Below are 57,671 nucleotides of genomic sequence, written 5' to 3'. Positions count from 1 at the left end.
GTTCACCGCACGCGATATTGAACACGCGACCCGCGACAGAAGTTGCGGGAGCCTCGATGGCAAGCAGGTTTGCGCTCACCACATTGTCCACATGTGTGAAGTCCCGGCCCTGCTCGCCGTCGCCGAAGATTGTTGGTCGATTACCGCGCATCATCATCAGGATGAACCGGGCCATCACCCCCGAGTAAGGCGAGTCCGGAACCTGCCGCGCCCCGAAGATGTTGAAGTACCGCAGGCACACCGTCTCCAGGCCATACACCCTCCAGTACGCCTGCATGTACAACTCGCCCGTCAGCTTCTGCACCGCATACGGCGACAGCGGCTGCGGAGCCATCGTCTCCACACGCGGGAACCCAGGTTGATTCCCATACGCCGACGATGAAGCCGCATACACCACGCGCTTCACCCCCGCCAGCCTTGCTCCTTCCAGAACGTTGAATGTGCCGCCGATGTTCGTCTCGTGGCTCGGCCTAGGCTCCTTCACGCTGCGCGGTACGCTGGGCAGCGCTCCCTGGTGCAGCACGTAGTCCATCCCCTCGCAGGCCTGCCGCACAGCGTCCGCATCGGTCAGGTCCACCTCGTAGAGGTCCACACGGTCCAGAATCCCGGCCAGATTCCTCCTCAGGCCCGTCTCGAAGTTATCGAGCACACGAACCTGGTCGCCGCGAGCCACCAGCGCATGGGCCAGATGCGAGCCGATAAATCCCGCTCCTCCAGTAATAAGGTAGTTCGCCAAAATGTTGGTACAGGTCCTCTTAGGTGTTCTTGTCGCTAATTATTTTACGCTCGCGAGCCAGCGAAAGGCGCAGAAAGATCAGCGGCCCTCAACGACCACCCCTACCGCATCGGGGGCCGCTCCGGCACAGCCCTACTGCACACGAAGGCCGTGCACGCTCACCGTGCACTGGGTGCAGGTTCTATCCGTAGCAGCCTTTTGCTCGTCAGCGATCCGCTTCGCCTCGACGTCGCGATGCTGGTCGGAAAGGAAGTCGCGATAGGTCTCCAGTGCATGCAGCATCAACGGATGCGAGGGAGGAAGCTGCAGCCGCAGGATCCGTATTCCCTCGCGAAGATCCTCGTCGGCCGCCTCGCCTTCGCCGGTCTTTCCTTCTATGAAGCCTAGCGCCACGTGCGCCTGTCCGGCAGGAAATGACTCCGGAGCAAACGACGCGCGAACGATCTTCATCGCCTCACGCGCCGCCTTCAAACCGTCCTCGCAGTGCGAGGTCAGGCAGCTCGCATAGGCGTAGCTGATCAGGATGGATCCCTTTTCATTACTGTTTGCGCTGCCAAGCGTCTCAAACGCCTTCACGGCAAGCGACGAGTGCCGCAACGCCTGCTTGTTTCTGCCCATCGCAAGATACACATCGGCCAGATAGCCCTGCGCGCGCGCAATCAGCAGCGGATCGCCGAGCTCTTCCATAACCGCCAACGAGCGCTTGTTGCAGTTCTCAGCTACATCGTAGCGTTGGGTCAGCGCATACAACAACCCCAGGTTGCCCAAGGTGATCCCATAGGCCTTCCGCCCTGCCGTCACCGGCTCCAGCAGGCTAAGCGCCCGCGTATACGCCGCCTCCGCGTCCGCGAACTCGCCCAGGTCCTGGTAGTCCGACCCCATCTGCGCCCACAGTCCTCCCATCTGCACCGGCGTCAGCTTCAGCCGGGCTGCATCCGCGATCAGCGCGCGATTACGCGCAATGTGCGCGGCCGGGGACATCGCCTCCTCGCCCTGCTGTGCCTTCAGAGGAGCCGGAGGATAGCAGATAGCGAGAAGAAGCACTGCGAAGGCAGGAACATAGGCCCAGGCCCGGGGCTGCCTTCGTCCGCAGGAGCGTAAGACGGAAGAGCATGCCATGGATCACCTCACAAAGGTGAGCATCACTGGCTTGGACTACGCTCCCGCTCGCTTCGGGTTCCCCTTATGTGACGAACCACCACCGGGCAGTGGTGAACGGCAAATCACTCTTCGCCGGTGCTGACGCGCCTACCCAACGTCGGCCATGCGGACGGCCTTCCTCAGCCGCCCGTCGTGCAGATGGAACCGCTCGCCGCGCCACACCACCGTATCGTCGGCGAAGCTCCACGCCCAGAAGCCCAGCGCGAAGAGATCGCGCAGCGGCAGCAGCCACAGGTCCCGCAGCACCTGCCCGTCCCGCAGCACGCCAACCCCAACCGACAGCGCAACGGCCACGCGCGCCAGCGCCGCAAGGCTCAGCAGCGTAAAGCTCCACAGCGCAAAGCCGCTCGCCACGCAGGTAAGGATCGCCCACGGCAGGCAGAACGTGATGCCCAGCCCCATATACCCTAGCCGCCGCGAGTCGCGCGTCGAGCGCGCCCACCTCAGCTGGTGCTCCGCAAATCCACGAAAGTCATACGCCGGAACCGCCGTCTCCACCACCTCGTCAGCAAGCTCCACACGGTAGCCCGCCCGCGCGATCCGCGCCCCCATCTCGTAGTCGTCCGCCAGATACTCCACCAGTGGCTCCAACCCACCGGCACTCGCGAGCACCGTCTTCGTCGTCGCCAGCGTCGAGCCCAGCCCGAACCGTATCCCGCCCTCGAGCTTTCGCGCCGTCACCACCCCCGCAAAGAAGTCCGTCGAGATGCCCAGCGCCTCCAGCCGTGACCACACCCCCGGCCGCTCCGCCGGCGTCCTTCCAATGTACGGAGCCGTCACCAGCCCCACATGCCTCCCCTTCGCGTCGGGAGCACCACCAAAGCAGCTCATGATGCGCGTCAGATAATGCGGCGAGACCAGGATATCGCTGTCGTTGATCAGCACGTGCTCGTACCGCGCCTCAGGCAGCATCTGCACCAGATTGCTCACCTTGCCGCTGGTCCCCAGCCGTTCGCGGCACTCCACCAGCCGCATCGGGCAGTCAGGAAACTCTGCCTTCAGCCGCTCGATCTCCGCCACCGCCGGATCATCCATGCTCGAGACCCCAAAGACGATCTCGAACCGCCCCGCATACTTCTGTGTGCAATGGCTCACCAGCCCTGCGTGCATCCTCTGGTCCACGCCCTTCACCGGCTTCAGGATCGAGACATCCGGAGCGAACTCGCCGTGCCCCCCACGCCCGCGCCACGTATGACTGAAATCTCGCGCCCCCCAAAGCGCAAGGACCATGTATGCGATCCCAGCCAGCGCCAGCAGCGCCGTTATCCCCTCAATCCAGATTGCCAGCACCTCTTTAGTCTAACGTGGCAGACGGAAACCAGGTCCGACGGTCTGCCTCGCAGACAGGAAACCACGGGCCGAAGACCTGTTCGATACCAGCCCGGGGCAACGCTCCAGGAACCGAATAAACCAAAGAGCTGGAGGGCCAAAGGCCCGACCTACTCATACCGCAGCGCATCTATCGGATTCAGATTCGCCGCCTTCCAAGCCGGATAGATTCCAAACACCAGCCCGATCCCGCACGAGCAAAGGAATGCCGCAAACACCCACAGCGCCGAGACCTCCGACGACAGCACGTAGCGGAGCCCCATCGCCAGTCCGCTGCCCAGCAGAATCCCGATCACGCCTCCCAGCGCACACAGGGTAATCGCCTCCAGCGTGAACTGCATCAGGATCACCTTCTTCGTCGCCCCGATCGCCTTCCTCACGCCGATCTCCCGCGTTCGCTCCGTCACACTCACCAGCATGATGTTCATCACGCCCACCCCGCCCACCATCAGTCCCACCGCCGACAGCCCGAACATCAGCAGAAACAGCGAGCCCGTAATCTGCTGCCACAGCCGCGTAATCGAGTCCGCCCCAAAGATCGCAAAGTTGTCCTCCGCCTCGTTCCGAACCTTCCTGCGCCGCCGCAGCAGGTCCGTAATCGAATCGATCACCGCGTTCTTGTTCTTCTGATCGTCGAACTTCACGCTGATCCAGTAGTCCAACACCTCCGGATGCAGCTTGTGAAAAGTCGTAATCGGGAAGTACGCAAAGTTGTCCTCAGGATTCTTCCCTCCGCCAAACGCCGCCTTCTGCTTCTCCAGCGTGCCCACCACCGTGAACGTCAACCCCTCGATCTGCACCTCTTTCCCGATCGGGCTCTCCGACCCGAAGAGGTCCTCGGCCGTGTCATGCCCCAGCACCACCACGTTCGCCGTGCGCTCCTGGTCCTGCTCCGTGAAGTAGCGCCCCTCGTGGATGTCCCAGTCGTACACGTCCTTCGACGACGTCGTGTCGCCCTCCAGCGACACGCTCTCCACCTTGTGTTTGCCGTACTTCGCCGTCACCGACCCCGCGTTGAACTGAAAGTTCTGATACCGCAGCGAGGGCGACACCGCCACCACGTGCGGAAGCTTCGCCATCGCCTCGGCGTCCTCCATCGTCAGCTGCTTGCGCGTCAGCATCTCCGTCGTCGGCCGAACCCCGATCACCGGAAACCGAAACACCCAAAGCACGTTGGTCCCCATCGCCTCCACCATGCCCGAGACCTGCGAGTTCAGCCCGTTGATCACCGACGAGATCGCAATCACCGTAATCACACCGATCACGATACCCAGAATCGTCAACCCCGAGCGCAGCTTGTTGGCGCGCAGCTGATCGAACGCCATCTTCACCGCTTCTCTCTGATCGCCAACCGTCATCGCTCTCTCGCTCTTTCGCTTTCTACTCCCGACTCCCTATTCCCTACTCCCTGCCTCTACAACTCAGACCGCAAAGCCACAATCGGATCCAGATCCGCAGCCTTCCGCGCCGGATACACCCCAAAGAAGATCCCCACGCTCGCCGCGACCACCAGCCCCGCAAAAATGCTCCAGATCGCAATCGACGAAGGGAAGCCCAGCAGTACCGTGACGATCTGCGCCACGCCCATGCCTCCAATCACGCCAATCGCTCCGCCCACCAGCGCCATCATGCCCGACTCGATCAGAAACTGCAGCAGAATATCGCCGCGCCGCGCCCCCAGCGCCTTGCGCACGCCAATCTCTCGCGTCCGCTCCGTCACGCTCACCAGCATGATGTTCATGATCACGATGCCGCCCACCACCAGCGATATCCCCGCAATCGCCACCGCGACCGCCTCAAAACCCGAGCTGATGCTCTTCCACAGCCCCACAAACGTGTCGCTGGTCTCGAGCGTAAAGCTGTCCGGAGCCCCCGGAGCGTCGTGCCGCTGCGACCGCAGCAGCACTCGCCCCTCATCGCTCGCCGTCTCCAACGCCTCTGCGCCCGTCCCCGCCTTCGCATAAATGGTCAGGCTCTTCGCCGTCCCATACGTCTTCTGAAACGCCGACAGCGGAACCGCAACCCAGTTATCCTGGCTCTGCCCCAGCGTCTTGCCCTGCTTCTCGCCCAGGCCGATGATCGTATACGGCACTCCGTCCACGCGGATCTCCTTGCCGATCGGGTCCTCGCCCTTCAGCAGGTTCTCCTGAATGTCCGACCCCACCAGCGCCACGCGCGACGCGTGCTCATCGTCGGTCGGAGTAAACCCGCGCCCCTGCACGATATTCAGGTTCTGCATCTCCGGCATCGCCCACGTCTGCCCGCGAATCATCGTGTCCTTCGAGGACTGCGTCCCATACACGATCTTGCCCGTCTGCGTCTGCTGCGCCCCAATCTGCTCGCAGCGCCGGCAGTGCTCCGCGACGTAGTTGTAGTCAGCGAGCAGTATGTTCTTGCGCTTCTGAAACGCCCGATACTGCTCGTAGCTGGTAATGATCTGGGGCTGCTTGCTCATCGTGAACACATCGGCGCCGTACTTGTTCACCTTGCTGGCCACATACACGTTCGCGCCGTTCACCAGCGTCACGACCGCAATCACGCTCGCCACGCCGATCACGACGCCCAGCAGCGTCAGGATCGTACGCAGCTTGTTCGCCCAAAGCGACTGAAGCGCGATCTTGAGAGCTTCCTTGAATTCCATATCGTTCCAGCAACTTACACACAACTCTGATCAGTGGATGGCATGAGACTACCAGCCTCCCCCATCCAAAGCGAGACTATCCGTCCCATCCCATACGCATTTCGCCGCCGAACCGTTCCCGAACCGCGAAACCGCCTACTGCCTCCGGTACACCATCGGTTTCGTCTTGTCCCAGTACGTCATCTCCAGCGTGTCGCCCTTCACCCTCAGCGCCTCGCCCTTGAACGGAACCGTCGTAATCACGTCGCCGTTGATCTCCAGCGTGAATGTGTTGTGCGCCGAATTCAGCGCCAGCGGCGGCGAATCAAAGTGATACACCACAATGTGCACCACCGCCGACCTCGGATTCGTCGTGTTGGGAAAGATCGCCATGCCATCGGAGTCCGTTCGCGCCGTCGCCTCGCCGTTCGAGGCCGTCAGTCGAACGTCAAGATTCGGCACCGGCCGCCCGTTCCTTCCCATGACCCAAATCCGCACATCCGGCGTCCGCTCCATCGTAGTCTCCAGCACCTTCAGCGGAGGCCCCTCAGGCACCTTCGTATCCAGCACGACCTTGTCGCCCGCCACACGCCACTTGCCCGTGGCCGTATAGTCCGCCGCACCATAAGCCAGCATGTACTCGAAGGTGCCGCCGGGCTTCAACACCAGCTCCGATCCCATCTCACGCGCATTCTCCAAAACATAGTGACCGGCGAAGCGATCTGCAGCGCCGGTCCACATCACCAGGGAAAGTAAGAGCGCAATAACGTTCATTCCGCCGGCTCCTCAACAGCCAGCACAAATCATCTCAAACCTTCAACGATCCTGCCCGACAACCGGCGGCCTCCGGACCGGAGGATGGTTCCTCGCCAGGCATGCCGCCAAAGCCTGTTTCGCCTGGTCCAGCTGTGTCTGGGCACTTGCAACCACCTGCTCCTGTTCATTGATCTCCTGCAACAGCTCAGGCTTCTGCGACGCTGAAGCCTGCGCATACTCCGTTTGCAGATTCGTCAGCTGAGTCTTCGCGCCCTGCAGTCTCGTCGTCGCCGTGCCGACCGCCTGACGCTCGTCCGCGCACACCACTGTAGCGATTTTGATTGCGGCGGAGGGCACAAATCTCGTCTTCGCGATATGATGTCGTGACAGAAATCCCCGCTGTCCCGTCTGGACGCCACCGGCTCCGGACAAATACGTTTCCAGGCCCCAGAAATGGCAGTTCTTCCTGAGGAGGGACGCATCGCAGACCGCTGGGCGGCTGGGCCAGCTTCAAGTTTCTGTTCCCCGGCGGCAACGGCATCCTACCCTCGACGTTTTTCCGCCATCCACTCGCTGCGCTACACTTAAACCTGCAGGCGGCCGGATGATCGCTGCCGCTCGCCGCGCAAGCGGTCGAGCGGGGGAGGAAAGTCCGAACTCCGCAGGGCAGTGTGCCGGATAACGTCCGGGACGGATGCTTCAAGGCATCCGGACGGCCAGTGCAACAGAAAACATACCGCCTCACCGAGCGCAAGCGAGGAGGGGTAAGGGTGAAAAGGTGCGGTAAGAGCGCACCGCGCGACTGGTAACAGGCGCGGCATGGTAAACCCCACACGGAGCAAGACCAAATAGGCAGGGATTCAGCCGCCACTCTCCAGGCGGCCGAGGCGTATCGGCCCGATGCGCCCAGGCGGAGAGTCCGGAGAGCGAAAGCTCGAAGGAAGCCGAAACCTGCGGGTAGGTTGCTAAAGCGCCGCAGTAATGCGTCGCGTAGAGGAATGATCATCTAAAACAGAATTCGGCTTACGGGCCGTCTGCAAGGAAATGACAATGGCCCCGGGAATCGCAAACACGATTTCCGGGGCCATCAAAGTTTTTTCTTGAAATTCGACAACGACGCCCTGAAAATGATCCAACTGCCACCACGAACCTAACGAAACAGGTGCCCTTATGCCTACATCGAGCGAAGAGCCGACCTGCCTGGGGAATGCATCTTGCTGCGATACCAAGTCTTACCTGCCACACTGATCGTCTTTCTGCTAACGGCCTGCAGTAGCGGAAATCAAACAACCCCGACCCCGGCTGCGCCTGTATTTACCAGCGCGCCAGTTACGCAGGCTGTTGAGGCATCGCCTTACACCTACCAGGTCGCGGCAACCGGCACTGCGGTTACCTTCTCTTTGACCAGCGCACCAACCGGCGCGACGTTCAGCGGAAATACGATCTCGTGGACACCCACTGCGCAACAATCCCGGGTTTCGAACAGCTTCACCGTGACTGCGACCGCCTCAGGCGCAGCATCGGCGACACAGTCCTGGGCGGTGACGCCATCCGGTACCATCCGCATCAGCCGCATCGACACCTTGTGGAATCAAAGCGGCTCAACAAATGCTCCCTTCGACTTGAGTCGCCTGAACTCTTTCGTTGCAGCTCTCGTGCCGCAACCGGATGGCTCCTTCAAGGCCTTCTCCGGAACCGGCGGAACGAATGGAACCTTCGAGATTCCCAATGTCCCCGCTGGATACTACTGGTTGAAGCTTGGACCTCGCGACACGTACTGGACGAGCAGCAGCACCTTCGACATGGGCAGCGACATCTTTGTTCCAGTCTCCGGTGCCACTAGTCCGACCACCTCCACCACGTACATCAATTTCAACTTCACGTCCTTGGAGGCGACGGCTGCACCCGGTTTGTTGCAAATCGATGCGTTCGGAACGAGAGTGCCGTTCTATTCGGCTTCGACGAATCCAGGTTCCACCACATTCTTCGGAGGATTTGGGATTGGCAGCAACCTTGATTTTTCCGTGATAAAGAATGGGTTCGTGAGGCAGTACGAACCGGCTGCGTTTGGATCCATCAACGGATACGTATTGGGTCCTGCGCTTACGCTGTCGAATCTGTCCTTAACCACCGGCGGACACAATACGATCAGCGGAGCACTGAATCCCACGGTTCCAGCATCGATTAATCTCAGCCTCAAAGGTTCCGCGTGGCCGCCCCTGTTCGATCACATTGCACCAACGGCGCCGACCGCTGTGGGAGGCGGCTTCTACCTCTCCGTACTACCCTATATCTCCGCCGACGGCCCAAACGTGTCGCTCTCAAACCCGATCGATCTCATCTGGACCAAGGCGAACAGCAGTATCTCTATCTTCAGCATCTTCAGCTCACCCTCCTGCTCCACGCTTCCGCCTTTCTTTACGAGTCTGCCTTTGACAACCGATGTGGAAGCCGGGACCGTGCAATACAGCGATCCATTCCCCACCACCTGGAGACGTATCTTCCGCGTCTGCCAGAGCGCTTCGGTGGCTGTTCCGGCGCCCGGAGGCACAACCCAGAGCGTCACTTTGACCAATAGTCAGACCACATCGCTGCCAACCGCAACAGTCAAACCGCTGATCTCACCGGTGCAGAACCCGAAGATCAACGGCGCCGACCTCTTCACTGCCGGCACAATCAACGGCACAGCAGTCACACTCAGTTGGGAGCCGCCCGCGATTGGCACCCCGTTCGGCTATACCGTGGCCATCATGAGCACGACATCGCCGTTGCCGATTGGCACACCGCCGAGCACATTGCCGATTGGCACATCGCCGACTGGCACATTGCCGATTGGCACAGTTGGCACAATTGGCACAGTTGGCACAGTCGCGTATTTTCCCTTAACAACGTTGGGCACGGCAAAGACCTCGATGACAATACCGCCCGATCTGCTGCGGTCCGGTCAGACTTACTTATTTGTCATTACGTCACTGGTTGATGGAAAGGCCAACATGGAAACAAGCCCGCATCGCTCCTCGCTTCCCATCGCAAATGCTCAATTGTTATCGGCCCCGATAACCATTCAATAGAACTAAAAGAGAATTCAAATTTATTGGATAGCGTAGCCCGATGCGCCAAGCGAAGAGGCTCCCCAACTAAGCCCGCACCACCCAGAACGGCTCCGCGCTCGCCACAAACTCCACCGGAACATCCGGCACCATCGGCCTCAGCCGGTCCGCGCAGTACTTCATCCCCGCCTGCTCCGAAGCCACATGATTGACGACGATGAGCGCCTTCTTCAGTCCTGACGCCACCTGGTCCTGCACATACTCCACCAGCTCCCACTCGCGGGTCTCGCCACAGATCACCACGTCCACATCCGGCCGCGCCGCCACCTTGATCACATTCGGCATCAGGCTCGCATAGCCCCAGTTCGCCACCACGCGCCTCACCGGCATCTTCGCATCGCCCACCACGCGCATCGAGTGCGCATTCAGCCGCTTCACCATCGTCTCTACCAGCCCGCCCAGCGTCGTCGCATCGAACACAAACTCGTGCGAGCCCTCGCTCACCGCATTCTTCTCCCACCCCAGCTCCCGCATCATCCCGGCGTTGATGCCATCCGGCGTCATCCTGTGCCAGTGGTCGTGAAAGCGAAAGACTGCGACATCATGCTCCGCGATAAACCTCCGCTTGAACTCATACGTTGGATCGCCCTCCAACTCCTTCGTCGTGTCCATGTGCGACCAGAACGTCGGCTCGTGCGTCACGATCATGTTTCTCCCCGCCGCGACTGCACGTTGCATCACCTCCTGCGTCGCCATCATCGTCGTCGCGATCCCCTTCACCCGCACCTCCGGCGACCCGGCAACAATCCGGTCCACCGTCTCCGTCATCCACGGAATCCCCACCTTGCCCTTGATGCGCTCCACTACCTCACCGGCAGTCAAAGCGCCCCCAGCCTGAGCGAAACCATGCACTCGCGAGGCCGCAGTCAGCGCAGCCCCTCCCACCACCAGCGAACGACGCGTCATCGACATGCACACCATTCTGCCAAAGGAAGCAGCATGCAGGTCTAAGGAACCTTCGTGTCGTTCGCTGCGTCGCCGCCCCTGCTGTACCCCGGATGCACCCCCGGCGTCAGTCCCTGCTGCTCCGCAATGCGCGACAGCATCGCCGCCAGGCTCGCGCGCTCCTCTTCACTCAAACTCACAAGCAGCGAGCGATGATGCTCACGCGCCACCTGCCCGATCACCCCCAAAGCCGACTCGCCGTTCTTCGTAAGATGAAGCGCATAGAAACGCCGGTCCGTCTCAGAAGGCCGCCTCTCAATCAGCTTCCGCTCCTCCAGATCGTCCAGGACCCCCACCAGACGGCTCGCATGCATCCTCAGCCGCTTCGCCAACTCCTGCTGCGAGAGCCCCGGCGAATGGGACAGCAGCCGCAGAATACCCGCATCGTGCGGCGTAAGCCCATGTGGCTTCAACGCCTCGCCAAACCGCGAAGCCGCATGCGCCCCCACCTGCGCGATCAGGAACCCCGCCGAATCACCCCTAGGACCGCCCTGCTTCCGCATGATGTCAATTCTTTCATGAATCCAATCATTGACAAGCATAATCATTAACAATTGTAATTATCGACCCAAGGAGGAAACTCCAATGACCTCGACCCTCGAGCAGACTCCCACACTCCGATTCCGCGGCCCCCACCTCGGACTCGTCGCCCTTGCCTTCGTCGCGCTCTTCGTCGCTGCACTCTTTCCTGTCACCGCATTCGGAGGAACCCCGTACTTCCCCGGCCCCGCCGCCACCATCGCCCAGATGGTCGACTTCTTCTCCCGCCGCCAGTCCGGAGTCCTTCTCTGCGCCTTCCTCCAGTTCGGCTCCGCCATCCCGCTCGGCATCTTCACCGCGACCGTCGTCAGCCAGCTCCGCTTCCTCGGCGTCCGCGCCGCCGGCACGCACATCGCCCTCTTCGGAGGCTTCCTCACCGCGACCAACATCATGATCACCTCCTCCATCCTCTGGGCGATGACCTACCCCGGCGTCGCGGACGACCCCGCGCTCACCCAGGCGCTCTACCGCATCTCCTTCGGCCTCGGAGGCCCCGGTTTCTCGGTCCCCTTCGGCATCCTGCTCGCAGGAGTCTCCGTCACCGCGGCCTTCCACCGCCTGCTGCCGAAGTGGCTCGTCGTCGCGGGGCTCGTCCTCGCCATCATCGGCGAACTCAGCTGGTTCCAAATGATCAACATCAAGCTCCTCCCCCTCATCCCGCTCACCCGCTTCCCCGGATACCTCTGGATGATCGCCGCCGGCTTCGCATTGCCGCGACGCAGGCTGGTCAAAGCCTCCGCATAAGGGACAAAGAATTGCACTCGACTCCCGCATTCGCGGGCCCCAATGGCCGACGGGCGTCGGATATCTTTGCGTCTGTTAGTCAGTGCACCTGCCGTGAATATTCGCATCCCAAACTCGCCCTCACCATCCAATATCAACAACTCTTTACACGTCTACATAAGATGAGCACAACCACCGCCCAACCCGCAGCCCCGCCGATCGACCCCGAACTCCCAGCGCCGCTCTCCATGCGCGACGTCCTCGGCTACCCCATGCTGCGCCGTCTCTGGTACGCCCAGATCGTCTCCGTCTTCGGCGACTTCCTCGCCCTCTTCGCCGTCATCGGAGTCCTCACCTTCTCGCTCCACGCCACCGCCCAGCAGGTCACCGGCGTGCAGATCGCCTACATGCTCCCCATCGCCGTCCTCGGCATCCTCGCCGGAGTCTTCGTCGACCGCTGGCCGCTCAAGCCCACCATGGTTGCAAGCGACTCCATCCGCGCCGCGCTCGTTCTCCTGCTCATCGTCGCGCGCCAGCCCTGGCACTTCTATGCCATCCTCGCCGCCATCTCCGTCGTCTCCAGCTTCTTCTCGCCCGCCCAGGGAGTCGCCATCCGCTCCGCCGTCCCACTCCACGGCCTCCGCTCCGCCAACGCTCTCATGCAGCAGGTTATGTTTGGAATGCGCATCGTCGGCCCGGCTATCGCGTCCTTCATGGTCGCCTCCTTCGGCCCCACCAGCTGCTACCTCCTCGACTCCGCCAGCTTCGTCGGCTCCGCTCTGCTCATCGCCTCGCTCACCTTCGTCGCCACTACACGACCCGCAACCGCGCAATCTCCCGATCAAGCCGCCGCTCCGCAGAACACCTCCACTCTCGGCCAGATCTGGCTCGACATGAAGCAGGGCGTCGACTTCATCCTCCATCACGCGGCTCTGCTCTTCGTCATCCTCGCGATGGCCGCGGGAATGTTCGTCATCGGCTGCTTCGGCCCGCTCATCGCCGTCTACGTGCGCGACTCGCTCCACGCCTCCACCCGAGCCTTTGGCGTCGTCGCCGCCATGATCGGCCTCGGCATGCTCATCGGCATCAACGGCCTTAACACCTTCGGCAAGCGCCTCTCCAACACCCTGCAGGTCTACTCCGGCCTCTGCGGAATCGCCGCCGGCCTCATCCTTCTCACCGCGCTCACCCAGATCTGGTCCACCGTCCTTGGCAATCTCATCATCGGCTTCTCGGTCGCCGGAATCATCGTGCCCTCGCAGACCCTCTTCCAGCAGGCCACCCCGCCCGAGCTGATGGGCCGCGTCGGCTCCACCTTCATGTCCATCGTCTTCGCCGCCCAGATCGCCGGCCTTATCCTCTCCGGCCTCCTCACCCATTACATCGGAGTCCGCCAGGTCTTCGCCCTCTGCGCCGCCCTCGTCCTCCTCCTCGCCGCCGCAGGCAAGCTCTGGATGGAGCCGAAGCCCGCGAAGGCTATCCCTGTCTAGTCCAGAAATCGGGTGCCCCACAACCTGCCCTGAGCGAAGTCGAACGGGTCTCGATTCTGAGATGTGGGATCATTCGAGCTCGAACGCTTTCCGGTGGGTAATCGCAGAGGCATCATTTCGAACGGGGTGGAGAAACCTGTTTCTTTATCGATACTTCGCGCTCGTCCGGCGCGCGCAGCCTACTGCTTCGACTCCAACGCCTTCGCCCGCTGCGCATCCAGCTCCGCCTGCGACTCCGGGCTCAGGTGCGACGGCGTGATATTGATCCTTACCGAGCGCACCGTCCCATTGAACGCAAACGGGCTCTCATACGCCGCGCTCACCGGCGTACCCAGATCCGTTCCGACATCCGCGCCCTCGTCGAGGGCGACAAGCATTCCGTTTGTGCTCTCTATTTTTCCTTCACCCACTTGTTCGCCATTGATAAACAGGCGGGCCGTTCCCCCCGATCCCAGCTTCTCGCCCTCCCGCACAAACTCCATCCGCAGCGTCGCCTTGCCCGGCGACAGCGCCTTCGTCGCTGTGACCGTGAACTCCTTCAAGCCAACCCAGTTGTACGTGTACGCAGGCTTGCCATCCTTCACGTAGAGAGACCAGCCGCTGAAGCGCCCGCCTTGCGCCATCACGACACCGTTCGCCGTCCCGTTCGGAACCTCGATCTCCGCCGTAACCGTGTGCGTCGTGTTCTTCGTATTGATGAAGGCGTTCTCCGAGATGCCGCTCATCCCTGCGTACACCGTCAGCGCAGTCCGGTCACCCATCAGGTCAGGCCGTCCCGCCGTCACAGAATCGAACCGCTCGATCGTCCGGTCGTCGATCGGCAGCACATGATTCGCAACTGCCTCTTTGATAAAGAGAGCCTGCATCTCCTTCAGCTTCGCCGGCTGCGACGCCGCAAGATCCTTCGTCAGGCTGAAGTCATCCGTCACCTGGTACAGCTCCCACTTGTCGTTCTCCAGAGTCGCGCGCGGCTTCGGCTCCCACGGAGCCTTATGCACCGTCCCCGCAAGCCAGCCGTCGTGATAGATCGCGCGATTGCCCGCCATCTCAAAGTACTGCGTCGTGTGCCGCGACGGAGCCTTCGCATCCGCAAAGGTATACACCATGCTCACGCCTTCGATCGGAGTCTGCTTGATTCCATCCACCTCGCTCGGCTGCGGCACCTTCACCACCTCGAGAACCGTAGGAACAACATCGATGACATGCCCGAACTGCGACCTCACCTCGTTCTTCGCTTGAATCCCCTGAGGCCACGAGACCACCATCCCATTCCGCGTCCCGCCAAAGCTCGACGCCACCTGCTTGGTCCACGTAAACGGAGTATCGCCCGCAACCGCCCACCCCGCAGCATAGTGGTTATACGACTTCGGCCCACCCAGCTCATCCAGATGCTTCAGAATCTCCGGAACCTGCTCATTCACGCCGTTGAAGTACGTGTTCTCGTTGAACAGGCCGTTCGCGCCGCCCTCCGCGCTCGCTCCGTTATCCCCGACGATGTAGAAGATCAACGTATTGTCCAGCTGGCCCATGTCCTTGATCGCATCAATCATGCGGCCAATCTCGTGATCCGTATACTCTCCGAAGCCCGCGAAGATCTCCATCTCGCGAGCGAACAGCTTCTTCTCATCCGGCGATAACGTGTCCCAGTCCTTGATGAACTCAGGCTTCGGAGCGAGCTTCGTCCCCGCAGGCACCACGCCCAGCTGAATCTGCCGCGCCAGCGTCTCCTCGCGCAGCTTGTCCCACCCCTGGTCAAACTTTCCCTTGTACTTATCCGACCACTCCTTCGGCACATGATGCGGAGCATGCGTCGCGCCCGGGGCAAAGTAGATAAAGAACGGCTTGTCCGGAGTCAGCGACTTCTCATACTGGATCCACGAGATCGCATGATTCGTCATGTCGTTCATGAAGTGATAGCCCGGTGTGTGCGGGACCTCAATCTTCGTCAAGTCCTCATAAACACTCGGATCCCACTGGTTCGTCTCGCCGCCCATAAAGCCATAAAACTTGTCGAAGCCCTGCCGCGTAGGCCACCGATCCGTCGGTCCCGAAGGACTTATCTCCCACGTAGCCGTCTCATGGTTCTTGCCAAACTGCGCCGTCGAGTAGCCGTTATACCGCAGCATCTTCGCAATCGGCGCCGCGTAGTCCGGCGTCATGCCGGTGTTGCCCGGAAACGATGTCGCAATCTCCGCGATCGCGCCCATGTTCACCATGTGAGAATTGCGCCCGCTCATCAACGCGGCCCGAGTCGGCGAACACAGCGCCGTCGTATGAAAGTTGTTATAGCGAAGCCCATTCGCAGCCAGCTGCTCAATCGTAGGCATATGAATCGGCCCGCCAAACGCGCTCGACTGCCCGAACCCCATGTCGTCGATCAGGATGATCAGCACATTCGGCGCACCCTGCGGAGCGGTGATATCAAATCGTGCGGGAAGCTTCGCCTGCCGCGCATCGAGCGTGGTAATCGTAGCCGGCACAGGCTGCTTGATCGGCAGAGTCTTCCGGTCCGCCTCCGTCGGATGCATCACCGGAGGAGGAGCCGCTTTGGTCTGCGCCAACACCATCGTCCCAACGACGAACAGCTGCAGCCCAAGCCATAAGACTCGCAAATACGTTCTACCGAAGAAGCTGGTTGACCGGCTCATCGAAACACCTCGCTTGGATTTGCGTTGATGGCCCTCGAGTCCGCAAACACTTCGATCCAATGGACGGATCCAGCGAGCCAGCTCGTTTCATTGCCTGCATCGTCTCCGGTCAGACCCCAACCCGATGTGCCCGTACTCTCGCTCTTGCGTCCCCTCAGTCTCCACTACCCGCAAATTCACCACAACTGGGGAAACCACTAGTTTTGCAGCCCATTCAGAGCCGCCAGCCCGGCACTTTTTCAGCACTCTACTTCCACCCGTTGCCCATTTTTTTGCTGCACAATGGAACTGCTGCAAGCCGCCGAAGTCCTTGAGGACGCTCATGAAGGCCCCCGTCTCCCTCCCGCTCGCCGCACTTCTCCTCTCCTCATCCCTGCTTGCCCAGAGCACCATGCAGATGTCGCACGACGACCATCGTCCCGTCCCCCTCATCCAAGGACTCGGCAACTCCAGCCACACCATACGCACCTCAGGCCCCGAGGCGCAGAAATACTTCAACCAAGGGCTCGACTACATCTGGGCCTTCAACCACGACGAAGCCCGCCGCTCCTTCCAGCGAGCTGCTACCCTCGACCCCGCCGCCGCCATGCCGCTCTGGGGAGTCGCCCTCGCCGTCGGCCCCAACTACAACGACATCGACATCGGCCATCAGCGCGCCCAGCAGGCCATCGACGCTCTGTCCAAAGCGAAGCCACTCGCCAAAACACCCGTCGAGCGTGACTACATCGCCGCTCTCTCCACGCGCTACACCGGCACCGGCGACAAAATCGTCGTCCGCGGCCCCGAGTACGCCGAAGCGATGAAGTCCCTCGCCGCAAAGTACCCCAACGACCTCGACGCCGCGACCCTCTACGCCGAGGCGCTCATGGACCTCAACCCGTGGAAGCTCTGGAATCCCGACGGCTCCCCCGCTCCGCACACCAACGAGATCCTCTCCACGCTCCGGGCCGTCCTGAAGAAGGACCCGAGCCACGTCGGCGCCAACCATCTCTTCATCCACGCCACCGAGTCCTCGCCCAACCCGGAGATCGCGCTCGCCTCAGCAAAGTTCCTCGAAGACGCCACGCCCGCAGCCGGCCATCTCGTCCACATGCCCGCGCACACCTATCAGCGCACCGGCAACTTCAAGGGCTCCGAGCTCGCCAACAAGCGCGCCGTCGCCGCTGACCAGGCCTACTTCCAGTCGCAGCACATCGAGCAGGTCACGAACATGTACTACAACATGTACTACGTTCACAACATCCACTTCCTCGCCGCTGCCTGCGCCATGGAAGGCGACAACGCCTGCACCCAGAAGGCCTCGGCAGAACTCGTCGCAAAGGTTCTTCCCGCAACCAAAGAGCACCCCGAGACCGAGTGGTTCACCCCAACCCAACCCTGGATGCTCGTCCGCTTCCACCAGTGGTCCACCATCCTCGCCTCGCCCATGCCCGAGCCGCGCCTCAAGACCCTCACCGCCTTCTGGCACTACGCCCGCGGCAACGCCTTCGCCGCGCAACACAAGCTCGACGAAGCCAAAAAAGAGCGCGACTTACTCGCCCAGCACCTCAACACGCTCCCCGCCGACGCCATCCCCGACTTTCTCAATCCCGCAAAGTCTGCCTTCCAGCTAGCTCTCGACGTGCTCGACGCCCGCATCCTCGAAGCGCAGGGCAAGCTCCCCCAGGCCATCGCCGTCTGGCAGAAGGCCGTCGCCCTCAACGACTCCTTCACCTATAACGAGCCCGCCGACTGGTACTACCCCGTCCGCGAATCTCTCGGCGGAGCCTATCTCCGCAACCATCAGCCCGCCGAAGCCGAGGCCGTCTTCGCCCGCGAGCTCGAAATCGACCCAGGCAGCGGCCGCGCCCTCTACGGCCTATGGCAGGCTCAGCTCGCACAGAAGAAGACCGCCGAAGCCGCAAAGTCAGAAGCCAGCTTCAAAGAAGCCTGGAAGCACGCCGACACAAAACTCAGCATCGCCACGCTCTAATCCCTCACCCACCCCTCAACATCCATCGACGGGTGCCCCATTCAGGACGCGGATCATCGCGGCATGAGTGGGATCATTCGAGCGAAGCTCCAACCATTCTGTTGAAGGAATCCTCGTCCTCACGCTCGAGAAAATCAATTGGAACGGTCCAGACTCATCCCTCGAGAATCGTAAACACCGCCGCCTCTTCCTGCTTCTCGCTCGTCCCCGCGAACGGCTTCTTCATCCTTCGCCACATCTCCCCCACCCGGTCCGACGCAAAGAAGATTTGCCCCGCCGTCAGCGGCCCCAGCACGCGATGGTTCCCCACCGCCGCCAGCCCCATCGACGCGATGCACCCGCACTGCGAGCAGTCCGGCTCACCCCCGAATTGGCACGGCGTAATCTTCGTCTTCAGATCCGCCGAGATCGTATGCGTCGTCCGCGCAAAGACGCACGCCTCCGGGCTCCGCGGTGGAGTCAGCATCTCGTTGATCAGCGACTCATGCATATCCAGAATCGGATACAGCAGCCGCAGCCGCCGCAGGTCCTCCACCACAAAGCGCCTCTGCTCCGCCGTCAGCAGCTCCTCGCCCGTCGCTCCCACCTGCGGAGTAAACAGGCTGAACCAAATCTTATTGATCTCCGGCCTCTCGCTCCAGAAACGCACAAACTCCTCGATGTATCCAGGGCGCGCCGCAATCTGCCCCGTAATCGTCGAGTGAATCGTCACCTTCGCCCCCGCGATGCTCTTCAGAATCCGCTCATACGTCGCCGGCTTTCGCCGCTCGTCATGCTCCGGCTGCAAGCCATCGATCGACACCACGACATTCAGCCGCTTAAACCTGCTCCACTCCGCCGGAATCGTACGAAACGCGCTGGTCACCACCTGCGTATGCACGCCGCGTGCTTCCAGCTCCGGCAGCAGCCGCTCCACCTCGCGATACCGCACCAGCGGATCGCCTCCCACCAGCGACACGTGCAGCGGCTTCTCCGCATCCACGATCGCCAGAATCTTTCCCACCAGCTCATCGCCCTTGAAGTCCGAGAGCTCGCGTAGACTCCCCTCGCCGCCCAGGTGCGCCGCGTCAAACGCATAGCACCCAGGGCAACGCAGCGGACACTCCTTTGTGATCTCAATCGAAAGCGAGGGCTTATAGCCGGAGAGAATCCTCCCCCATGCTCGCACTACCTCACCTGTATTCATCCCACCTCGCCTTCACATCCTGTTAGATGCAATCGACAGACTCTAAAGCCCTCAAACTCCCCAAATGGAGTAATTAAAAGAAGTGCAGCAAGCTTTGCGCTACTTTCCCTTCCCCTCCACCAGCCCATCCACACAACCCGTCGGAGCATTCACCGGATTGCACCGCGCCGCCACCCCACCCGGCAACCCCACTATATACCCCGTCCACTTCGCAGGCTCGCTCACGGGAAAATCCGTGCTCACCATCTGCGCCCCGCTCTTCAGCGTCTCGTCCCTCCGAGCCGTATCGTTCGTCCGTCCCTGATCCGTGTTGAAGTCCGCGCGCGTCCGTACCAGGTAGCCCTTCTTCACCAGCGCAGCAATCTCATCCGCCTTACCCTGATCCTGTTCAACAAACCCAGCCTCCGGCCCACCCGGCCGCCCGTTCACAAACAGCACGCGCCCCTTCATCATCGCGTGGCCCTCCAGATACCCCGGAGCCGACTTCCTGTTGTACAGCAGAAACACCACCTTGCCCCGAGCGTCGGCCAGCGTCGGCCACCTCCCCGCCAGCACCGCCTCCTCCAGCGTCGCCGCGCCCCCGCGCACCTTATCCGGAGTAACAATCTCGCTCTCCCGGAACACCGACCGTATCTCCGCGTCCATCGCATCCCACGTCGGAGCCGTCCACGGCTCCGCCGTCACCGCTCCCGGAAGCTGGCTCACCCTCCCCTGCTTGTCCTCGATCAGAAAGAACACCGGAACATGCCCCTTGTGCGCCTTCGACCACGCGCGCACCTCCTTCAGGCACTCCGTAAACAGAACGCAGCTGCTCCGCTGATTCAGATCCCCCAGGTGCAGCGTCTTGAACCCCGGCTTCATCCATTCGTGCTTCGGATCGAACTCCGTATCCGCCGGCAGCCCCGCCTCCTTCGTCAGCTCCACGATCTTCGGGTGCGCAAACCTCCCGCCCGCGGGGTCCTGCACGATGTCCAGCTCCAGCTGCCGCACGCCCGCGTTCAACTGCTCGGTCAGCGTCTGGTGGTGATACTCCAGCCCGTGATACGCCTTCGCGTAGTGCTCCTCAAAGTACTTCCCCTCGCTCGGAGCAAACCCCATGTTGTAGCTGTTGTGCGTCCCCACCACCTGAATCTGGTTCAGATGAACCACCTTGTCCTGTTCGGTCCTGCTCTGAGCACTCCGGCTCTGCGCCAACAAAGGCATCGAACACAACACCACAACAGCCACAACAGCACGCATCCTCAACACCCGACCTCGCAAAAATACTGGCAGTCCCCCCACCATACCCTCCTCCCCGCAAACCCGCCGCAGTCATTCGACCTATTACCCGCCGCCATCGGCTATCATCTTCCCCAGGCCTTCTCCAGCACGGAAACAGGACCACCCACTTCACGCGCCAGGAGCCTCACCAATGAGCCGTATCCTCGTCATCGGTAGCGACAACCCCGTCACCCACTCCATCGGAGACATCCTCGCCGCCTCCGGTCTCCCCATCGAATATGCAGCCGGTCCCGTCGGCGCTCTGCAGCGCATGCGCATGCAGTCCTTCGCCATCGCCATCACCAGCCCCGGCACCACCCTCGAAGAAGACCTCGCCCTGCTCGACGAGATGCGCCACATCCGGCCCGCCATCAAGTGCATCTCCCTCGCCCCCAGCAGCACGCCCGACGAGGTCATCGCCGCACTCCGCGCCCACGTCTTCGCCTGCTTCACCGCCCCCTTCGACCCCGAATCCATCGCCGCCATCGCCCGCGACGCCGCCTCCAGCGACCCCCGGGAGGACGACATTCAGGTCCTCTCCGCCCGCCCCGGCTGGGTCTCCGTCCGCGCCAACTGCCAGATCCTCACCGCCGAGCGCCTCATGACCTTCGCCCGCGAGCTCAGCACCCAGATGGAGGAAGACATGCGCCAGGAGCTCCTCCACGGACTCCGCGAGATACTCCTCAACGCCATCGAGCACGGCGCCGCGTTCAACTCCCAGCAGAGGATCGACGTCACCGCCATCCGCACCAGCCGCGCCTTCGTCTTCTACGTCCGCGACCCAGGCTCCGGTTTCCGTCAGGAATCCCTCAGCCCCAACATCATCGCCCAACCCGGCTCCGATCCCATCGAACACATCCAAAAACGCGAAGAGGAGGGCCTCCGCCCCGGCGGCTTCGGACTCCTCCTCGCCAAAGGGACCGTCGACGAACTCCTCTACAACGAGATCGGCAACGAAGTCCTGCTCATCAAACACCTCGACCGCACTCCCGAAGTGCAAATCACCGAAGCGCAAAGTACCAAATCGCAAGGCCACGAAGCTCAAGGTCAGGCCCAGGTGCACTAAAACCGACAGCCGTCCTAAAAATCATTCACACGTTAGCGCTGAAGAAAGATTTAGATTGGCAAGCGTATGCCAAATCTCTTCCTGCGCGCTGCATCCCTCCTCACGCTCGCCACGGCCCCGTTCCTCCACGCCCCCCTTTACGCCCAGACCGCCTCCGACATCGACCCCATGCTCGGCGCCGACAAGGGCGGAAACGTCTTCGTCGGCCCCACCCTCCCCTTCGGCATGGCCAAGCCCGGCCCCGACTACGGCACCAACGAGAGCAACGCCGGATGGGAGGCCCACGGCGACCTCCACGGCTTCTCCCAACTCCACGTCTCCGGAACCGGCGGCGGCCCCAAGTACGGCAACATTCTCGTCCAGCCCCAACTCGGCCCCGCCGACCCCACCCACGCCTCCTCGCCCCGCGCCGACGAGCACGCCGAGGTCGGCTATTACTCCGTGAAGCTCGCCGCGTCCGGCATCAAGGCTGAACTAACCACCGCCCGCCGCACGCCCGTCTACCGCTTCACATATCCCGAAGGCAAAGACCGCACCCTCCTCCTCGACGTCGGCCACATGCTGATGAAGATCCACGACTCACCTCATCGCTACAACGAGGGCCAGGTCCTCTACTCGACCGACGTACACATCCTCTCCCCCACCGAGATCGCCGGCGTCCAGTCCTCCGTCATGGGCTGGAACATCCAGACCGTCCCCATGCGCGTCTTCTTCTACCTCATCGCCGACACCCCCGCCATCTCCAGCGGCACATGGGAGGACGGCAAAGCCCCTGTCCCCGGCAGCAAGCGCGCCCGCTACTCCATGCCCTACACGCTCGTCACCATGCCGCACCCCGCGCCTTTCGTGAGCACCGGGGCCTACCTCACCTTCGCCCCCGGCGCAAAGCCCGTCACCTTTAAGATCGGCCTCTCCTTCATCTCCATCGAACAAGCCAAACAAAACGCCCTCACCGAAGTCCCCGGCTTCGACTTCGACGCCACCCGCAAAGCCGCAGTCGCCGCATGGAACAAAGAGCTCTCCACCATCAAGATCACCGGAGGCACGCCCGACGAACGCCAGCAGTTCTCCACCGGCCTCTATCACTCGATGTTGATGCCCGTCGATCGCACCGGCGAAAACCCCCTCTGGCAATCCACCGCCCCCACCTACGACGACTTCTACTGCATCTGGGACACCTTCCGCTCCTCCACCCCGCTCCTCACCCTCGTAGCCCCGCAGCGCGTGACTGAAATCCTTCAGGCGCTCATGGACATCCAGGACCACGACGGCTTCTTCCCCGACGGCCGCGCCGGAAACTACTCCGGCCGAACCCAGGGCGGCTCCGACGCCGAGATGATGTTCGCCGACGCCTACGTCAAGCACCTCCCCGGCCTCGACTGGGAGCGCGTCTACAAAGCCCTCCGCTACGACGCCGGCGCCGACTCCCCCGAGCCCATGCGCTTCGGCCGCGGCGACATGGCTGACTACAAATCCCTCGGCTACCTCTCCATCGAGAACAGCGACCCCATCGGCGGCCCCGACCGTCCCGGCTCCCGCTCCATGGAGTACTACGCCAACGACTACGCCGTCGCCGTCATGGCCCGCGGCCTCGGCCACACCGCCGACGCAAAACTCTTCTCCGACCGCGCCAGCAACTGGAAAAAACTCTGGCGCGCCGACGCCGTCGACCACACCGAAGACGGCGACATCACCGGCTTCATCTGGATGAAGCACGACGACGGCTCCTGGAAAGAGCCCTTCAACCCCCACCTCGTCGGCACGTGGTATCAAGACAACTTCTACGAGGCCGGAACCTGGACCTACTCCCTCTACGTCCCCCAGGACATCCGCTCCCTTATCGCGCAGATCGGCGGCAAGGACCTCTTCAAAAAGCGCCTCGACCTCTTCTTCGCTCCCGTCTTCGATCCCAACAGCCAGCACAGCCGCTACCGCTACGACGTAGGCAACGAGCCCGGCTTCCTCTCGCCTTACCTCTACAACTGGATCGGCGAACAATCGAGCACCGCCAAAACCATCCGCACCATATTGCCCAAGAGCTACCACACCGGCCTCGCCGGCCTCCCCGGCAACGACGACTCCGGAGCCATGGGCTCCTTCCTCGTCTTCAACCAGATGGGCTTCTTCCCCGTAGCCGCGCAGAACGTCTACCTCATCGGCTCCCCTACTTTCCCCCGCTCCACCCTCACCCTCGCCAACGGCAAGACCTTCTCCGTAGTCGCCGAGAACACCTCACCCACCAACCTCTACATCGCCAGCGCCACCTGGAACGGCAAACCCTACACACGCTCCTGGTTCACCCACGACCAACTCATGGCCGGCGGCGAACTCCACCTCACCATGACCAGCCAACCCACCCACTGGGACACCGGAGCCCCACCCCCCTCCATGTCCGACAAGCAGCCATAGCCGGATGCACTCTCACAAACCAGCTGCACAACACAAACCTCCTATTGAGGACCGCCTCAGCCAGCCTCAACGCCTCGCTTGAATCGCCTCGTATACTCCCCGGCAGTGATCCCAATCACGCGAAGAAACGTTCGCCGCATCGACTCCGCCGACTGAAAGCCGCACGCATCCGCAACCTGCTTCAGTCCCATCGAAGAGCTGTCGATCATCTGCTGCGCCGCCTCCACGCGCATTCGATCCACGAACTGCCCCGGATTCATCTTTGTCTCACGCAGACACACTCTCGTGAAGTGGCGAGCACTCATCCCAATCTGCTCCGCCAGCCTCTCCACCGTAAGATTTTCCCGCAGATGCTCGAGCATCCACACATGCAGCTCCCTCAGCGGCTGCGAGTTCAACGCCTGGTGCGACAACATATGGCTGTACTGCGCCTGCCCTCCCGGACGAACCAGAAACATCACAAGCTTGCGCGCAACCTCCAGCGCCACCTTGTGACCGTGGTCCTCTTCCACCAGCGCAATCGATAGATCAATACCCGCAGTAATTCCCGCCGACGTATAAATCGCGCCGTCCCGCAGATAGATCGGATCCGGCTTCACGATCACCTTCGGAAACTCGCGCGCCAGCCGGTCGCAAAAATCCCAATGCGTCACTGCCTCCTTCGCATCCAGAAGCCCCGCCGCGGCGAGTTGAAACGCACCCGTACAGATCGCCGCAACGCGCCGCGAACAGCCCGCCGCCTCCGCAATCCACGCGAGGTAAGAGCTGTCATAGATTCCGCTCTCCGCTCCCGGTCCTCCCGCCACCACCAGCGTGTCGATCGGTCCCTTCAGCTCCTTCAGCGGAACAGCATTCGTAAACGCCACGTTGCGGCTGGTCGCAAGCGATCTGCTGCCGTCCCACGAACCCACCACCACCTCGTAGCCCGCAACGCTCGCAAACACCTCAAGCGGTCCAGCCACATCGAGCACCTGCACGGGAGGAGGGCCAGTAATGACAACCTTGCGCATGGAAAAAGGCTACAAGATCAGACTTCACGATGTCCTGATTTGTGGCATCCGCGTCGTGGCGTTCCCTCCCGCATCGCCCTACCTTCAATTCAGGAATGCGGTACAAGAATTTCACCGTATCGGAAGGGAACTCAAAATGGCTAACGAAACATCGAAATCCAGTCTCATCGACGAGACCTGCAACACGTGCAACAACGAGGTCGGCTCCGACGCTCCGGTTACGTTTCGCCGCCCCAAAGTATCAATTCATCTCCCCTCATCCCAGGTGCAGTACCAGAAGGTCCAGGCAAGAGTACCCGACAGCAAACTGACACGCGAAGCCACCGGCCTTCTCCGCGAGTTCAGCACACCTCTTCTCTTCAACCACTCCCATCGCGTCTTCTTCTGGGCCGATGAGATGGGACGCCGGTCGGGACAGAGCTACGACTCTGAGCTCCTCTTCATCTGCGCGGCCTTTCACGATCTCGGTCTTTTGAAGAGGTTCAGCAGCGAAGCAGATCGTTTCGAGGTCGACGGCGCCAACGCCGTTCGCCAGTTCCTCGAGCACCACAACGTCCCCAGCACCCGCATTCAGACCGCATGGGACGCAATCGCACTGCATACCACTCCCGGCATCGCACCCTACAAACCGCTTGAGGTTGAGCTTCTCTATAACGGGGTCGGACTCGATGTCCTCGGCATCGGATATCACGACTTCCCACAAGACCTCCGCACCAGAATCGTCGCCCAGTACCCGCGCACCGACTTCAAGCAGGGCATCGCAAAAGCATTTCTCGGTGGATTCGAGCACAAGACCCAAACCGCCGAAGCAACCTGCAACGAAGACATCTGCTCGCACTTTCTCCGCAACTACAAACGCAGCAACTTCTACGATCAGATCCAGAACTCACCCTTCGAAAACTCCTGAACCGTCGCTCGGTGTCTCATCGAGCCCATCGCCGGATGTCCCACCCATGCAGTGTCACCGCATGAGTGGGACCTTCCAGCGAAGCTCCCGCACCCCGCTCCTCTCCCCGGCTCGATCCGTCACCCTTCCCGGATGACGCCCGTACAACATCCTCACCGCAGGCCGCATCTGCCGTGACCCTGCTCCCCTCCTTGTGACCGCCATCACAATCACCCGTGACCGCCCCGACATCCAATCCCCCACCGCTGTCCTATCCTCAATGGCATCGCGAACCAGCGAGAGGAGTACCGCCATGCCAGTCATCCAGACCGAAGTCGCCCTCACCCTCGACAACATCGTCGTCGCCACCGACTTCACCCCCGAATCCGAGAAGGCCCTCTCCTACGCCCGCGCACTCGCCCACCAGTTCGCCACCAGAATCACCCTCGCCCACGTCATCGACCTCTCCGCCGCAACACCGCTCCCCGACGCCATCGTCGGACTCCCTCTCGACAAGCTGCGCCACGACAGCGCCGAGAACATAAAGCGCACCCTCTTCGATCTCGGCATGGAAGGCGTCACCGCGCAGGGCAAGACCCTCGAAGCCCACAACCCCACCAGCGCCATCGTCGATCTCTCGCACAAACTCGACGCCGACCTCATCATCGTCGGAACCCACGCGCGCCACGGCCTCAGCAAGCTCATCCTCGGCTCCTGCTCCAAAGGCATCATTCACAGCGCCAGGTGCCCCGTCCTCACCATCGGCCCCAACGCCGACCCCGACCCCGTCGACCTCGCCTTCCGCTCCATCGTCTTCGCCACAGACCTCAAGCACGACGCCGTCGAAAAAGCCTCCGTCGCCCTCGCCTTTGCCAAAAAGACCATCGCCAACGTCCGCATCTGCCACGTCATCGAAGACCACGCCGAGTTCTTCGCCGACGCCTTCCGACAGCACGCGCGCGCCGAGTACGCCCTCGCGCGCCTCATCCCCGAAGCCAGCTACACCTGGTGCTCCCCCAAGTCCTCCGCCCTCTTCGGCAACGTCGACCGCGAGATCCTCCGCCTCGCCAGAGCCAACCAGACCGACCTCATCGTCCTCGGCGCGCATCGCAACTCCCCATTCCTCAGCCGATTCTGGGACGGCGTCGTCGAAGACGTCATCCGCCAGGCGCCCTGCCCCGTCCTCACCATCTGCACCGGTTAGCAACTATTGGTCGAGGAGGCCCGGAAGCTCCCCCTAACACGCCCCAACAGGAGATAATGGTTGGCACCGCCGGTTTAGCCGGAGTTGCCATGGGTCTCGAACGCCAACCGCGCCGCGCCTCCTCCAGCTGCGCCAGCTGTGAGTACCGCTCCCTGCGGATGTTCTGCAACCTCTCACCCGAGCAGCTCTACGACCTTGACTCCATCGGTGTGCAATGGCGCCTCCCCAAAGGTGCCATCTTCTTTCAGGAAGAGGACCCCAGCGACCACGTCGCCGTCCTCTGCGACGGCCAGGTCAAGCTCTCCTGCACCTCCGCCGAGGGCAAGACCCTCATCCTCAAGATCGCCGGCCCAGGCGACGTCCTCGGCCTCGGAGCCGCCATCGCCGGAAGCCCCTACGAGGTCACCGCCGAGGCCATCCAGCCCACCCTCGTCAAAAACATCCGCCGTGACGACTTCATCGCCTTCCTCGAGCGCCACGGCGAAGCCAGCATGCACGCCACTCGCTCTCTCTCCGACGAGTACAAAGCCGCCTTCGACGAAGCCCGCCGCCTCGCCCTCTCCCCCTCAGCCGCCGGACGCCTCGCCTCCGTCCTTCTCCAGTGGGGCCGCAGCGCCTGCTGCGGCAAACCGGAGATCAAGTTCACCATGGCCCTCACCCACGAAGAGCTCGCCAGCCTCGCCGGAACCTCCCGCGAGACCGTCACCCGCGTCCTCAGCCGCCTCCAGCGCGAAAACCTCATCCACATCCACGGAACCTCCATCACCATCCTCGCCCCAGAAAAACTAGCCCAGCTCTCCTGACCCCCGCAATCCCAGGCCTTCCCTGGAATACGTCATCTCCACCGAAGCGCCACACGCCAAAGAAAACGTCATCTCCACCGAAGCGCGAAGCGCGCAGTGGAGAGAACCCTGTATTTCTGCCGTTGCGTTGGCTTGCCGTTGCCCTTTGCCCTTGCTTTTGCTTTTGCCTTTGCCTTTGCCCTTGCCCTTGCCCTTGCCCTTGCCCTTGCCCTTGCCCTTGCCCTTGCCCTTGCCCGTCATTCTGAGCGAAGCGAAGACCCCCCGCATTTGCATTTGTTGTTGCCGTTGCCGTTGCATTTGCTGTTGCCGTTGCATTTGCTGTTGCATTTGCATTTGCATTTGCATTTGCTGTTGCTGTTGCTGTTGCTGTTGCTGTTGCTGTTGCCGTTGCTCTTGCCGGTGCTTCTGAGGTAGGCCCGGGCTTTAGCCCGGGCATCTATCAGCCGCGCCCCGAAGGCGCAACCGCACTGCCGTAGGCCGGAGCGAAGCCCGAAGGGCGCAGCGACCCCAAATCCCGAGGAAGCCCAAACCGTGTCAACCCCTCAACTCCTCAAGACCCCACCCCACCCAACCGAAACAAAACAAACCCCTTACTTCCCAACAAATAAACCCACCCACACTGTCATTTCAATTTCCCTCAATTCGCTACAATAGAAGTAGATCGGAAAAAGAAGGGCCGGGCCCCAAACCCGGCTCTAACTCTTTCCCCATCAAGATTTTGCACCGAAAATACCCCGTATTTTCAATACTTTGCACCCAAAGTACCAACCTAAAGTATCTCGGATGAAGACCTTGCACAAAATACCGGGAGGGGGAGGAAGATGAGCCAGACAGCACTCGAAACCGCCGGGCCCGTCATCACGCCCGAGCCCCTCAAAGCGGCCTCGAAGACCCTCTTCCGCGTCCTCGCCGCCATCAGCTTCTGCCACCTCCTCAACGATATGGTGCAGTCGCTGCTCCCGGCCATCTATCCCATCCTCAAAACCGAGTTCCACCTCGACTTCACCCATCTCGGCCTCCTCACCCTCACCTACCAGGTCGTCGCCTCGCTCCTGCAACCCGTCATCGGCCAGTACACCGACAACTACCCCAAGCCCTACGCCCTCGCCACCGGGATGACCTTCACCCTCATCGGCCTGCTCCTGCTCGCCGTCGCCCCAACGTTCCATTGGCTGCTCTTCGCCTCCTGCCTCATCGGCATCGGCTCCGCGATCTTCCACCCCGAAAGCTCCCGCATCGCCCGCATGGCCTCCGGGGGCAAGCATGGCTTCGCCCAGTCCTTCTTCCAGGTCGGAGGAAACTCCGGCTCCGCCATCGGCCCCCTCCTCGCCGCCTTCATCGTCCTCCCTCTGGGACAAAAAGGAATGGCCTGGTTCGCCCTCCCCGCCATCGTCGGAATCGCCATCCTCCTCCGCGTCGGCCGCTGGTACAAGGCCCGCCACGCCGAAGCCAGCAAGCGGCCCGAGCGCCACCAGACCCATCACCTCTCCCGGGCCCGTGTCGCCGGCTCTATCGCAATCCTCGTCGCGCTCATCTTCTCGAAGTACTTCTACCTCGCCAGCCTCTCCAGCTACTACACCTTCTATCTGATCCAGCGCTTCCACACCACCGTCCAGCTCTCGCAGATCATGCTCTTCGTCTTCCTCGCCGCCGTCGCCGCCGGAACCCTCATCGGCGGCTCCGCTGGAGACCGCTACGGACGCAAGCTCGTCATCTGGATCTCCATCCTCGGAGTCCTCCCCTTCACCCTCGCGCTCCCCTACGCGAACCTCTTCTGGACCGGCGTCCTCTCCGTCGTCATCGGCTTCATCATCGCCTCCGCCTTCTCCGCCATCCTCGTCTACGCGCAGGAGCTCCTCCCCGGCCGCGTCGGCATGATCTCCGGCCTCTTCTTCGGAGTCGCCTTCGGCATGGGAGGCATCGGAGCCGCCGTCCTCGGCAAGCTCGCCGATGCCACCAGCATCATCACCGTCTACCACGTCTGCGCCTGGCTCCCCGCCATCGGCCTGCTCACCGGCTTCCTCCCCAACATCGAAGCCCCAAAGCACAAACCGCACCCGGCCACCGCATAAGACACAAACCGCCCCCGCGCCAAGCGTCAACAACGCTAGGTCCGATGTCTCATGCGCGCGTCAGGCAAAGCTCTGTACCATGTTCCGCGTCACTGATCCCCATCGCCAGGAGCACGCACCATGCAGAACCCCACCCGCAGAGGCATCCTCAAAAACGCCGCCAAAGCAGCCGTAGCAGCCGGCGGAGTCCTCGCCACCCAAAGCAGCATCCAGACCGCCTCCGCCCAGACCTCCGCAAAGCTCGCAAAAAAGGACGCCACCGGAAAGTCCCAGACGCAGTTCCCCTTCACCTCCGTCGTCTCCTACGGCAACCTCCTCTTCGTCTCCGGAATCGGCTGCCGCGTGCCCGGCACCATCGAAGAGAACACCAAGTGGGTCCTCGACGAGCTCGAAAAGAACCTCACCGCCGCCGGCTCCTCGCTCGAAAAGGTCCTCAAGGTCAACATCTTCATGGAAGACATCAAGCAATTCGACCGTATGAACGCCGTCTACAAATCACGCAAGTGGGGCGCAATCTTCCCCGCGCGCAACACCACCCAACCCGCCGCCCTCCCCGCCGGCGACTACGGCCTCGCCATCGACTGCATCGCCTACGTCTAGCGCCCGTCGCATACGAAAAAAAAGCGCGCCCGTCTCGGAGGGGAGAGACGGGCGCAGCGGCAAGAATCCATGCAGCCGCAAGAAACTAGATCGCAGCGATGCCGTTGAACCCGACCGACTTCGGAAGATCGCCCGCCTGGCCGAGGTTGGTCAGCGTTCCATCCTGCTCGATGCGGAAGATGCCCACGTTTCCACTCCCCGAGTCAATCGAGTAGAGGTATCTGCCGTCCGCCGTGACCGCGATGTCCAGATTGATGCTGCCAGGAGGATTGTTGCCCACCACTGTCGCGCCGATCGGAGTCAGCGTTCCATCCTTCGCGATGTTGTATCCCGAGATCGAACTGCTGGCCGAGTTCGACGTGTACACCCGCGTACCGTCCGGCGTAATCGCATTCCAGCAGTTGCCGTTCCCAAACGCCGGAACGCTCTGGCTCACCGCCGTCAGCTTGCCATCCGCACCGACGCTGTAAGAAGAGGTCGCCGAAGCGTTCGAGCCGCCCGCAGGGCCAGTCTCCGACACGACGGCCTTCCCGTTCGGAGCAAACGCCAGCGAGAAGGTCCCCGGCGCCGGGTTGGCGTTCAATACGATCGGCCCCAGCGTCCCATCCGGCTGAACCCGAAAGGCATCGATCGTGTTAGCGACCCGCTCCGTCACGAGCAGAAACTGCCCGTCCGGGCTGAACGCAAGCGAAGCTCCGCCGGTCGCGTTGCCCGACAAGAAAGCCGTCGAGTTCTTGATCTGCTGAAGCTGTCCGCCGAAGCCGAGATGAAATCCGACCAGGCTTCCCGATCCGCCCGAGTTCAGCACGTAGACGAGATTATTGAACTGCGCCACCGCAACCGGCTGGCTTCCGCCCGAAGGAGCCTTCTCAATCAGAGCAAGATTCGAGCGCAGCACCTTGAAGACCGAGACCGTTCCGCTGCCCGCATTGGCCACAAACAAGAGCGAGTGGTCCTGGCTGAACGTCAACGAGCCCTGCGACTCCAGCGGATCGGTCGTGCCTCCGCTGCCGCGGCCGCCGGTATTATAACGATTGGCTTCGGTGAGAGATCCGTTCGCGGCGCGGTCGAAGGCGATCACCTCATTCTTGTCCGCGTCGTTCGTCATGATGAAGACAGCTCCGCTGCTGCGATTTGCCGACTGGCCAGATGTCAGATCGGCAGACTGCGCAGAGGAGTTGTTCGGCGTGAAGGCACTGATTCCCAGAACAGCCATCGAGAGGATCAGAGGACGTCTAAATCGGTTCTTCATAGAGCTACTCCTTAGGGAGGTGCAGAGTCGCACGAAGGGGCGGCCGCGTCCAAAGGACCGGTGGGTCATCGTCGACGGTCATCGAGTTCGCCCAGCCGTTTGAGGCCGCGGCGTAACGAAAGGTCACAGCCTCTTTGTCAAAAATAAGTAAAGCCGACCCACCGAGCCGCGCGGAGTCCAATAGAAACAGAGCGCCTTTTCGCTGTTGACAAGCGCCCCCTCTCCCTATACTTTGCATTGTAAAGTGACTCGTCCATGAACGAACTCTACAGAGCGCTCGGCGACATCAACTGCATTCGCAAGCAGATGGCAAGCGCCACGGAGTTCCGCGGCTACGGCCCCGCAACCCTCGCCACCACGAGTGCCTTCGCCGTTCTCGCCGCGTTCGTTCAGCAGCGCTTTGTGTCGGACGCGGCCAGTCATCGTTCCGCATATCTCGTCATCTGGATCTCGACCGCAGCCTTGTGCTGCGCCTTGACTGGCGCGCAGATGTTCACACGCTCGCGGCGTATTCACTCAGCCCTCTCCGATGAGATGATCCGCATGGCCGTCGAGCAGTTCCTGCCATCGCTCGGCGCCGGACTGCTCCTTACCCTCGTACTCACGCACTACGTTCCTCACAGCGCGTGGATGCTTCCCGGAATGTGGCAGATCGTCTTCAGCCTGGGAATCTTCTCGTCGTGCCGCTTCTTACCCCGGCCCATGATTGCGGCCGGCACCTGGTATCTGCTCACCGGCCTCGCCTGCATCGCGATCGGCGGACCGCGTGCTCTCTCTCCCTGGGCCATGGGGGTTCCCTATGGAGTGGGCCAGCTGCTCGTCGCTGCGATCCTGCTCTTCTCTACGCTGGAGGCACCCGATGAAGCCTAAGCCTAAGCCCTCATCCACTGAAGGCCGCTTTGCCTACGAGGGGCTCGACCGCGTCATTCATGAACGCGCGCGCCTCAGCATCCTAACCTCTCTGGTCACCAATCCCAGGGGACTGACCTTCAACGACCTCAAGCAGCTATGCGCACTCACCGACGGCAACCTGAGCCGGCATCTCGACGTCCTCGAAAAAGGAACGCTCGTCGAAATCGTGAAAGGACACGACCGCAACCGTCCGCAGACGGTCTGCCGAATCACATCCTCAGGGCGCAAACGCTACCTCGAGTACCTCTCTACGCTCGAACAGGTAATCCGCGATGCCGCGAAGCAGGTGGAAGACGAACCCGCATCACCACTCACTCGCCGCCTCACACCTTCGAGGGTATGAATATTTTTTTGGCCACTAACTTTGCAATGCAAAGTAATCTGCTTCACGAAAGGAAAGCCTGGTGAATCACTCATCGATACTGCCATCGAACCTGCAGGAACAAATTAAGCCGAGGTCCATGGGCGTCAAGCTTATCGTCGTCTGCGTGCTGGCCATGTTCATGGTTATCCCGTCGTTCTTCGTCACCGAACTTGTAAGCGACAGAACCCATAGCGCCGCCGAGGTCACCAAAGAGATAAGCAGCCACGTCGGCGGCCCGCAGACGTTCCTCGGTCCGACTCTCGCCATCCCTTACACCGTTCCACCACGCACGCCCTCCGAGTTCGCGAGGCGAGGCATCTATCTGGTCTCGCCCGCACAGGCCTCCGCTGTTGTGAAGACCACGACCGAAGAACGTCGCCGCTCGCTCTTTCGCGTACCGGTATTCCAGGCCGATCTGAAACTCGATGCCGCCTTCGACCTCAAGGGAGTGCCTGCTGCAGCACCACTTGGTGCGGAACTTGACTGGGGCCAGGCAGAGATCGTCGTTGGCGTAAGCGATCCGCGCGGTGCATTGTCCGACGCCACACTGGCGACGGACAACAGGACCTCGACCCTCGTACCGGCTCAGTTGGCCCAGAACCTCGTCATCGGTGGAGACGAGAACCATCAGGAGAAGCTGGTCCTGTTCGGAGCGAAGGTCGGCGACATCGCCAGACCGGATGCGGCCTTCCACGCTACATCCACACTCCGGTTCTCCGGAGCGGAGCGCATCGCCGTGCTCGCCTACGGCAAGACAACGCGTCTCACTGCACGGGGCGACTGGCGCAGTCCGGGCTTCGGAGGCGGAATCCTCCCCACCAGCCGCACCATCTACAACAACGGTTACAGCGCAGATTGGACCGTGCCCTTTATCGCCCGCGGTATCCGAGCCGAAGGTCCTGCCGACTCCTTTGCCGGGCTCAACACAACTGCGCTCGGAGTCTCCTTCATCGAGGTCGCTGACCCCTATCAGTCCGTCAGCCGCTCGCTCAAATACGTACTCCTCTTCCTCGGCCTCGTCTTCCTCACTTACTTCGTCTTCGAGGCCACGACCGGCAAGCGTGTTCACCCTGCACAGTACATCCTCGTGGGAATCGCGCAGATCATCTTCTATCTGCTCCTTCTCTCCCTGGTGGAGAGAATCGGGTTCGGCCTCGGCTTCCTCCTCGCAGGCGCGGCCACGGTCACTCTGCTCTCGACCAATGCCGCATGGGTCTTCTCCAGCCGGCTGCAGGGCTTACGCGCCTTCTTCGTCTTCACTCTACTCTACGGGCTCATCTATATGTTGTTGCGGCTCGAGGACAACGCGCTGCTCGTCGGGGCGGTCGCAAGCTTCCTGGCACTCGCAGCCGTCATGTACTTCACCCGCGCAATCGACTGGTACAGCGCTCTTCCTGGAGCGAGCACCTCACCGCAACCCGCAGTGCCTCCGCCGCCTCCGAGCAGGACGGCTTAAGCATTGGTAGCCGGGCGATGCGTCGCAGTTTACTCCCGCATCGCCCGCCTCCAATGCTGAAATGCAATAAACGGCCTTCCTCCACGATGACTCCCTCTTCGCCTCCACTCCGCTGATCGCATCGCGATTTACAATCGCCAGAGCATGATCGCTCACCTGCGCGGCCGCCTCCTCTCGAAGTCCCCCAACCAGGCCATCGTCGAATGCAGCGGCGTCGGCTACGACGTGGCCATCTCCGTCGCCACCTTCTCCGAACTCCCCGCCGAGAACGCCGAAGCCACGCTCCACATCCACACCCACGTCCGCGAGGACCAGATCGCCCTCTTCGGCTTCGCCGCCCCCCAGGAGAAGCGCCTCTTCGAGCGCCTCCTCACCATCTCCGGCATCGGCCCCAAGCTTGCCATCACCGTCCTCAGCGGCATCTCGTCCGACCGCCTCGTCGCCGCCATTCGCGGTGGCGACCACGCCACCCTCACCAGAATCCCCGGCATCGGCAAGAAGACCGCCGAGCGCGTCGTCCTCGAGCTCAAGGACAAGCTCGACGATATGGCCGTCCCGGAACTCGCCGGCGCAGCCGGCGGGCGACATCACGGCCCCGCCGCCGACGACGCCCTCTCCGCACTCGTCAACCTCGGCTACCCCCGCCCCGTCGCCCAGAAGGCCATCGAGACCGCGATCGACAAGAACCCCTCCGCAGCCGGAGACTTCGAGACCCTCTTCCGCGCCGCAATGGCAGCCATCCGCTAGCCGCCCACGATCCTCCCCACAATCCTTAATATCTGCACATTTCAGGTCATCTCGATGGCCAGGTAGTTGCACTCCTACCTGCACGGAAGCGTGAACGAGCGGGTGGAAGGATCAGAAACTCCCCTCGCCGGGCATTCCTTTCCCAATTTGGGTACCTTCTTACATGATTACTATTGCTTTATCACCATGGTTACCATATAACTCGCGGTACTGCATAACTTAGCAGCCTCGGATCACTTTTCTCCCGGGGATCCTTACTACCGAGCTGGGCAAGGCAAGCGTTATCGGACATAGGTTCGCACTTCGCGGCTCGCACGAAATGGAGAACCCGATGAGCAGCATCTCCGCCTTCTTCCTCGCCATCCTGCATTTCCTCGCACTTACTTGGGCAACGATCCATCCTGCCGTTCCCCCGAACCATCATTCCCCCGCGGTTCGAGTCCTGACCACCCAGGTTCGATATCAACAGTCGCTCCCGAGCGACGACCAGTCCAACGTCGTCGATGCCTCCGTGCGAGCCTCTGACACCGGCTACTGGCACACGAGCGGCAGCCAGATCCTGAACAGCCGCGGCCTCACCGTGCGGATCCAGGGCATCAACTGGTACGGCTTTGAGACCGTCCGCGAGATCCCCGGCGGCCTCACCCTGCAGGACTACCGCACCATCCTCGACACCATCCGCCGCAGCGGCTTCAACACTGTCCGCATCCCGCTCTCCAACCAGATGCTCGAGCAGCCCATCGTCCCCTCCAGCATCGGCTTCATCAACGAGCGCGGCCCCATCAACGAGCCCCTGCGCGGACTGAACTCCCTCGAGATCCTCGACCGCATCATCGAACACGCCGGTTCGCTCGGCCTGAAGGTGATCCTCGACAACCACCGCTCCGAGGCCGGCAACTCCGCCGAGCAGAGCGGCCTCTGGTACACCCCCGACTTTCCCGAGACGATGTGGATCGCCGACTGGCAGCGCCTCGCCCATCGCTACGCCAACAACACCACCGTCATCGGCTTCGACCTCCGCAACGAGCCCCACAACGCAGCCGGCGGCGGCGCATGCTGGGACTGCGGTGGCGACCGCGACTGGCATCTCGCCGCCCAGCGCGCCGGCGACGCCGTCCTCGCCATCAACCCCCGCCTGCTGATCTTCGTCGAAGGCGTCGACGCCGTCGATGGCGACTTCTACTGGTGGGGCGGAAACCTCGAGGGAGTGAGCCGTTCGCCCGTGCGCCTCTCCGTCCCCAATCAGCTCGTCTACTCGCCCCACACCTACGGGCCCAACGAGTACCGCCAGCGCTGGTTCAACGCATCGACCACCCCTGCCAGCCTCGAGGCCGTGTGGACGCGCCACTGGGCCTTCATCAGCCAGCGCGGCATCGCTCCCATCTGGGTCGGGGAGTTCGGAACCGGCAACCGCATCGACGACATTACCGGCGCCGCTCCCGGATCGCAGGCCCAGTGGTTCCAGTCTCTGGTCGCCTTCCTCGGCCGCAATCCCGAGATCAGCTGGACGTCGTGGGCGCTCAACGGCGAGGACAACAACGGCCTGCTCGACGCCGGCTACGAAGCGCCCGCCAACGCGCTCAAGATGCAGACCCTCGCCAGCCTGATGTCGACAACGCCCGCCACAGGAACGGTCGCACAGATCAACTCACCGGCATACGGCCGGACCAGACAGTAAAGGTTGCTGAAGTCCATCCTGCTTAAGGGCATGGCTTCAGAGCCTGTCGAGAGCACGGCTTCAGAGCCTGCTGAAAACTCGCCGCTTTGAAGAGGCGCGGCTTTCGTCGCGCCCTTCATTTCTCCTACAAAAGTGTCATCCTGAGGAGCGAAGCGGAGTCGAAGGACCTGCATTTTGTCCTTGCAGCTACAACACCGCTCGGATTCACAACTCATCACGCATCCGGCCGCACCGCCGCACTCAATCGCAGAGCCATCATCGCTGCGCGCAGCAGCGGCCCTTCGCAGATTACCATCCAACAACCACGAAGGCCGCACGCCATGATCGGCAGTACGGCCTCTCTCCTTAATTGGGAATCGCTTTGCCATGGACTCAGTTTCCCTGCATCTGCATCTGATGCACCTTGTAGTCGTTCTCGACACTGAGGCGTCTTATAACCGTAAGCCCGTTGCGGCCAAGTAGAAACGTGGTGCCTGTTTCATTGTTCGTCGCCCGATGTCTCACGTCCTTGACTGTGGCGAGTTGAGTCGGAGCAGAAGCGGCGATATCGATCACCTGGTAGTCACGCCCAACTGCAGAGACGTACTTGTAGGGTTGGCTCGTGACGAGAAGACCGCTCTCTCCCAAGGTCTCAGCCGGGCCGAGATCTGTCACCGTCGAGATCACCCGAAACACCGGCCTCTTGGCCTTCCGTAGATCGAGCACGGCTTCCTTCTGACCGTCACGAAAATACACGAGTTCAGCATTGTTGCCGAGAGGACGAACGAAATCAAAAGCGCCCTCTGCTGCCAAAGGCGTGCTTACTACCAGCTTGATGCGAGCCGGATCCGTAACATCGAAGACGGATAGGCGAGCGCCTTGCTGCTGCTCGACATAAAGATACGTGCTTCCTGCATTGTCGGAGTGAAGAAAGAGTGAGTTGCCCGGTGCCTGCGCCTGCTCCGGTAGATCACGGGCCTCCATGACTACCAGTTCCTTCGACCTCGAGTGGATCTCTGCCTCTGCTGTTGATGTTAGGACTGCTGCTGCGGCAACTAAGCCAAGCGCAAGTGTGGATTTGATGATGGGGTTCATTGTGTTTCTCCTTTTCGAAATCCAGTTTTGCTCCGCTGAGGCCGTCATGTCCAAGTAGTAAAAGTGATGCGGTATAAGCGTGGGATTCTTCGGAATCGATGTCGAAACCCTGCTTATATGGCATAAGGATTTGCGAATTCCGTTGGCGCAAGTTTCGTCCTAATGTCGAAACATGGCTACACGGAAAGAACCAATCACGACAATCGCAATCATCGGTGGAGGGGTAAGTGGAACCCTCACGGCTTTTCACCTGGTTCGGCAGGGAACGCCGGCACGTGTAATTCTCATCGACCAGCGACCTGACTTCGGGCTTGGCCTGGCGTATTCAACTCCGAGCCTCCGCCACCTGCTGAATGTTCCCGCGGGGAAGATCAGCGCACTGCCCGATCAACCAGACCACTTCCTCAATTGGCTTCGCAGGAATCATGACCCGGCTGCAACGGAGAAAACCTTCGCTCCACGAGCGGTATTTGGACAGTACATCCAATCTCTCCTGAAATCGGCGAGCCAGCTCGAACAGGAGATCGCAACAGTCGTTGATGTCCGTCAGCAAGACTCCGGGGCCGTGCTTACGTTGGATAACGGATGCGAGCTACGGGCCGACCTCATCGTTCTGGCAACTGGAAACTTCGATCCAGCTCCTCTTCCGGAAATCACGAAGGCCGCGTCCGATTCGGGTTTGTATCGCCACAATGCATGGGCGGCGGAAACTTACGAGGGATTGGATCCCGACGCGCCTGTTGCTCTTATCGGAACAGGTCTGACCGGGGTCGATGTCGTGCTGAGACTGCGTGAACTCGGACATCGTGGAAGGATCATTGCCGTGTCTCGTCACGGCATCTTTCCGAATCGGCATGACGACTACACACTCCTGAGTTCAAGTGCAATCCCATCGGATACACCCGCCACCTGCGTCGCGTACCTCCGCGCTCTTCACACTGCAATTCGTCGAGGTGCGGAGTGGAGAGCCGCTATCGATAGCCTCCGTGAAACGACCAACGAACTGTGGCTCCGTCTCCCGATCGGGGAAAGGAAGCGCTTTCGTCGCCACCTGCAGCGCAGATGGGATGTGGTACGCCACCGCATGGCGCCGCCGATTGCCGACATCATTGAGTCCGAGCTTCGGAACGGCACTCTCGAGATCCGCGAAGGCCATCTGAAGACCGTCGATGCCTCCCCTCGAGGCGCGCACATAACTCTTCGCGCACATGATGACAGTGAGAGCTTCTATGCAGATCGAGTCATCAACTGCACTGGACCGAGCATGAACTACCGCCGCGTCCCTTCCACTCTTCTCCAAAATCTGTTCAAGAGAGGACTCGTAACCTCCGGTCCTTTAGGTACTGGATTCCATTGCTCGCATGACGGAGCGGTCATCGACGCTGGTGGTCACGCTTCAGAAATCATCTTCAATCTCGGCCCTGGCCGGCAAGGCGACCTTATTGAGTGCATCGCGGTTCCTGAAATCCGTCAGCAGGCCGTTGAGCTTGCCTCGACACTCGTTGATCGCATGAGGTCGCAATACGTACTCCCTGAAAAGACGGCGACAGGATCTGCAACACCGGAGTTAACCGGAGAGTGGGTAACAGCATGACCACCGCAACGGTCACCAACGTCAGAGGCACTGAGCGGGCGGTGACACCGTGGCTGGCATCCACTGGTTGGGCTATTGTTCTTGGAGCAGCTAGCGGCTCGGCCTGTGTTGCAATAAGGCTCTTCTTTCGCCTTCTTCAGTGGGTCTTTGTTCAGCAGACGGGAATGTTACCGATCGCGGCAGCAACGCTGCCGCCCGCGCGTCGTATCTTGACCCCGATCATCGGAGCGGCGTTAGCAACCCTTGTGGTCTGGATGATGCGGAAGTGGGCACCGGACTTGCACTTTGAAGAATATGTGGAAGCCGTTCGTCTCAGAAATGGCCGAATTCCTCTTCTTTCGACACTTTGGCGGACTGCCGCCTCTGCCTTTTCCGTAGCCACCGGCGCGGCGATCGGGCGAGAAGGATCGATGATCCAATTCGCTGCTGCAATCTCCTCATGGGTGGGAGAGCGATCTCCCCTACGGAATCTGTCGTTGTCGCGGCAGGTAGCCTATGGCGCTGCAGCCGCGGTAGCGGCAGCCTATCAAGCACCGATCGCCGGAATATTCTTCGTCACAGAGATCCTCCTGGGTGAGTGGGCCTGGTGCGACATTCCTCAACTGCTCTTGGCCTCAAGCACTGGTTGGCTCATTAGCCGCTTCGTACTGGGTGCTGGCCCTCTCTTCCCGGTAAGGGGATCACTGCTGATGACGCACGATCTGCTTTGGGTTCTCCCACTGGCTCTTGTTCTGGGCGCCGTTGGCCCGGCCTATCAGAAGCTTCTTCATTTCTCCGCAGCAGCGAAACGTCTGCCCTTCGCACTTCTGTGGAGTGGCCTCGCAGTGGGTGTTCTCGCTCTGATCGAGCCTAAGGTCTGGGGAAACGGCGACGCCGCTCTCCTGAGAATTCTGCAGAACAAAACGATGCTCCTTGGAATCTTCAGTGTGTTTACCTTTCGCCTGGTCGCTACAACCTTCTGCGTGGGAACAGGCACGGTGGGAGGAGTTTTCACGCCTACACTGTTCGCCGGTGCTGCCCTCGGTCTCGCGACAGGTCACTTACTGCACACTCCGGAGCCGTCGATATTGGCTATCTGCGGCATGGGACTACTGATGGCTGCTGTGACGCACGCTCCATTAATGGCAGCTCTGATGGCGGTAGAACTTACCGGGCAATGGCATCTCCTGCCGATCATTCTGCCCTGCAATCTGCTCGCCTCGTTGATTGCTCGTACGATCTCGCGTGAGTCCCTATACGCCATTGCCAGTCCGGAGCCAGCGCAATGAAAGATAGGTCGCGACATACAAAACTGTGATCATCAAACAGGCGTGAACCTTTGGACTTTCAAGGGAGACAGGAGACGGATAGGTCATGATAGAGAATTTCCGCATTCGAGTATTCAGGGCGGTCGCACAGCATCTGAACTTCAGCCGGGCCGCAGAAGAACTGTTGCTCACGCAACCCGCAATCACCCAGCAGATCAAGGCGCTTGAGGATGAGTTCGGCGTACCTCTATTCGATCGCGGCGGTGGACATATCACGCTGACAGCCTGCGGAAAGACGCTGCTGCCCTTTGCAGAGAGAATGAAGGAACTCTCTGACGAAGCGTTTGCCGCGGTGGCCGAGGCATTTGGACAACATGCGGGCGAACTCGCTCTGGGAGCCTCCCAGACCATCGGTCAATACCTCCTGCCAACGTTCGTAGCTGGATTTCGGAGGACAAACCCTAAGGTCAAAGTCACGGCTCGCAGCGGGAATACAGATGAGATGCTCGAAGCCCTCCTCGCGCGAGAGATTCAGCTCGCTCTCATCGAAGGCCCGGAAAAGCGTAAAGACCTCCATATAGAACCGTTCATGGACGATCACATGGTGCTGGTTGTCCCCGCAACTCATGGATGGGCCAATCACGATATCACGGTAGAGGATCTGAAGAGCGAACCTTTGCTCATGCGCGAATTTGGCTCCGGCTCAAGAAGAGTGGTGGAGCAAGCGCTTTCGAAGACCGGAGTGAAGACGAAGGATCTGACGATCAGCATGGAACTCGACTCGACCGAAGGTCTGTTGAACGCGGTGGAAGCCGGTCTTGGAATCACCTTCGTCTCGAGGTGGGCAGTCCGATATCAACTCTCGCTTGGAACGCTAAAGATCGCTAGAGTACACGGGTTGAAGCTGTCAAGGCGATTCTCGATGGCATATCCTGCCGGTCCAGAACCAACAGGTATCGTCGGAATCTTCCGGACATTCTTGCTCTCTCAAGCGACGGAAATGGCGCCAAAAAGGATAGCCAGAACAAATGCCTTATAGTTGCTACTGAGTCCAGCCATCAGGAGCATTGGACCAACAGCCTTGGTCTCCGCGGATACGACCTCCCTGGCTCTTCGCCGGTGGCTACCTCACTACGGCTTTGCTTCTTCTCGCTCTCGTCTTCCTCCTTCGCAGATTGACCCGGTAACACTGTCCTCGTCGAACGAGTCGAACTCCGCCTGATTCCCATCCAAAAGGCGTATACATAAATGGGAACCACCATGAGCGAGCAAAAGCACGAACGACTCAAAGTCACCGTCGCCGTCACCGGAGGCATCGCCGCCTACAAGGCCGTCGAGGTCGTCCGCCAGCTCCAGGACTCCGGCCTCGACCCCCACGTCATCATGACGCGCGCCGCCGAGGAGTTCATCCGCCCCCTCACCTTCGCCGCCATCACCGGCCACAAGGTCATCTCCTCGCTCTGGAGCGAAGACGCCGGAGCGCAGGGCGCCAGCGAGATGCCCAGCACCGAGCACAGCAGCGTCGAGCACATACGGGAGGCCCAGACCACGGCCGCCCTCATCGTCGCGCCCGCCACGGCCGACGTCCTCGCCAAATTCGCCCACGGCATCGCTGACGACTTCCTCACGACGATGTACCTCGCCACCACCGCGCCCGTCATCGTCGCGCCCGCCATGAACGTCGTCATGTTGCAGCACCCAGCCACGCAGGCCAACCTCGAGACTCTCCGCCAGCGCGGCGTCCGCATCGTCGAGCCCGGCTCCGGCTACCTCGCCTGCGGCATGGTCGGCGGAGGCCGCCTCGCCGAAGAATCCTCCATCGTAGCCGCCGTCGCCGAAGCCCTCTCCCCCACGCCAGACCTCGCCGGCGAGACCATCCTCATCACCGCCGGAGGAACCCGCGAGCCCATCGACCCCGTCCGCTTCATCGGCAACCGCTCCTCCGGCAAGATGGGCTACGCCCTCGCCGCCGAGGCCGCGCGCCGCGGAGCCCGCGTCCTCCTCATCTCCGCCCCCACCGCGCTTCCCGCGCCCCCCGCCTGCCAGCTCGTCCCCGTCACCACCGCCGACGAGATGCGCTCCGCCGTCCTCGCGCGCCTGCCCGAAGCGACCATCGTCATCATGGCCGCCGCCGTCAGCGACTACCGCGTCGCCAACGCCGCCCCACAAAAGCTCCGCCGCGAAGGCCCCCGCACCCTCACCCTCGAGCCCACCCAGGACATCCTCCACGAGATCGCCAAGCGCCGAACCCCCAACACCCTCATCATCGGCTTCGCCGCCGAGACCGAGGACGCCGTCGCCAGCGGCCGCGCCAAGCTCTCCCGCAAAGGCGCCGACGCCATCGTCGCCAACGACGTCTCCGGTACCGCCACCGGCTTCGACTCCGACCAGAACGCCGGCTGGTTCCTCACCCCCACCGAAACCCTCGAGATCCCCCGCGCCCCCAAAACCCGCATGGCCGCCATCATCCTCGACCAAACCCTCCGCCTCCGCACAACCCACCACGCCCCCACCCAAGAACTGTCATCCTGAGCGGAGCGCAGCGAATTCGAAGGACCTGCATTCTTCCGGACCGCCACAAGAACCGGGTGCCCCACATCTCGATTCTGAGATGTGGGTTCGCAGGATGCCCGCGCAGCAAACCCAGTGTCAGAGAAGATGAGGGCGTCATTCCAAGCGAAGCCGGAGTCCCTTAATAAGGCGTCATTCCGAGCGAAGCCCCGAAGGGGCGCAGTCGAGGAACCCCCGCATTTTTTCCGGACCGCCACAAAAGCTTCGCGAAAACGCCGGGTGCCGGGTGCCCCACATCTCGATTCTGAGATGTGGGTTCGCAGGATGCCCGCGCAGCAAACCCAGTGTCAGAGAAGATGAGGGCGTCATTCCAAGCGAAGCCGGAGTCCCTTAATTGAGGCATCATTCCGAGCGAAGCCCCGAAGGGGCGCAGTCAAGGAACCCCCGCATTTTGCCCGAACCACCACAAAACCCTCGCGAAAGCCCAAAAACCATTGTCAAGCCCCCCACGCCCACCAAAAACTCCCCTCAACCACCCCCAACCCACCTGAAATAAGCCACTTCCACCATCACAAATAAATCCGCGAAAAGCGCCAATCAATTACCCCCAATTCGCTAAACTGGAAGTAATAGAAAAACAGAAAGATAGGGCCGGCAGATCAGCCGGTCCTATCCCTTTTCGATTCAAGATTTTGACCTATAAACCGCCTGCTTTCAATATTTTAGCCCGCTTAAATCGCGCAAAATACTGAAACTAAATAACTAACGGAGATTAAGGGGAGGGGGGTGCCCCTCCTCCCGGATCAAGACCAGGCTAGAAGTTGAACCTCCCCGAGAGCTGCATCGTCCTCGGCCCGCGGTCGCCCGTCAGGTTGCCGAACGTCGGAGACGTCTGCGCCCCTCCAGCCACAGTTGTCGCATCGAACCGCACAGTCGTATCGACCTTGTTGAACGACGCGTGGTTGAAGACGTTGTAAGCCTCCGCGCGAATCTGGAACATCATCCCCTCGTGGACCGGGAAGTTCTTGTTCACGGCCATGTCGAAGTTGTTCGTTCCCGGCCCGCGGAAGACCGTCGACCGCGTGATTCCCGGCGTATCCTCCGTCGGAATCTGCCGCGGCGTAGGCATCACGAACGCCGACGCGTTGAAGTAGCGCGTCACCGTGCGGTCGCCCTTGGCCAGCTTCGGATCGACGTTCACGATCGCCCGCGCGCCGTCGCCGCCGCCCGTAAGGTTCACGCCACCCGTGTTGAGCGTAATCGTCTGCGGAGCGCCGCTGATGAACTCCGCGATGCCCGAGTACTGCCAGTTGTCCAGCAGGAACCGCGTCGCGAAGTTCGAGAAGTGCGAGCTTCCCCTCGGAAGGTCCCAGCTCCAGTGCGCGACGAAGTTGTTGGTGCGGTCGAAGCTCGCCAGACCCCAGTTCCACCAGCGATGCGGCTGATACACGCCCACCGCTCCGTTGACGCTATCGTTGTCCGTCATCACCTTCGACCACGTATACACCACGCCGAACTGCAAGCCCTTCGCGAACCGCCGCGTGATCTGCATCTGCAGCGAGTGATACGCCGACGTTCCCGAGTACGACCGCAGGTTCACGTTCGAGAACCCCGGAGTCGGACGGAAAAAGTTGTCGCTCAGCGGAACCGGCTGGCAGTAAAGCAGCGCAGCCGAGGCCACCTTCGCCGGGCAGTCCGCCGCCTTGTGCCCCAGAATCGGCGTGAACGTCGTGTTCTGCGACGGATCGACGTTCGCCGGATTGAACTGCGAAAGATACGGAACAGTATTCAAATCGAGCTGCTCGTTCAGGTGACGTCCAAAGGTCCCGACGTAAGACACGTCCACCACCGTCTGGAACCCAACCGCCTGCTGCACGCCCAGCATCGTGTTGAACATCGTCTCGATCGGACGGTTGAACTGCAGAATGCGCGTCGCCTGCGGGCTGATCAGCGTCGTTCCGCTCGAGCACGCCGAGCCGCTGCAGTTGTTCGAAAACTGCCGCGCGTCACCGTAGTTCTGCACCGGGTTGTAGACCAGCGGAGCGATCAGCGAGTAGTCGCCCACCGTGCCGCCGCCCTCACGCGTGTTGTAAAACAGGCCCGCGCCGCCGCGTATCGCCGTCTTGCCGTCGCCGCGCATATCCCACGCGAAGCCCACGCGCGGAGCTACTAGCAGGCCGTTGCTCTCGCGCAGCGACCACGGATAGTTCGGGTCCGTGTTCACCACCACGCCGTTCGAATAGTTGCCCGAGTTCGGAACGAACTGACCGATGTACACCGCGGGCAGATACGGATTGGTCGCCGATCCTGGCGGTCCAGCGATCGCAGGGTTGATGATCGCCGCTCGGCCCTTGGGCCCGGCGATCGGCTGATAGAGCTGCGGCACCTTGCTCGGGTCGTAGCGGCTCTGCACAAAGCCCGCGCCCTGGCCCTTGTTCAGAACCGTCGGGATGTCGTAGGTGAACCGCAGGCCGTAGTCGAGCGTGAACCGCGGAACCACCTTCCAGCTGTCCTGCAGGTACCACTCCACCACGTACCACTGCGGGTTGTAGTCCACCGTGTTCGAGCCCTCGGTGTACGAGTTATAGGTACCCAGGATGCCGTTAGCGTAGGCATAGCCGGTATCAACCGGATTCGAATTATTCGTGTCGAAGCTGAACTGCCCATCGAACGTGCTGCCGATGTGGCGCTGCAGATAGTTGCCCTTCTGGAAGTAGAAGCCGGCCTTCGACGTGTGGCGGTTCCACACCTTCGTGATCGAGTCCTGCACCTGCCACGACCGCGTGTCGTTCGACAGCGGGAAGCGGTTGTCGAAGAGAATCTGCGGGCTGTTGACGACCTGGAAGCCCGCGCTGCCGCCCCAGCTTGCGCGCGGAACCAGGTTCAGCGGATTGTACGTCGGGTTGTACTGACCCATATTCATCCCCAGCTTGTCGCGCTGGAACTTCGCGAGGTCGCCGTCGTTCGAGAACCGCGAGGTCTCGTTCCAGCTCGCAAACCCGATGTTCAACTCGTTGATCAGATTCGGGCTGGGAATAAACGTCAGGTTCAGGCTGGCGTTCTTGCCCGGCGTCGAGTACACAAACGGAACGCCCCACTGCATCGCCGCATTCACCGAGGCGACGTTCGCTCCATTCTGCTCCGTCGTCGTCCGCATGCCGCGGAAGTATGCGTGCAACTTCTGCGAGATGTTGTAGTCCACGCGAAGCACCTGCTGGTTCACCGGCGTCTTCACCGAGCCCTGCGTGACGTAGTTGTACTTGCCACCGTTGGCATCCCCGAGATAAGTGGGATTACCTGTGGGAAGAATCGCCAGCAGTTTCTGGGTGTCGGGGTTAATGCGGCTGGGAGGGATGACAAGCGATGGGAAGCAGCCCGGATCGCCAGCCTTGGCGCAAGGAACCGTCGGGCTCACCTTCGTCGGGTCCTTGAGGAATGTGATCGGCTTGCCGCTCTTATCCACGCTGGCGGAGAAGTTGCCCTGCTTCTCCAAGGCCGTCGGCATCATCCAGTACAGTAGCGCGCCCGGTTTCGTCGTCGGCCAGTGCTCCTGCGACCAGAAGAAGAACATCTTGTCTTTGTTCGTATTGAACACGTGCGGAATGTAAGCCGGACCGCCGATGTTGTAGCCCACCGTGTTGTATCGCGTGCGCGGACGATCCACCAGCGTCTTGTTCTTGTTGAAGTAGTCGTTCGCGTTATACGCCTCGTTGCGGTTGTAGTAGTACACCGAACCGTGGAAGTTGCGCGTTCCCGACTTCGTCACCAGCTCAACGATCGACCCCGCAGCCTGTCCGTATTCCGCCTGGTAGTTGTTCAGCAGCACCTTCACTTCGCCGATCGAGTCGTAGTTCGCTCCCGTGTCGAGAATCGCGCCGCCGCGCGTGTTGCCCGTCGTGCCGTCGATCGAGAGCGAGTTGTAGTCGCTGCGAACGCCGTTGATGTTGCCGGCGTTCTGCTGGCCCAGCTGTCCGGTCGAAGGATCCTTCACCACACCCGGCAGCAGCCGAAGCATCGAGGTGACGTCGCGCGACTGCGTCATCAACGTCGTCAACTCCTTGGAGTCGACCACCGCAGACCGCTCGCTCGACTCCGTCTGGATCGGCGTCTGGTCTGCCTGCACGTCCACGCTCTCGGTCACCGCTCCGATCTCGAGCTGGATGTTGCCCGCCGCGAGGCGCTCGGAGGCGTGCAGCGTCAGGTTGCGCTTCTCATACTTCTTGAAGTTCGACATCGAGACCGAGACGGTGAACGTTCCCGGCTGCACCGCGACGAACACAAACTCGCCCGATCCCTCCGTCCTGTCGCCGCGGACCTCGCCCGTAGCCTGATTGGTCAGCGTCACGACAGCGCCCGGAATCGCGGCTCCCGTTGAATCGACGACGCGGCCGGAGATCTGTCCGCTGGAGGTCTGCGCCGGGCTGCCGAGCGCTAAACCGAAGATTATGTAAACGATTACACTTAGCCTCAAAAAAATCTTCATCTCTTACCACTCCCGCTCGCCACCGAACGCACAACGTCTCACGCCGGTCGTTACGAGCCATCCTGACTCTGGAACGATTGGCAGGCTGAATTGCCTGGTTTTATGGTCCGGCCCAAACTGTAGGTGTCGCTAAAAACGATTGTCAAGATGTTTCCCACAAAAGTGTCACTTTTGGGAAACATCGTTTCAATTAGCGAAATTTAGTCGCAAAACAGCCCATAATTGCTTCATCTACAGGAGGTTATCTCCATTTCACTAGCAAAAGACACGTTTTACGCAGGCATATTCGAGCACTGAAAAGGGCCTCAACTCGATGCCTCGAAAAGAGCAAGGCTCTTCAAGGCATCTACGCACGAGCTGGTGGATGATCCTGCAGGGTCAACCTATTTGAAATCCTGAATGTCTACTTCTCCCGATCGGCGCAAAACATTAACCCCAACCGTCGACGCATATCGCTCGAATGCGATGTCGATCACAACCGAATCTCGTATACGCAGGTTGCGCACTTCAACGCGCTCAAGGGCCGGCGGGAGAGCACTGTGATAGACGCGCAACCGTGAGTCCTTAGCCGAGATCGAGAGCCCCAGACAAGCCTGCAACGCCATGAAGACCGCTCCCGCGCTCCATGCCTGCGGAGCGCAAGCAACTGGATACAAGGTCGGTCCTATGCCTGGCCGGCGCGAAAAGCCACAGATCAGTTCGGGCAAACGGTGCAGATCAACGAACAGCGATAGATCCATCAGTCCTGACAGCACGCGCAATGCAACATCTTTCTGCTGGAGATGCTTCGCTCCGAAGGCGATCAAGGCATTATCGTGTGGCCATACCGAGCCATTGTGGTAGGACATCGGGTTGTAACGCTTCTCTTCCGTTGCAAGCGTGCGAATCCCCCATCCCGAAAACATGCCCGGCGAGAGTAAGGATTCATGGGTACGAATGATCTGCGAACTCGAGGCGATCCCTGAAAACACGCACTGTCCCGCATTCGAGCTGCGAACCCGGCACGGACGCTTCTTACCGTCCAATGCCAGGACAAACATGCCCAGTTCATCGGACCAGAACTCGGCGGAAAACTTACGACGGAGCTCTTCGGCCTGCAGCGTGAGACTCGCTGCAAGGTCAGGATGTCCAAGATGCTCGGCGACTGTAGCGATCTGATTCTTGGCCGCATAAACGTAAGCCTGAACTTCGCAGAGTGCGATGGGGCCATTTGCCAGCGTTCCGTCGCTATAAAAGACCGAGTCCTGCGAGTCTTTCCATCCCTGCTGCAGCAGTCCTGCATCGTTCTGTCGTGCATACTCTACAAACCCATCTCCGTCCAGATCTCCATAGTTGTCGATCCACTCCAGCGCAGCCTGGATATTTGGCCAGATACGGCGCAGAAACTCCGCGTCTGCCGTGCGCTCGTAATAGGCCGCAGCGAGGAGGACGAAGAGCGGCGTCGAATCGACGCTGCCGTAATACTGGCCAAATGGAACCTCGCGCAACTTTGCCATCTCCCCTTTACGTGTCTCGTGGAGGATCTTACCTGGTTCTGCATCTCGTTCTCGATCGAGGTGCGTCGCTTGTGTTGCCGCCAGATACGACAGGACTCCCTTCGCGACCTCGGGAGCGAGCCATAGCAGTTCCATCGCGGTAATAATTCCATCACGGCCAAACGGGGTACTGAACCACGGAACACCTGCATACGGATATGGACCAAAGTGTGTCCGGGATACCATCATGCTCAAGTCGGCTCGCGAACGATTGAGCCAGTCATTGAACTGCTCATTGGATGTGTAGATGTCGACGTCGGCCAGACAGGAAGCGTTCTTCTCGCTATGAATGCGCAGCAAAGCGTCATCGAAGAAGACCGCCTCTCTTCTGGTGCCATTGCATTCGCAGTAGACATTCAGCGTGAAGATCATCTCCTGCTCTGGCCTCAGGCGCACAGGCACCGTGATCCCTCCTGACGTGCCCGTGGCTGATGTCTCTGAGCAGTGGATTCTCGTGCGCCGCACAACATGATCGAGGCCCTCGTAAGCCAGCACAACCATGTTGCGCTCTGCCTCTTCGGTAAGATAGCGGCCGCGATGCGGACGCTTTTGTCCTCGAACTTCGAAGATATCCCTGAAGTCTGCTCCAAATGCGACCGAGAGATCCGTATCAACGAGATGGTGACCGAAGTTATTAATCGTGATCTGCTCCAGGCAGATACCGTCGCCAAGAAACTTGTTGCGGCTCAGATGCAAAGTGCCTCGCGGCAAGGAAATCTCAGGGGTCAGATCCATATCTGGATTTGTCAGATCGACCGCCACCATCACGTTGTCCTGGCCGGTAACGGAACTCAGCAGCAGAGGTTTGTGCCCTCCAATCAGAAGCTCCAACCGCGATAGATACCTTGTCTCCTGATGGAATAATCCCTGTTGTCCCAGTCCAACGGGCTGAAAGTCTCCATACCGGTCGAAGATCGCAAACGTATCGTTGTGCAGCAGGACCAGCGTGCGAGCATCGGCGAGCGAGGATTCGGCTCGAATATAAAACTGATTTTCGAATTCGATGACGTCAGCCTTCGGGTCATTCCTGGGCATGCTCCCTGCTCTCCTGCGAGTGCTCGGTTTACGCAGCTGAGGAGCCTATCTCTCCCGCCATGAGCTCGGATTCTCCGCTGCGAACCTTTTGGTAGAGGTTGATGTAATCCTGGCACATACGACGCGAACTGAACCTCTTTTCAAAGACTCGCCGGATCATCCGGCGATCCAGCATATCGATCCGTCTCACCGCATCTGCTGCTGCATCCAGGCTGTCGACGATGTAGCCCGTGATCTGATCGTCGACAACCTCAGGGACCGAACCCATTCGATAGGCAATTACCGGAGTACCGCATGCCATCGCTTCGATCATCACCAGACCGAACGGCTCCTGCCAATCGATCAAAAAAACCAGGCCGAGGGCATCTCCTAGAAATTCAGCCTTCTCGTGTTCGCCAATTTCGCCAAGATACTCGACCAGGCTGTGATCCAACAAACTTCGTATCTCGGAGTCGAAATAGTCCTTGTCTACAGTATCGATCTTTGCCGCAATCTTGAGCGGTATACCGACCCGCTTTGCTAACTCGATCGCCCGGTCAACACGCTTCTCCGGCGAGATGCGTCCCAGAAATGCAAGGTACTTTCCTTTGTCGTAACTGGGCGTATAGAGCCGCTCCGGCAATCCATGATGCACAGTCCCGACCCAGCTGGCCCAACTCATCGGCGCTCTTTGGGAGTCAGAGATCGAGACGATGTTCATGTCTGAAAACTCTCGAAAGAGTGGGTGAATATCTGTCAGGTCCAGCCGCCCGTGCAGCGTCGTCAACGCTGAAACACCCACACGGCGCGTTACCGGGAAGTGCAGATAGTCGATATGGAAGTGCAGCATTTCGAATTCGTTCGCTTCCTGGGCCACGGTTTCAAGCATGCGGATATGGTGCGCCAGCGGATCGACCACACCTTTGCCCTGAAGCCGAAGTGCTTTCTCACACACCGGGCGAAGGTCGGCCAGGGTCTCCGAATCGGCACTTGCATAGAGCGTTACCTCGTGTCCCTGACGAACCAACTCGTCTGTGAGGTAAGAAACAATGCGTTCCGTTCCTCCGTAGAGCGTGGGAGGTACGCTTTCATAAAGCGGCGCTATTTGGGCGATCTTCATAACGTCTCTCACGACTGGAATATTCTCGTGCATCCAGGGCAGAGCACCAGCTTCATACTCTTTCCACTCGCGCCTGGCTCGTTCACGATTTCATCAATCATTGCCGCCAGATGGTCCGGCAGCTACTGTGCCGGTGAGGACGTGGCGAGCGATCTGAAGCGAGCGTCCTTTGAGCGGAGTGGGCCTGGTTGCATTCGGTCGTACTTAGCCCAGATGCGCCATCGCGGAAAGCACTCGCGGCCGAAATCTCAGATATTCTCTGCGATCACGTGCATAAGCACCTATCGAGCCGGTGTTAGCAAAAAAGATGCCAGCAATTTCGCTCGAGTTGGCCGACGTGTTTTCGCTTCTGCGCCAGCGCCGTTCCTGGAGTCTCTGTGCGCGATGGGACGAGCCAAGCAGATATATCCTTGAGCACTACCAAAAACGCGGAGTAGGTTAATAACAGAAGCAGTTGCGGCGATTAAGGAACTTGTGGCTGAGTCTACCGAGCATCTTCATCATCATGAGGCGGTCCGGTGGACACCGAATCGGCTCCGGTAGCGGGCACGTTCACTTCCTCGACTGCGGTCGGTAAAGCGAAATAAAAGGTAGCGCCCGGTCCGGCGTTTGGTGCTGCCCACAGACCGCCGCCATGTGATTCTATGATCGAACGGCTGATCGCCAGCCCCATGCCGGAACCGTGCGGTTTGGTCGTAAAGAAGACATCGAAGATCTGATCCATCTTTTCGGCCGGAAGTCCTACGCCGGTGTCGCTGACTGAAATGAGCAATCGGCCGTCCTCGCCCAGTTGCGACTTCACCGTAAGGACGCCGCCTGTCTCCTTCATCGCCTCGATGCCGTTGAGCATGAGGTTCATGAGCACCTGCTGCAATTGCACACGGTCTGCCGTGACCTTGGGAAGATTGGCGGCGAGATCCGTGCGCATCGAAGCCGTATACCGGTTGGCCTCGCCCCGCAGCAGCGCGACCATCTCGCTGACAATATCGTTTACGTCGACCAACTCACGTTTTGGAAGGGACTGCTTGTACAACGACCGTAACCGCTCGATGATCTCGGCCGCGCGTCTTCCTTCCGTCACGATGCTTTTGGCTGCCTCGCGTATCTCGTCGAGATCGGGTCGGTCGCGCTTAAGCCATTGCAAGCAGGTATCAGCATTCGCGACGGTAGCAGCGATCGGCTGTTTGATCTCGTGCGCCAACGATGCGGTGAGCTCGCCCATCGTGGTTACGCGATGGATGTGAGCAAGGTCCGCCTGAAGCTGTTCGGCGCGTTTGCGATCTTCTATATCGGTTATCACTCCGTACCAGTTGAGGATCTTCCCTCGTTTATCGCGAAGCGGCACGATGCGTGCAAGAAACCAGCGATATACCCCATTCGCCGCAGCCCGGAACCGCAGCTCATATTCGAACGGCTCACCGCCGGCTAACGCCACGCGCCATCTTTCGAGAACTCGGTTGAGGTCGTCCGGATGAATCGCCTTCTGCCAGCCAGAGCCTGATGCCTGCTCTTGGGTCAAGCCGGTATATTCCACCCACCGTCTGTTAACGAACGTACGGTAGCCGTCGGGCTGAGAGATAAATGCCATTGCCGGAATGGTATCGATCGCCTCGCGAAACTTCTTTTCCTGTTCCTTCAGCTGCCGGACACGCAATCGATACAGCACCCAAAGCAGCGCCAGGAAAGCGGCCGCGCAAAGGGCGCGGAACCAGTTCGTCTGGTAATAGGCGGGCGCAATCGCGAATTCGAGCGTGCCACCCTGTTCATTCCACACTCCGCTGTTATTGGAAGCGGTGACATGAAAGCGGTAATTACGCGGGGGCAGATTCGAGTACTCTACCCGCCGCAGGTTAACCACTTCTCTCCAGTCCCTGTCCTGGCCCTCAAGCTTGAATCGGAAACGCACCCTCTCCGGCACCGCCAGGCTCAGCGCCGTGTAATCGATGGCGAGATTGCGGACATGCGGAGGCAGGCGCAAACCCTTCGCAGCATCGTACTGCTTCCCGTCGGCTGTGACTTGCTCGACGTGGACAGGAGGTGAGAGCGGGTTGAATGGAAGATGTTGCGGATCGAGGATACTGACGCCCTGCGGACTAAAAAACCAAATCTTTCCGTCCGGGGACTTTGTCACATTCGGGCCATGAACGCTACGCGTTCGACGGCCCACAACGCCGTCAGAGCTGTCGAAAACCGTAGCTTGGATCGTTCGCTTCGGATCACTCAGCCAGGCATCGAATTCGGAACGCACAATCCGCGCCAGGCCACAGGACATGCTCAACCAGAAAGAATGATTGTCATCTTCCATCGCCCACACAACGCTGTCGCAAGGCAGGCCGTTCTTGCTGGTAAGAGTTATGATGTGGCCGTCTTTCACCCGGCTCAAGCCGCCATCGGTAGCAGCCCACACAGCGCCGTCCGAACTCAATTTGAGACTGTTCACACGGCCATCGCCAAGCCCGTCACCGGAATTGTAGGAGGCACGGACCTCGCCATCCCTCAGGTAAGCTACTCCGCCATCGAAGAACCCAACCCACACGCCCCCTCTTGACCGATCAGGCGCCAAAGCGATCGGCCGGAACTGTTGCTTGAATCGCGACCACTGCGTGTGCTCAACGACACCATGGGGCGTCCAATGAACGAGTTCCTGAGCAGTGTTGAGTATCCAGAGACTTCCATGACCATCGCCGGCGATATCGCTTCCCACCGGGAAATTCGGAACGCGGGTGAATCGGCCACCGTCGGAATAGGACACACCGTCACCAGTCGAAATCCACAGTCGTTGCTGGTCATCCACACCCAGCAAATTAACAGCGCCTGAGAATCCGCAATTGGCGATGTCCGTTACCGATGTGCTGACCCTATGTTCTTGCTCTTCTGCTCGACGTCTTTGGCTTGGAGTATTTCGCCTGCCGTAAACGGTTATGTGTCCGGCCTGCCAACGATTCAACCCGTCTGCCGTGCCTATCCAAACACTTCCATCCGGAGTTGCTTGCACCGCCCAGGGAAAAGTTGAAAGACCTTGCTCTGTCGAAATCCTCGGGATTGCGAATGCTCGAAACCGATCGAGGCCATCAGCACTACTGACCCAGACATTGCCCTCCCGATCTTGAAATATCTTAAGGATGAAATTGTCGTCGAGAGTGGCGGCGACCTCGAACGTATCGATCCTCCCTTCGTGCAAGTGCAATAGACCTTCCTCAGTGCCGATCCACAAGCTTCCATCCCTGCTTCTGAAGAGGCGAGTAGGCCTCAACTGCGCGGCCCAACCCGGAAGTGGATAGTTCTGAATCTTTCCATCCACAAGCTGTTTTAGCCCGTCGTTCGTAGCCAGTAAGAGTACGCCATTGTTATCCTCTATCAGCGCGCGGATCTCAACTCTTCCGCCGGAAACGGTGTAATGGAGTGGAGCACCGGGCGACCACCGCCACAGTCCCGTTGCCGCGCCCGCCCACAAATCGCCTTTGTGGTCCTCATACAAGGCTGTGATTGATTCGCCAAAGCCACCCGATCCAACGCACTGAACCTTACTATGTCGGATCGTGCAGATCTTCGCGTTGCCGGGCTGGTAAACGCCGGACCAAATCGTTCCCTCGCGATCTTCCACAATGGAACCAACGATATCCCGACCAATATCTGGATACTGTGTGAGCTTGCCATCCTTCCAACTGGCAAGGCCCTTCTGCGTGCCGATCCACAGAGTACCGTCGCGGGAAACCAGCGTGGATCGGATCATATTGCTGGGAAGTTGCTCACCCACCGCCGGAGGCTGCCACGGAACGGTCCTCACACCATCGAAGCGGATCAAACCGCCTCTCGTGCCCAGCCACAAATAACCGTCAGGTGTCTGCTCGATCGAGGTGACTACACCTTGCGTGAATCCGTCCTGAATCTTCCAGGCCGTGTGTGCGTACTGATTGATATCGAGCGATGGATCTAAGGCGAAAGCCGACCGGCCGCAAATTATGCAGAGGCCAAGTGCGATAACAGACCATCGCTCCATGCGAGTGATTATCCCCTTTTCGGCCAGAAAATGCGGGGTTACCTCTAGAAATTCAGTCGCAGCCCAAACTGTACCAGCCGCGGCTGATTCAGCTGACTCGTGATGACACCAAAGTTGGGACCGCCAACAGCCGTCCCTGGATTGCCGAACTGCACACGGTTGGCAATGTTGAAGAACTCCGCGCGGAACTGCATCTGGATTCTGTCCGTGACTGGGATCAGCTTGAATACCGACACATCCCAGTTATTGATGGCCGCACCCCGAAGCGTTGTATCGGTCAACTCTGCCACATTCAGCACAGAGCACGCGCGCGCTCAACCGAACTCTACTTTCCGATGCAGAAGCTCGAGAAGATCAATCGCAGAATATCCTCCGTCGTCGTCGTTCCCGTCAGCGCGTCCAGCGATCCCAGAGCCTCGTACAGATCCAGCAGGATCATTTCGTCCGGCACCTCTGTTATCGCGGCCTCGCGCGCCCTTCCCAGCGCAGCCAGAGTCTTCGTGATCGCCTCTCTCTGACGCAGATTCGTCGCCAGCGCTGTCTCCTGCATCGGAGCGCCCTTCGTCGCCAGCTCCAGAATCGCCCGCCGCAGCTCTGCGATTCCCTCACCCGTGACTGCAGACGTGCGCACCACATGCGCGCCCATCGCCGGCACCGCCCCGGCTCCAAGATCAACCTTATTCGCCGCCACCAGCACTGGCCGCTCTCCCAGAGCCTCCAGCGTCGCTACGTCCTCCGCGTGAGCCTCCGCCGCCGTATCCACCACCAGTAACACCAGGTCTGCCTCCGCCATCGCCTCGCGCGACTTTGCGATGCCCATCGTCTCGGCCTCGTCGCTCGCCTCGCGCAGCCCCGCCGTATCGATCAACTCGACCGGAATCCCCTCCATCGACACTCGCTCCGTCACCAGGTCACGCGTCGTTCCCGGCATCGCCGTCACAATCGCGCGGTCGCGCTCCACCAGCCGGTTGAACAGCGACGACTTGCCGGCGTTCGGCCTCCCCACAATCGCCAGCCGCAGCCCATCGTGAACGATGCGCCCATACCCGAAGCCGCGTTCCAGCTCCTGCAACGGAGCTTCAATCTCCGCGATCCGCGCAACGATCTCGCCCACGGCCATCGTGTCGATATCGTCCTCCGCGAAGTCCACTCCCGCCTCGAGCCCCGCGATCAGCGCCACCAGCCTCTCTTTCGCAGGAGCCACGCGCCGCGACAGCGAACCTCCAAGCTGCTGTGCCGCCACCCGCGCCTGATGCAGCGTTGAGGCCTCGATCAGGTCGCGCACCGCCTCGGCCTGCGTCAGGTCCAGCCTGCCTGCGAGAAACGCGCGCTCCGTGAACTCCCCCGGCTCCGCCAGTCTCGCTCCGGCCGCAATACATCGGCGCATCACATAGTCCATTAGCACAGGCGAGCCGTGGCACGCGATCTCGACAACATCCTCTGCCGTATACGAGTGCGGTCTCTCGAAGAACGTCGCGATCACCTCATCCAGCGCATCGCCCGTCTCCTCATCCACCAGGTACCCGAACCGCGCCCTTCCCGCCGCCAGCGGCCGCGTCATCCGCAAAAGCCCCTCGGCAATCGCCCGCGCCCGCACGCCCGACAGCCGCACCACTCCTATCCCGCCGCGCCCAGGCGGAGTCGAGACCGCAACAATCGTTTCTGCATGAAGCTCCGCTGAACCCTGATCCATATCGAGAGAGGAGAGATACTTCCTCAGACTACAGCCATCCGCCAACCGCAGGGCTCGCACCAAACCATTCGCTCTCCCTCACGGAGTCCTCTTCAGAAACCAAGTGGTCAACCACTTAACATTCTGGATAGAATGGCCGCGTCGTAAAAACCAACTACACATATGCAATGAGGGAAAGATGCGCCTGAATTTTGTCCTCTCCGGATGCCTCCTGCTCGGTTCGCTCGGCGTAGCCGCGGCGCAGGAGAACTACTTCACCAACTGGCCGGCGGGAACCAGCCCGCAGGAGGTCGGCAAACAATTGGCCGACCACTTCGTCACCAGCCCTCACCAGTACACCAAGACCATCCACTACTCCGAGATCTGCACCTGGTACGGCGCTCTACGCTTCGCCGATCTGACCAACGACACCGCGCTCCGCGATCAACTCATCAAGAAGTTCGAGCCGCTGCTCCCCGGCGGTGC

Annotated in this window: 44 protein-coding genes and 1 other RNA gene (2 of these 45 running past the window's edge); 22 read left to right on the top strand and 23 right to left on the bottom strand. The window is 60.7% G+C overall.

The window, feature by feature from the left end; all coding sequences use genetic code 11:
* The 7 genes from Q363_RS02150 to Q363_RS02120 all read right to left on the bottom strand — a co-directional run.
* Positions 1–736 carry the 5' portion of an SDR family oxidoreductase gene (locus Q363_RS02150; RefSeq protein WP_035347436.1) on the bottom strand. Its footprint begins 245 nt before the window's first position, so the window shows 736 of its 981 coding nt (coding positions 1–736); the start codon lies at positions 734–736; the stop codon falls past the left edge of the window.
* Between the two features lie 132 nt (positions 737–868).
* A complete protein-coding gene (locus Q363_RS02145; protein WP_084079857.1) occupies positions 869–1,855 on the bottom strand; it encodes a tetratricopeptide repeat protein in 987 nt (328 codons plus the stop codon).
* A gap of 129 nt (positions 1,856–1,984) precedes the next feature.
* Positions 1,985–3,187: a bacteriohopanetetrol glucosamine biosynthesis glycosyltransferase HpnI gene (gene hpnI, locus Q363_RS02140; RefSeq protein ID WP_342667371.1), complete on the bottom strand. Its 1,203-nt coding sequence runs from the start codon at positions 3,185–3,187 to the stop codon at positions 1,985–1,987.
* Positions 3,188–3,336: 149 nt separating this feature from the next.
* The gene (locus Q363_RS02135) at positions 3,337–4,584 is read right to left on the bottom strand and encodes an ABC transporter permease (RefSeq protein ID WP_035347432.1); all 1,248 of its coding nucleotides are present in this window, start codon (positions 4,582–4,584) and stop codon (positions 3,337–3,339) included.
* A 56-nt stretch (positions 4,585–4,640) separates the two neighbouring features.
* Entirely contained in the window at positions 4,641–5,867 is a 1,227-nt protein-coding gene (locus Q363_RS02130; RefSeq protein WP_035347430.1) for an ABC transporter permease, read from the bottom strand.
* Between the two features lie 135 nt (positions 5,868–6,002).
* Positions 6,003–6,620 (bottom strand): hypothetical protein, encoded by a 618-nt coding sequence (locus Q363_RS35565; RefSeq protein WP_051978239.1) that lies wholly within the window; start codon positions 6,618–6,620, stop codon positions 6,003–6,005.
* 42 nt (positions 6,621–6,662) lie between these two features.
* Positions 6,663–7,034: a hypothetical protein gene (locus Q363_RS02120; RefSeq protein ID WP_035347429.1), complete on the bottom strand. Its 372-nt coding sequence runs from the start codon at positions 7,032–7,034 to the stop codon at positions 6,663–6,665.
* 160 nt (positions 7,035–7,194) lie between these two features.
* On the opposite strand from Q363_RS02120, the gene rnpB reads away from it, so the two are divergent.
* Together rnpB and Q363_RS02110 are read left to right on the top strand one after the other, a co-directional pair.
* Positions 7,195–7,644: RNase P RNA component class A (gene rnpB, locus Q363_RS35620), an RNA gene on the top strand.
* Between the two features lie 172 nt (positions 7,645–7,816).
* The gene (locus tag Q363_RS02110; RefSeq protein WP_157466472.1) at positions 7,817–9,673 is read left to right on the top strand and encodes a hypothetical protein; all 1,857 of its coding nucleotides are present in this window, start codon (positions 7,817–7,819) and stop codon (positions 9,671–9,673) included.
* A gap of 66 nt (positions 9,674–9,739) precedes the next feature.
* On the opposite strand, the gene Q363_RS02105 is transcribed toward Q363_RS02110, so the two are convergent.
* Together Q363_RS02105 and Q363_RS02100 are read right to left on the bottom strand one after the other, a co-directional pair.
* A complete protein-coding gene (locus tag Q363_RS02105; RefSeq protein ID WP_035347424.1) occupies positions 9,740–10,624 on the bottom strand; it encodes a Nif3-like dinuclear metal center hexameric protein in 885 nt (294 codons plus the stop codon).
* Positions 10,625–10,659: 35 nt separating this feature from the next.
* Complete coding sequence (locus tag Q363_RS02100) at positions 10,660–11,160, bottom strand: MarR family winged helix-turn-helix transcriptional regulator (protein WP_035347749.1); 501 nt, start codon at positions 11,158–11,160, stop codon at positions 10,660–10,662.
* A gap of 82 nt (positions 11,161–11,242) precedes the next feature.
* On the opposite strand from Q363_RS02100, the gene Q363_RS02095 reads away from it, so the two are divergent.
* Complete coding sequence (locus tag Q363_RS02095) at positions 11,243–11,941, top strand: hypothetical protein (RefSeq protein WP_035347420.1); 699 nt, start codon at positions 11,243–11,245, stop codon at positions 11,939–11,941.
* 161 nt (positions 11,942–12,102) lie between these two features.
* The gene (locus Q363_RS02090; protein WP_035347418.1) at positions 12,103–13,410 is read left to right on the top strand and encodes an MFS transporter; all 1,308 of its coding nucleotides are present in this window, start codon (positions 12,103–12,105) and stop codon (positions 13,408–13,410) included.
* Positions 13,411–13,589: 179 nt separating this feature from the next.
* On the opposite strand, the gene Q363_RS02085 is transcribed toward Q363_RS02090, so the two are convergent.
* Positions 13,590–16,058, bottom strand: a complete 2,469-nt coding sequence (locus tag Q363_RS02085) for an arylsulfatase (RefSeq protein ID WP_211256102.1) — start codon at positions 16,056–16,058, stop codon at positions 13,590–13,592.
* A 322-nt stretch (positions 16,059–16,380) separates the two neighbouring features.
* Here Q363_RS02085 and Q363_RS02075 point away from each other — a divergent pair, with 322 nt between their 5' ends.
* Positions 16,381–18,030 carry a tetratricopeptide repeat protein gene (locus Q363_RS02075; protein WP_035347415.1) on the top strand — a complete coding sequence of 550 codons (1,650 nt, stop codon included), beginning with the start codon at positions 16,381–16,383 and terminating at the stop codon, positions 18,028–18,030.
* Positions 18,031–18,184: 154 nt separating this feature from the next.
* On the opposite strand, the gene Q363_RS02070 is transcribed toward Q363_RS02075, so the two are convergent.
* Positions 18,185–19,216: a radical SAM protein gene (locus Q363_RS02070; protein WP_035347414.1), complete on the bottom strand. Its 1,032-nt coding sequence runs from the start codon at positions 19,214–19,216 to the stop codon at positions 18,185–18,187.
* 99 nt (positions 19,217–19,315) lie between these two features.
* Complete coding sequence (locus tag Q363_RS02065; protein WP_035347744.1) at positions 19,316–20,455, bottom strand: phosphatidylinositol-specific phospholipase C1-like protein; 1,140 nt, start codon at positions 20,453–20,455, stop codon at positions 19,316–19,318.
* Positions 20,456–20,627: 172 nt separating this feature from the next.
* On the opposite strand from Q363_RS02065, the gene Q363_RS02060 reads away from it, so the two are divergent.
* Both Q363_RS02060 and Q363_RS02055 read left to right on the top strand, forming a co-directional pair.
* The gene (locus Q363_RS02060) at positions 20,628–21,542 is read left to right on the top strand and encodes an ATP-binding response regulator (RefSeq protein ID WP_035347413.1); all 915 of its coding nucleotides are present in this window, start codon (positions 20,628–20,630) and stop codon (positions 21,540–21,542) included.
* A gap of 66 nt (positions 21,543–21,608) precedes the next feature.
* On the top strand, positions 21,609–23,951 hold the full coding sequence (locus Q363_RS02055) for a GH92 family glycosyl hydrolase (RefSeq protein WP_051978238.1): 2,343 nt from the start codon (positions 21,609–21,611) through the stop codon (positions 23,949–23,951).
* A 56-nt stretch (positions 23,952–24,007) separates the two neighbouring features.
* Here the strand turns inward: Q363_RS02055 and Q363_RS02050 are convergent, their stop codons facing one another.
* On the bottom strand, positions 24,008–24,961 hold the full coding sequence (locus Q363_RS02050; protein ID WP_035347411.1) for a GlxA family transcriptional regulator: 954 nt from the start codon (positions 24,959–24,961) through the stop codon (positions 24,008–24,010).
* Between the two features lie 136 nt (positions 24,962–25,097).
* On the opposite strand from Q363_RS02050, the gene Q363_RS02045 reads away from it, so the two are divergent.
* The gene (locus Q363_RS02045; protein ID WP_084079894.1) at positions 25,098–25,868 is read left to right on the top strand and encodes an HD domain-containing protein; all 771 of its coding nucleotides are present in this window, start codon (positions 25,098–25,100) and stop codon (positions 25,866–25,868) included.
* 54 nt (positions 25,869–25,922) lie between these two features.
* On the opposite strand, the gene Q363_RS41945 is transcribed toward Q363_RS02045, so the two are convergent.
* Entirely contained in the window at positions 25,923–26,162 is a 240-nt protein-coding gene (locus Q363_RS41945; protein ID WP_035347409.1) for a hypothetical protein, read from the bottom strand.
* On the opposite strand from Q363_RS41945, the gene Q363_RS02035 reads away from it, so the two are divergent.
* Positions 26,161–27,051 (top strand): universal stress protein, encoded by an 891-nt coding sequence (locus Q363_RS02035; protein ID WP_035347407.1) that lies wholly within the window; start codon positions 26,161–26,163, stop codon positions 27,049–27,051. The genes Q363_RS41945 and Q363_RS02035 overlap by 2 nt on opposite strands.
* Positions 27,052–27,107: 56 nt before the next feature.
* On the top strand, positions 27,108–27,854 hold the full coding sequence (locus Q363_RS02030) for a Crp/Fnr family transcriptional regulator (protein WP_245631981.1): 747 nt from the start codon (positions 27,108–27,110) through the stop codon (positions 27,852–27,854).
* Here Q363_RS02030 and Q363_RS40000 read toward each other — a convergent pair.
* Positions 27,837–28,199 (bottom strand): hypothetical protein, encoded by a 363-nt coding sequence (locus Q363_RS40000; protein ID WP_035347405.1) that lies wholly within the window; start codon positions 28,197–28,199, stop codon positions 27,837–27,839. The genes Q363_RS02030 and Q363_RS40000 overlap by 18 nt on opposite strands.
* 476 nt (positions 28,200–28,675) lie before the next feature.
* Here Q363_RS40000 and Q363_RS02020 point away from each other — a divergent pair, with 476 nt between their 5' ends.
* Complete coding sequence (locus Q363_RS02020) at positions 28,676–29,926, top strand: MFS transporter (protein WP_051978237.1); 1,251 nt, start codon at positions 28,676–28,678, stop codon at positions 29,924–29,926.
* A gap of 120 nt (positions 29,927–30,046) precedes the next feature.
* Positions 30,047–30,526 (top strand): RidA family protein, encoded by a 480-nt coding sequence (locus Q363_RS02015; protein WP_035347400.1) that lies wholly within the window; start codon positions 30,047–30,049, stop codon positions 30,524–30,526.
* Between the two features lie 85 nt (positions 30,527–30,611).
* Here the strand turns inward: Q363_RS02015 and Q363_RS02010 are convergent, their stop codons facing one another.
* Entirely contained in the window at positions 30,612–31,778 is a 1,167-nt protein-coding gene (locus Q363_RS02010) for a lactonase family protein (protein ID WP_084079855.1), read from the bottom strand.
* A 255-nt stretch (positions 31,779–32,033) separates the two neighbouring features.
* Between Q363_RS02010 and Q363_RS02005 the strand changes: the two genes are divergently transcribed.
* The 5 genes from Q363_RS02005 to Q363_RS01985 all read left to right on the top strand — a co-directional run bounded on the left by Q363_RS02005 (position 32,034) and on the right by Q363_RS01985 (position 36,935).
* Complete coding sequence (locus Q363_RS02005) at positions 32,034–32,648, top strand: hypothetical protein (protein ID WP_035347398.1); 615 nt, start codon at positions 32,034–32,036, stop codon at positions 32,646–32,648.
* A complete protein-coding gene (locus Q363_RS02000) occupies positions 32,638–33,033 on the top strand; it encodes a transcriptional regulator (protein WP_035347397.1) in 396 nt (131 codons plus the stop codon). Before Q363_RS02005 ends, Q363_RS02000 begins: the two co-directional genes overlap by 11 nt.
* A gap of 118 nt (positions 33,034–33,151) precedes the next feature.
* Positions 33,152–34,510, top strand: a complete 1,359-nt coding sequence (creD, locus tag Q363_RS01995) for a cell envelope integrity protein CreD (protein ID WP_084079853.1) — start codon at positions 33,152–33,154, stop codon at positions 34,508–34,510.
* 144 nt (positions 34,511–34,654) lie between these two features.
* Complete coding sequence (gene ruvA / locus Q363_RS01990) at positions 34,655–35,257, top strand: Holliday junction branch migration protein RuvA (RefSeq protein ID WP_035347394.1); 603 nt, start codon at positions 34,655–34,657, stop codon at positions 35,255–35,257.
* A 331-nt stretch (positions 35,258–35,588) separates the two neighbouring features.
* Positions 35,589–36,935, top strand: a complete 1,347-nt coding sequence (locus Q363_RS01985) for a glycoside hydrolase family 5 protein (protein ID WP_051978235.1) — start codon at positions 35,589–35,591, stop codon at positions 36,933–36,935.
* A gap of 372 nt (positions 36,936–37,307) precedes the next feature.
* On the opposite strand, the gene Q363_RS01980 is transcribed toward Q363_RS01985, so the two are convergent.
* Positions 37,308–38,009 carry an LVIVD repeat-containing protein gene (locus Q363_RS01980; RefSeq protein ID WP_157466470.1) on the bottom strand — a complete coding sequence of 234 codons (702 nt, stop codon included), beginning with the start codon at positions 38,007–38,009 and terminating at the stop codon, positions 37,308–37,310.
* Positions 38,010–38,181: 172 nt separating this feature from the next.
* Here Q363_RS01980 and Q363_RS01975 point away from each other — a divergent pair, with 172 nt between their 5' ends.
* The 4 genes from Q363_RS01975 (at position 38,182) to coaBC (ending at position 43,382) form a co-directional block, all read left to right on the top strand.
* Complete coding sequence (locus Q363_RS01975; protein WP_051978234.1) at positions 38,182–39,603, top strand: FAD/NAD(P)-binding protein; 1,422 nt, start codon at positions 38,182–38,184, stop codon at positions 39,601–39,603.
* Positions 39,600–40,871, top strand: a complete 1,272-nt coding sequence (locus Q363_RS01970) for a chloride channel protein (protein ID WP_035347390.1) — start codon at positions 39,600–39,602, stop codon at positions 40,869–40,871. The genes Q363_RS01975 and Q363_RS01970 overlap by 4 nt, the downstream gene beginning before the upstream one ends.
* 85 nt (positions 40,872–40,956) lie before the next feature.
* Complete coding sequence (locus tag Q363_RS01965) at positions 40,957–41,889, top strand: LysR family transcriptional regulator (protein ID WP_035347388.1); 933 nt, start codon at positions 40,957–40,959, stop codon at positions 41,887–41,889.
* A gap of 221 nt (positions 41,890–42,110) precedes the next feature.
* The gene (gene coaBC / locus Q363_RS01960; RefSeq protein WP_035347729.1) at positions 42,111–43,382 is read left to right on the top strand and encodes a bifunctional phosphopantothenoylcysteine decarboxylase/phosphopantothenate--cysteine ligase CoaBC; all 1,272 of its coding nucleotides are present in this window, start codon (positions 42,111–42,113) and stop codon (positions 43,380–43,382) included.
* Positions 43,383–44,175: 793 nt separating this feature from the next.
* On the opposite strand, the gene Q363_RS01955 is transcribed toward coaBC, so the two are convergent.
* The 6 genes from Q363_RS01955 to mnmE form a co-directional block, all read right to left on the bottom strand.
* Positions 44,176–47,844 carry a TonB-dependent receptor gene (locus Q363_RS01955; RefSeq protein ID WP_035347385.1) on the bottom strand — a complete coding sequence of 1,223 codons (3,669 nt, stop codon included), beginning with the start codon at positions 47,842–47,844 and terminating at the stop codon, positions 44,176–44,178.
* 383 nt (positions 47,845–48,227) lie between these two features.
* Positions 48,228–50,414 (bottom strand): amylo-alpha-1,6-glucosidase, encoded by a 2,187-nt coding sequence (locus tag Q363_RS01950; RefSeq protein WP_035347383.1) that lies wholly within the window; start codon positions 50,412–50,414, stop codon positions 48,228–48,230.
* 28 nt (positions 50,415–50,442) lie between these two features.
* The gene (locus Q363_RS01945) at positions 50,443–51,513 is read right to left on the bottom strand and encodes a glycosyltransferase family 4 protein (RefSeq protein WP_035347727.1); all 1,071 of its coding nucleotides are present in this window, start codon (positions 51,511–51,513) and stop codon (positions 50,443–50,445) included.
* A gap of 484 nt (positions 51,514–51,997) precedes the next feature.
* Positions 51,998–55,513, bottom strand: coding sequence for a two-component regulator propeller domain-containing protein (locus Q363_RS35560; RefSeq protein ID WP_051978233.1), 3,516 nt, complete (start codon positions 55,511–55,513; stop codon positions 51,998–52,000).
* Positions 55,514–55,557: 44 nt separating this feature from the next.
* On the bottom strand, positions 55,558–55,794 hold the full coding sequence (locus Q363_RS01935) for an outer membrane beta-barrel protein (protein WP_157466469.1): 237 nt from the start codon (positions 55,792–55,794) through the stop codon (positions 55,558–55,560).
* A 44-nt stretch (positions 55,795–55,838) separates the two neighbouring features.
* The gene (mnmE, locus tag Q363_RS01930; RefSeq protein ID WP_342667375.1) at positions 55,839–57,266 is read right to left on the bottom strand and encodes a tRNA uridine-5-carboxymethylaminomethyl(34) synthesis GTPase MnmE; all 1,428 of its coding nucleotides are present in this window, start codon (positions 57,264–57,266) and stop codon (positions 55,839–55,841) included.
* A 118-nt stretch (positions 57,267–57,384) separates the two neighbouring features.
* Between mnmE and Q363_RS01925 the strand changes: the two genes are divergently transcribed.
* Positions 57,385–57,671, top strand: partial view of a glycoside hydrolase family 88/105 protein gene (locus Q363_RS01925; RefSeq protein ID WP_035347375.1) — the start only. Its footprint extends 802 nt past the window's final position; 287 of the gene's 1,089 nt are visible here — the first part of the coding sequence; its start codon is at positions 57,385–57,387; the stop codon falls past the right edge of the window.

Source organism: Edaphobacter aggregans DSM 19364, from assembly GCF_000745965.1.
GTDB classification, from domain to species: domain Bacteria; phylum Acidobacteriota; class Terriglobia; order Terriglobales; family Acidobacteriaceae; genus Edaphobacter; species Edaphobacter aggregans.
The sequence above is the reverse complement of the archived record's forward strand: the minus strand, read 5'-3'. Positions and strand labels throughout refer to the sequence as shown.

Coding starts and splice junctions, on each gene's coding strand:
- Q363_RS02145 (WP_084079857.1), bottom strand. CDS start 1,855: ATGGCATGCTCTTCCGTCTTACGCTCCTGCGGACGAAGGCAGCCCCGG.
- Q363_RS02135 (WP_035347432.1), bottom strand. CDS start 4,584: ATGACGGTTGGCGATCAGAGAGAAGCGGTGAAGATGGCGTTCGATCAG.
- Q363_RS02130 (WP_035347430.1), bottom strand. CDS start 5,867: ATGGAATTCAAGGAAGCTCTCAAGATCGCGCTTCAGTCGCTTTGGGCG.
- Q363_RS35565 (WP_051978239.1), bottom strand. CDS start 6,620: ATGAACGTTATTGCGCTCTTACTTTCCCTGGTGATGTGGACCGGCGCT.
- Q363_RS02105 (WP_035347424.1), bottom strand. CDS start 10,624: ATGTCGATGACGCGTCGTTCGCTGGTGGTGGGAGGGGCTGCGCTGACT.
- Q363_RS02100 (WP_035347749.1), bottom strand. CDS start 11,160: ATGCGGAAGCAGGGCGGTCCTAGGGGTGATTCGGCGGGGTTCCTGATC.
- Q363_RS02095 (WP_035347420.1), top strand. CDS start 11,243: ATGACCTCGACCCTCGAGCAGACTCCCACACTCCGATTCCGCGGCCCC.
- Q363_RS02090 (WP_035347418.1), top strand. CDS start 12,103: ATGAGCACAACCACCGCCCAACCCGCAGCCCCGCCGATCGACCCCGAA.
- Q363_RS02085 (WP_211256102.1), bottom strand. CDS start 16,058: ATGAGCCGGTCAACCAGCTTCTTCGGTAGAACGTATTTGCGAGTCTTA.
- Q363_RS02075 (WP_035347415.1), top strand. CDS start 16,381: ATGAAGGCCCCCGTCTCCCTCCCGCTCGCCGCACTTCTCCTCTCCTCA.
- Q363_RS02070 (WP_035347414.1), bottom strand. CDS start 19,216: ATGAATACAGGTGAGGTAGTGCGAGCATGGGGGAGGATTCTCTCCGGC.
- Q363_RS02065 (WP_035347744.1), bottom strand. CDS start 20,455: ATGCGTGCTGTTGTGGCTGTTGTGGTGTTGTGTTCGATGCCTTTGTTG.
- Q363_RS02060 (WP_035347413.1), top strand. CDS start 20,628: ATGAGCCGTATCCTCGTCATCGGTAGCGACAACCCCGTCACCCACTCC.
- Q363_RS02055 (WP_051978238.1), top strand. CDS start 21,609: ATGCCAAATCTCTTCCTGCGCGCTGCATCCCTCCTCACGCTCGCCACG.
- Q363_RS02050 (WP_035347411.1), bottom strand. CDS start 24,961: ATGCGCAAGGTTGTCATTACTGGCCCTCCTCCCGTGCAGGTGCTCGAT.
- Q363_RS02045 (WP_084079894.1), top strand. CDS start 25,098: ATGGCTAACGAAACATCGAAATCCAGTCTCATCGACGAGACCTGCAAC.
- Q363_RS02035 (WP_035347407.1), top strand. CDS start 26,161: ATGCCAGTCATCCAGACCGAAGTCGCCCTCACCCTCGACAACATCGTC.
- Q363_RS41945 (WP_035347409.1), bottom strand. CDS start 26,162: ATGGCGGTACTCCTCTCGCTGGTTCGCGATGCCATTGAGGATAGGACA.
- Q363_RS02030 (WP_245631981.1), top strand. CDS start 27,108: ATGGTTGGCACCGCCGGTTTAGCCGGAGTTGCCATGGGTCTCGAACGC.
- Q363_RS40000 (WP_035347405.1), bottom strand. CDS start 28,199: ATGCAAATGCAAATGCAAATGCAACAGCAAATGCAACGGCAACAGCAA.
- Q363_RS02020 (WP_051978237.1), top strand. CDS start 28,676: ATGAGCCAGACAGCACTCGAAACCGCCGGGCCCGTCATCACGCCCGAG.
- Q363_RS02015 (WP_035347400.1), top strand. CDS start 30,047: ATGCAGAACCCCACCCGCAGAGGCATCCTCAAAAACGCCGCCAAAGCA.
- Q363_RS02010 (WP_084079855.1), bottom strand. CDS start 31,778: ATGAAGAACCGATTTAGACGTCCTCTGATCCTCTCGATGGCTGTTCTG.
- Q363_RS02005 (WP_035347398.1), top strand. CDS start 32,034: ATGAACGAACTCTACAGAGCGCTCGGCGACATCAACTGCATTCGCAAG.
- Q363_RS02000 (WP_035347397.1), top strand. CDS start 32,638: ATGAAGCCTAAGCCTAAGCCCTCATCCACTGAAGGCCGCTTTGCCTAC.
- creD (WP_084079853.1), top strand. CDS start 33,152: ATGGGCGTCAAGCTTATCGTCGTCTGCGTGCTGGCCATGTTCATGGTT.
- ruvA (WP_035347394.1), top strand. CDS start 34,655: ATGATCGCTCACCTGCGCGGCCGCCTCCTCTCGAAGTCCCCCAACCAG.
- Q363_RS01985 (WP_051978235.1), top strand. CDS start 35,589: ATGAGCAGCATCTCCGCCTTCTTCCTCGCCATCCTGCATTTCCTCGCA.
- Q363_RS01980 (WP_157466470.1), bottom strand. CDS start 38,009: ATGAACCCCATCATCAAATCCACACTTGCGCTTGGCTTAGTTGCCGCA.
- Q363_RS01975 (WP_051978234.1), top strand. CDS start 38,182: ATGGCTACACGGAAAGAACCAATCACGACAATCGCAATCATCGGTGGA.
- Q363_RS01970 (WP_035347390.1), top strand. CDS start 39,600: ATGACCACCGCAACGGTCACCAACGTCAGAGGCACTGAGCGGGCGGTG.
- Q363_RS01965 (WP_035347388.1), top strand. CDS start 40,957: ATGATAGAGAATTTCCGCATTCGAGTATTCAGGGCGGTCGCACAGCAT.
- coaBC (WP_035347729.1), top strand. CDS start 42,111: ATGAGCGAGCAAAAGCACGAACGACTCAAAGTCACCGTCGCCGTCACC.
- Q363_RS01955 (WP_035347385.1), bottom strand. CDS start 47,844: ATGAAGATTTTTTTGAGGCTAAGTGTAATCGTTTACATAATCTTCGGT.
- Q363_RS01950 (WP_035347383.1), bottom strand. CDS start 50,414: ATGCCCAGGAATGACCCGAAGGCTGACGTCATCGAATTCGAAAATCAG.
- Q363_RS01945 (WP_035347727.1), bottom strand. CDS start 51,513: ATGAAGATCGCCCAAATAGCGCCGCTTTATGAAAGCGTACCTCCCACG.
- Q363_RS35560 (WP_051978233.1), bottom strand. CDS start 55,513: ATGGAGCGATGGTCTGTTATCGCACTTGGCCTCTGCATAATTTGCGGC.